The following is a 57,671-nucleotide window of genomic DNA, read 5'->3' as shown; positions in this document are numbered from 1 at the left end:
AGTATGATTTTATGAAACGAATAGGAATTGTGGAAGACGAAGTCTTCATACGTGAAGAATTAGGAGAAATACTGGAAAAGGCCGGATATGAAGTCGTGGCGGTAGAAGATTTTGAAAAGGTGGAAGAGGAGCTTTCTAAGGCTCCTCTTGATCTCGTTCTGCTTGACCTTAATCTGCCGGGGAAGAGCGGATTCCAGATCTGTCGGGAGTTGAAGCATAAAGGAACGACGCCGGTCTGTGTACTGACATCGAGAGACCAGATGGCAGATGAACTGCGTGCGCTGGAACTGGGTGCGGATGAATATCTGACAAAGCCATGCCGGAAAGAAAGACTTCTGGCGAGGGTGTCCAATGTGTTAAAAAGATATGAAGGCCGCAAGCATTTGCTGGAAGGGAAAAGATTTTTGCTGGATCAGCAGACATATACACTTTATATCCATGATGAATCGATTGTCCTGCCAAAGAATCAGGGGAAATTACTGGAAGTATTTCTTAAGAAGCGTGGGCAGATCGTGACAAAAGAAGAACTGTCGATTGCACTTTGGGATACAATAGATTTTATCGATGAAAATGCATTGCAGGTAAATCTGACGAGATTAAAGAAAACCATGCAGAAACTTCATATGGAAGAAGAGATTGAAACCATCCGGGGAACAGGCTATCGTTTGGAAATTCGGTGATAAAAGGCAGATGTCAGGCAACTCATTAAAAGAAAAGTAAAAAAATGATGTAAGGAGAACGTACAGGATGAAGAACTACGGAAAGAGAATAGCAGAATATATGCCCTGGCTTTTGTTGACAGGGTGTGTGGAAGGTATCTGTATTTTATTTCTTGCGCTTGCAGATGTCCAGGTGTTACAAGTGCTTGCAGGAGTTCTCACATTGATGACCGTATTAATGTATGCCGGGGTCTGCATTTATATCGTAAAGAAAGAACAGAAAAAAGAAGAGGCATTTGCTCTATTTTTAAAGGAACCAGAGGAAAAGACTGCAGAACAGTTATTGCTATACTGCGGGAAAGCAGAGAAAGAACGGATGCAGAATCTCCTCGACTATCTGCAAATACAACGAAAAGAAAAAGAAAATCTGTTGAAAAAGACAGAAGATTATGAAGAGTATATTGAAGGGTGGTCACATGAGGTAAAAACGCCGTTATCTTTGCTTGCATTTATACTGGGAAATCATAAAGAAGAATTTTCAGAGCCGGTCGGATATAAGCTGGAATATATTCAGACACGTATGCAGGAATCGATCGATCAGATGTTATTTTATGCAAGGTTAAAGGGTGGTCACAAAGATTATCTGTTTGAAATGCTGAATCTTAAAGAATCACTGGGGAAAGTCCTGGAAGATTACGGTCCGCTTCTGGAGGAGAAGAAATTTCACGTGGATATCCAGATGGAGCCGGAAGGGATTCAAATCTACAGTGACCGGATAGGGCTTGAATTTATGCTGGGACAGTTTATCAGCAATGCGGTCAAATATTGTGATAAAGAGCCGGAAATCCGTATCCATGTGGAAAAAAGAGAAGAAAATAGGAAGAAAATGTGGATACTTTATATAGAAGATAACGGTTGTGGCGTAAAAGCCTGCGATCTTCCGTATATTTTTGATAAAGGCTTCACCGGCAGTGATATCAATGTCAACAAGAAACCAACCGGCATGGGGCTTTATCTTGCAAGAGAGATGGCGACAGATCTGGGATTGAAATTATATGCTGTATCGGAATATAGGGAAGGTTTGACTATGAAAGTTCAGATCCCAATTGTGGATCGTCCATGTGTTCCAGGTTCAGACTGCGGGGTTCTACCGGGGTAGAGAAAACAATCTGAGTTTGTGTTTTCCCAAACTTTTGCAGATGTCCAATGAATTGATCCAATTCCATATTTATAAAGGCTGTAATATGAAAGCCTAGTTTTAAAGGATTGATTTTTGCAGAGTAACCGGTGATGATGCCTGCTTTCTCTAATTTTTCAACTCTGGCAGAGACAGCGGGAGTAGATAGAAATACTTCTTTTGCCAGATCTTTTAAGGACATTCTGGCATTTTCCTGTAATAAGGATATGATATGTTCGTCAATATGATCCATATTTTTTCTCCTTTTTTTGGGGTTTACGGATAATATTTTCGAAATACCTCTCAGACACTTATTTAGTATACGCGTTATGGAAGAAAAACGCAATCGAACATAAAAGGTTCCTTAAAAAAATAAAGAAGATAAAAGAATTCAACAATAGCGAAAACCCGTTAGCATTGTGCTAACGGGTTTTCGTTGTTTTTATAGTTATCTAAAGGAATGAGAGTAAAGTGTGCATTGAACTTGTGTCAATGCTTAACTTTATGAGGGGGGAGATAGATAAGTGTTTCTCATCTATCTGTCTCTTATTATATTAGATAAATATGTCCAAAATATGTTAAAACTATAAAAGAAATCGAAAAAATCTTAAGACGACCTTAAGATGATGGGAAGAAAACCTAAAGACAGGCCTCTGTACGCAACTGATTGTTAAGGTAATTGGCTAGTATATCGAAAAATTCTCCCGCGGTTGGACGGGCATGCAGTGGATACATGGCAATTTCCTGAAGAAGGGGACGGTTCCCGCGTTCCCAGCAAATGCGGATCACTGTGCGTATGTCACGTTCTACGCTGCTTCCGGTTGTGAAGTAAGCTTCTGCAATACGGGTATATAATAATTTATCTACTGATAGCAGGTAATCTTCATTGTCCATGCAAAGGGATACGCCATAGACAAGATAATGATATCCACGGTAAGTGGCTCCAATGCCAAGTGAGCGGATAAGCTGTTCAATTTCGTGTTTTCTCATAAATTACCTCGCACTTCTTCCGAGATTAAAACCGCCTGCAAAAGTAAAAAAGTGATGACTATTATTCGACTATTATAATAGAAAATCGGTACTTTTCTTAATAATACTACAAAATAAGGAAAACTGCGACAGACATCGACACACATTTTTTGGCTCTTTTCATAATTTCTTAAGGAAATTCCTTATTTGTCCTTAAATTTTTTCTGTTATTCTTGTATAGTAAGAGATGAGGTGAAGAAAAATGGCGAAAATATTAGTATGTGATGATGATAAAGAAATCGTAGAAGCGATTGAGATCTATCTGAGTCAGGAAGGACATCAGATCCTGAGAGCATATGACGGTGAGGAAGCACTTAAGATTCTGGAGACAGAAAAAGATGTGGAACTTCTGATCATAGATGTCATGATGCCAAAGCTGGACGGAATCCGTGCAACACTGAAAGTTCGGGAAGCGAATAATATTCCGATTATTATACTGTCAGCAAAATCGGAAGATGCGGATAAGATCCTGGGACTGAATGTCGGCGCGGATGATTACGTGACAAAACCGTTTAATCCGCTGGAGCTGATTGCAAGAGTCAAATCCCAGCTTCGCAGATATACACAGCTTGGAAGTACATCCGGTAAGGAGCGGGAAGAAGTCTATACGACCGGTGGACTGGTGATCAACGATGATCTGAAAGAAGTAACAGTTGATGGGGAACAAGTAAGACTGACACCGATTGAATATAATATTTTACTGTTTCTTGTAAAGAATCAGGGAAAAGTATTTTCCATTGACCAGATTTATGAAAATATCTGGAATGAAGATGCAATCGGTGTAGATAATACAGTTGCGGTACATATCCGGCACATTCGTGAGAAGATAGAGATCAACCCGAAAGAACCAAGATATCTGAAGGTTGTATGGGGAGTCGGTTATAAGATTGAAAAGATTTGCCTATAAGTAGCAGGGTATAAAAGATATAGGAGACGATGTATGAAAAGTAAATGGTACCGGTCAAAAGGAATGAAATTCATCCTGATTATTCTGGCGCACATTTTTGTGATCACGGCGACGACAGGTGGACTCTGGGTAACCGCGTATCCGATTTTCCGACAGGAGATTTTTGAAGGAAAACCGGCAAAAAAATACGAGGATTCCAGGAATTTTAATACTCAGATGAAGGACTATACGGCACAGGTTGTGAACGGAATCAGTGCGCGAAAGTATTTTGAAACAGAAGGAAAATTTGATCCGAATAAAATCGTAGATATTGAAGCTTATGATCAGAAAAAAAAATATACGGGCAGGAATGAGAGCGGACTGGCATATCGATTAAAGGATCTGCTGAAATGGAATGACACGATGAATTCCACAAAAGATACGAATGCGGAGAATCCGATTATTGTCTGCAGAAAGAAAGATGGTTCTTATCATTATTATCGCTATTCTAAATTTGCAGCGCTTGTTAATGCAAAGAAACTGAAATTTATTTTGAATGCAGGAAGCGAAACATCTACAGAAGAGATTCTTTCTTCTTTAAAGGCAGGAAATTATGATTATGACAGCGAGAATTATGTTGGGGGCAGTGAGATTCGAGGGATTCAGGGCAGCAATAATGAATTAAAGTATGTAGATTGTTGGAGCTATGATGGATATTCGATGGAAGAGCCGTATGCCCCGGTAGGAGCCGACAGCCTGATGAATCTTGCCAATAAAGATTCCAGATGGAATGGCAGACTGAATGATGCTTATAATCTTGTGACAAGTGTGGTAGACAGTCTGAGTGAGCGTTATTCAGAATATCAGAACACGAATGAAGATATTGAAGAAGGAGACTCGAACTTCTATTATATTTACGCAGATATGAAGGCGGGAACGATTTATACAAATCAGAAAAGACTTGAAAATTTTCAGGAACTGGACAACAATTTAAAGCTGCTCCGTAAAACCGGAAAATATGTAATTGTAAAATCCAAATTAAAGGATTTTAAGACGAATCTTCGAAGTGAGATTGCAGAAGCATGGCGTGATGAGATTAAAAATACAGGAATCCAAAAGAAGGATTTTGTCTTTGCAGCATGTGTAAATACAAACTATCCGATTGCAGATCATTTTTATTCAGAAAATCAGCTTTATGAAAAATACGGTTCAGCTATCCGTGGAATCTGTATGCTCTCAGTGATTGCATTTGCACTTTTTGTGATCTGTGTAATCTGGCTCACAGCGATTGCGGGACGCAGAGCAAAAGATGAAGAAATGCATCTGGCGGGATTTGACCGGTGGAAAACGGAGATTGCCGCAGTATTGATCATAGGTCTCTGGGTGACAGCAGCTGTAGTGGGTAATTTTGTTTGCTTTGATGATTATTTACAGAAAACAGAGGGGACTTTTTATAGTCAGGCAGATTATGTAAAAAATGCGATTCCATATATTATTGTGGGAGGAATTTTCGGTTCATATACATGCAGTATGTTTCTGATCGGATTTTTAAGTTTCGTCCGCAGGATCAAAGCGCATATCGTCTGGAAAAACAGTCTTTCACGAATGTTCTGTCACCTGGTCAGAGATATTGCGCAGAATATGTCTTCGCTGTGGCGTAATATCATGCTTTTTGTACTTTTTGTTGTTTTGCACTGGATTGTCATGATTACAGATACTTATGGATTTCCGCTGTTCATGATGCTGTTGGCGGAGCTTGCAGTGTTTGTATATCTGGTCTATGATGGAATCGGAAGAGCGAAGATCAAAGACGGTGTAAAGAAGATTGCAGCAGGGGAACTGGACTATAAAGTGCCGACAGAAGGTATGTTTAGCAGTCAGAAGGAAGTGGCAGAAGGAATTAACTCTGTTGGTGCCGGTCTGGAAGTGGCTGTGGAAGCGAGCATTAAGAATGAACGTCTGAAAACGAATTTGATCACGAATGTTTCGCATGATATTAAGACGCCATTGACATCGATCATTAACTATGTGAATCTCCTGAAAAATGAGAATTTCGATGATCCGAGAATCCAGAGATACATCGAAGTGCTGGAACAGAAATCCATGCGTCTGAAAACATTGACAGAAGATGTTGTGGAAGCATCTAAGATTACTTCCGGTAATATTAAGCTGGAATGTATGAAACTGGATTTCACAGAGCTTGTATTGCAGACAAGTGCAGAGTATGAAGAGAAGTTTGAAGAAAGAAATCTGACGGAAATTCAGCATCTTCCAAAAGAAAAAGCACTCGTTTATATTGATGGAAGAAGAACATGGCGGATCCTTGCGAACTTATACAATAATGCCGCCAAGTATGCAATGACGGGCAGCAGGATCTATACAGATCTGAAAGTGACGGAAGGTGCGGTTATCTTCAGCATTAAAAATATTTCCGAACAGCCGTTAAATATCAATGCGGATCAGCTGACAGAGCGCTTTATCCGCGGAGATATTTCCAGAAGTACAGAGGGAAGCGGACTGGGACTTTCCATTGCCCAGACACTGACAGAGATGCAGAAAGGTAAGTTTGAACTGTATCTGGACGGTGATCTGTTTAAGGCAACCGTTACATTTCCGAAAGTACAGGAAGAACAAAGTACACAAATCTGATTTTTCTGTTATAATATATGATTATGGAAGAATTAAGAAAATTATTAAATGAACAATTAAATAAAGATTTCGGCTCCGCTGTATTAAGCGGAGCCCATGATAAGACGGGGGTGACGAAAGTGCGCGTCCGTCCACTTATAAAACGGGGAGAACTGCTCTTTCAGCTGGAGTCTTTCCGCAACAATCAGGCATTTCATGAGAACTTATCAGTAGAAGAGACCTGTGAGAAGATCCTTGCATATATGCAGTCAATGAAACAGATGCAGATGGAGACGCGAACTTACAATTATACGGTTCTTGTCAGTAAGAAAGGAAAAGTGACCATCAAAAGACGAATGCAGCAGGGAAACTGGAAACAGGTAGATCTTACGCACAACCGGAAGAAACACTATATTCTGGAAGAAGGAACCATGGTGCCTTTTTTGCGTGATCTGGGTGTTATGACTGCCGATGGGAAGATCGTGCATGCGAAGTTTGACAAGTTCCGGCAGATCAACCGTTTTCTTGAATTTGTAGAAGATGTGTTGCCGCAGTTTCCAAAAGACAGGGAAGTTACAATCCTTGATTTTGGATGTGGCAAGTCTTATCTGACATTTGCCATGTATTATTATTTGCATGAACTGAAGAAATACGATGTCTGCATGATCGGACTGGATCTGAAGACGGATGTAATCCGTCACTGCAATGAACTGAGTGAGAAATATGGCTATGAGAAACTGAAATTTCTGGAGGGAAATATTGCCGATTATACAGGGGCGAGTGAAGTAGATATGGTGGTTACACTGCATGCCTGCGATACGGCAACGGATTTCGCACTTGAGAAGGCGGTTGGATGGAATGCAAAAGTAATTTTGTCGGTTCCTTGCTGCCAGCATGAAGTGAACCGCCAGATTGCCAGTGATATATTAAAACCGGTATTAAAATACGGACTTTTAAAAGAACGTTTTGCGGCGATTGTGACAGACGGACTTCGTGCAGAATATCTGGAATCTGTCGGTTATGATGTACAGATACTGGAATTTATCGATATGGAACATACGCCGAAAAATCTGCTTATCCGTGCAATAAAGAATGACAAAAAAGAACAGAGCAGAGAGCAGAGTAAAGAAGAAATCCGTAAGTGCGAAGCATTCTTACATGTGAAACCGACACTGGGACAACTGTTGAAGGAGATGGAATGATTTTGAAAAAAAGAATAAGAGATGGAATTATCTTAGCCGGTGTATTTATCATGGCTGTTCTGGTATTCAGTTATCTGACAAATAAAGGGGATGACTCCATGACAGCAGATCTCGGATCAGCGACATTTCCACAGATTTCATTTGATTGTGACGGATTTGGTGTCAATGCCGTGCCGGGATATGCAAAACAGATGAATATTACAGAGGTTCGTGATACGATTACTCCTGTATTGAAAAATAAACTGGATATGGAGCTGATTCCATATGACAATAAGATCAGCAGTCTGGAATATAAGATTTATACACTGGATGGGACAGAATGTCTGCATGAAGATACGGTGAAGAATCCGGGAACAGATGTGAGTCTTCCACTTGGCTCGGCAAGTGTACTCGGTGAAGAGCGTGTAATGGAAGTGATCCTTCATCTGGAGACGGGAAAAGATGTGTATTTTTATACAAGAGTTGCGCAGACGAATGAGACAAATATGAGTGCCTGCATGGATTATATCAAGGCATTCCATGAGGCAACGGTCGATAAGAATACGGATACGGATATCAGCACAGCACTGGAAGCGGATGAAGAGAGCAGCAATACATCCTATGGGCATGTAACGATTCATTCCAATTATTCACAGGTTACGTGGGGCGATTTAAAGCCCGAGATTGAGGGCGGTGAACGCTGGAGCGTAAAGGAGACGACTTCTACAGGAACGAGTGTCCAGCTTGAATATCGGGTGAAATGCAAAGGCGAAAAAAACAAACAGGATACGTATAATGTAAAAGAATTTTTCCGCGTGCGTTACGACAAGACTGCACGCAGAGTCTATCTGCTTGATTATGACCGGACTGTGGAACAGGTATTTGATCCTTCTTCCAAAGTGCTTTCAGCAAAAGGAATACTGCTTGGAATTACGGATGCAGACGTTCCGTATCTAATCAATAAAAAAGGTACGATCGTGTCATTTGTGCAGGCGGATGAACTGTGGAATTATAACAAGGACCGCGACGAGCTGTCACTTGTATTTAGCTTTGCAAGTACAGAGAACAATGATGCAAGAAACCTTACATCTGAACATGAGATCCGTCTGCTCACAGCAGATAAAGCGGGAAATATCACATTTGCCGTATGTGGTTATATGAACCGCGGCGAACATGAAGGCGAGGTCGGTATTGCCATTTACTACTATGATATAGAGAAAAATTCCGTAGAAGAGAAAGTGTTTGTGCAGACGGATCAGTCCTATGGAATTACTTCACAGAAACTCGGCAAATTAATTTACTACAGTGAAGATAACGGAGAGTTATATCTGTTAAATGATGGAGTTTTAAGAAAGACAGATGTAAATAAGAACCGGAGTGAGGAATTACAGACTGGTCTGACGGAAGGCAAATATGTTATTTCCGGAGACAGTCATCTGTTAGCATACTGTGCAGATGAGGATTTTTCCAGAATTACAATTCTGAACCTGCAGAATGGAAAAGAACGGACAATTTCTGCAAAGAATAAAGAAGGTGTTCGTCCGCTTGGATTTATCGGTGGTGATTTTGTGTACGGACGTTTCCACCTGTCGGACGTTGGAAAGACAGCGGCGGGAGAATCTACAGATCCGATGTATCAGGTAGAAATTCGGAGCAGTAAAGGGGAGGTTGTGAAGAAATACAGCCAGAAGAAGATCTATGTGCTGGATGCGAAAGTAGAAGATAACCGTATTATTCTGGAGCAGGCAAAGAAAAAGAACGGCACATACATTAAGACAACCGAAGAATATATTACAAATAATGAAGAAAAAGACGAAAGCAATATTATGCTGGAAACTTATAAGACTGATTTGAAAGGCGCGCAGATGCGTCTGACTTATGCAGACGGAGTTTCTGACAAAGAACCGAAGCTGTTAAGACCAAAACAGGTATTGTTTGAGAAACCGAAAGTTGTAAATGTACAGAAAGCAGAAAGTAAAGAAGAATACTATGTATTTGGATACGGAAAATTGCAGGAAATTTACAAACAGGCGGGCGATGCGATTCAATCAGCGGATAACTACGGAGGTGTAGTGGTTGATCAGAATCAGGAATATATCTGGCAGCGGGGCAACCGTGATCTGCAATATAAGATCAGCGCCACAAGTAAGCCGGTAGAAGGACTGCGTTCTGAATTGAATGGCGGCGCGACACCGATGGAAGCGATCAGCAAGACATTTGGCGAGGATGCGTTGGACTTGAGTGGCTGTAAAGCTGAACAGATCGCATATGTAATGAACCAGGGAAAACCTGTGATCGCAGTTACGGAAAATAAAAAATATGTGATTTTGATCGGTTATACGGAGACGGATGTGACATATGTTGAAGCGAAAAATGGCAAGAGCCATACGGTAAGTCTGGAGAAGATGGATAAAAAAGCCAATGGAAATTATATTGGGAGTTAACTAAGAAAGAGCTGTGACAGGGTGAAAAATTCACACTGACGCAGCTCTTTTTTTGATATTAGAATTAAAAGATGTTATACGAATTGTTCTGAGCTTCGTATTCTCGCAAATTTGTTTGATATTTATGCATTTTGAAATACGATGTGTTTGTATTTGTCCAGCGCATATGCAAGGATCAGTCCGAGTATACCACAGGAAATCACTTCGCCGATACCTACCGTCAGCATCATGAACGGAATTGGTAAAGTTACACCGTAGCCATAACGCAGAACGAATGGAACAACAATAATATTTGCAATGATTGGTGGAAGTGGTGCGAGGATACGGTTCTGGTTGCGAAGCTTCCATGTAAAGAAAGCACCGATCAAAGTGGCAAGACTTCCGAAGATGATATCCGGAAGGATTGCTCCGCCTAAGATGTTACCGATCAGGCATCCGACAAATAATCCTGGAACGGCAGCCGGAGTAAAGACCGGAAGAATTGTAAGCGCCTCCGAAATACGAACCTGCACTTCTCCGAACGAGAAAGCTGCACCGACATAGGTGATGACAACATAGATGGCAGCAATCATGGCAGCCTGTGTCATGTAAGTGATGTTTTTGTTTTTCATTTTTCATATCTCCTTTAGTTTTGTTTTACGAGTGGAAGGTCACGAACACTCGATTCATTTTCGCGCAACAATGAGTCAGGCGGCATGCTTGCATGAATGTCTGACGAATGCCACGGAGGCATATACAGTTGGTATATGGCCTACGCCGGAAATCGGCGGTCAACCCAATAAGACCTTGTTTTTGTGGGGTTATAACGGGTGATAGTATAGCATATTCGGCGGCAGGATTCAAGCAGGAAGGGCAGTGAAACGTACACTTATTCATGAATTTTTAAATTTTCATACCATATTCTAATGAAATTGACAGTAAACTTATGCTGTGTACAAGTGTCTTGTCACATGTAAGACAGTATGGTATAATAGTATGACTTTAAATAAACGAGGTGACGGAGCAATGTCAGTAATTGAAGAGATAAAGAAATTAAAAAAAGAAAAGAACGCAGTGATCCTGGCTCACTATTATGTGCCGGCGGAAGTGCAGCAGATAGCAGATTATATCGGGGATTCTTTTTATCTGAGCAGAGTAGCGGTAGATCTGGACGCACAGCTGATCGTATTCTGCGGTGTTGGATTCATGGGAGAGAGTGCGAAGATCTTAAGTCCTCATAAGACCGTATTAATGCCGGCAGCAGATGCAGACTGCCCGATGGCACATATGGCAGATGTGGAGACAATCCAGAAGGTGCGTGCGGAATATGATGACCTGGCGATTGTCTGTTATATCAACTCTACAGCAGAGCTTAAGAAATATTCCGATGTCTGTGTTACATCTTCCAATGCAGTGAAGATTGTAAAAGCACTTCCACAGAAGAACATTTTCTTTATCCCGGATCGAAATCTGGCACACCACGTTGCAGAGCAGGTGCCGGAAAAACATTTTATATATAATGAAGGCTTCTGTCCGACACATGAGCGGATGGAAGAGGATGAAATTCTTGAACAGAAAGCTTTGCATCCGGAAGCAGAAGTGCTGGCACATCCGGAATGTAACCAGTGGGTATTGAAGCATGCGGATTACATAGGCAGTACAAAAGGAATTATCCAGTATGCGACAGCAAGTGAGAAAGAGGAATTTATCATCTGCACAGAAGAAGGTGTCGGATATGAGCTTAAGCGTCAGAATCCGGAGAAACAATTTTATTATCCAAAGAGTGTTCCGGTATGTCCGAATATGAAGAAGGTTACATTGGACAAGGTTCTGCATGTCCTTCAGACCGGAGAGAATGAAGTACACGTTGATGCAGAACTTCGCGAGAAGACGAAGCTTCCGCTGGAGCGTATGTTACAGCTTGCAAAATAAAAAATTTCTCTTGCTATATAATTAGGAGGGATAAGAGTGAAAGAGAGAAAAGTGGATGTGGTTATCGTCGGAACCGGAGTATCCGGTCTGTTCCATGCGTTGAATCTCCCGGAAGATAAGCGGATTCTGATGTTGACAAAGGCAGATTTAGAAAGTAGTGATTCATTTCTGGCACAGGGAGGAATCTGTGTAATGAGAGATGAGACAGACTATGATAGTTATTTTGAAGATACAATGAAAGCCGGACATTATGAAAACCGGAAAGAATCCGTAGACATTATGATCCGCAGTTCCAGAGAGATCATTGATGATCTGGTATCTTACGGAGTAGATTTTGAGAAGAAGAACGGCGAGTTCTGTTATACAAGAGAAGGTGCACATTCCAAACCGCGTATTCTCTTCCATGAAGATATTACCGGAAAAGAGATTACGAGCAAACTGCTTGCTCAGGTTAAGAAGAGAGCGAATGTCGAGATTCTGGAATATACAACAATGACAGATATTATAGAAGAAGCTGGTAAATGCTGTGGCATTTATGCGGCAGAGCAGGATGGAGATCAGTTAAAGATCGAAGCGGATTATACGATTTTTGCAAGCGGTGGTATCGGTGGTCGGTATGAACATTCTACGAATTTCCCGCATTTAACAGGAGATGCACTGGAAGTTGCGAAGAAACATGATATCCGTCTGGAGCATCTAGACTATGTGCAGATCCATCCGACAACATTATATTCCGAGAAGCCGGGCAGACGTTTCCTGATCTCCGAATCTGTACGTGGAGAGGGCGCTGTATTATATAATAAAGATAAAGAACGTTTTGTAAATGAATTGCTGCCGAGGGACGTTGTGACAAAGGCAATCCGGGAGCAGATGGCAAAGGATGGCACAAAATATGTATGGCTTTCTATGGAACACATTCCGGAAGAGACAATTTTAAAGCATTTTCCAAATATTTATGAGCATTGTCTGGAAGAAGGCTATGATGTGACAAAAGAATGTATTCCGGTAGTTCCGGCGCAGCATTATTTTATGGGCGGTATCTGGGTAGACCGGAACAGTCATACATCGATGGCGCATTTATTTGCAGTAGGAGAGACAAGTTGCAACGGTGTACATGGAGCGAACCGTCTTGCAAGCAATTCACTGCTGGAAAGTCTGGTATTTGCGAAGCGTGCGGCAAACTGCATTACGGAAGAATATGCACGGATGGAAAAAGAGACAGCGTAGGAGGAACAAAGATGAATAAGATTTCAATGACACTTCAGGCAGATCATCTGATACTGGAGGCGTTAAAAGAAGATATATCAAGCGAAGATGTCAGCACGAATGCGGTGATGCCGGAGGCGGTAGACGGAGAAGTGGAACTGATCTGCAAGCAGGATGGCGTGATCGCAGGACTGGATGTTTTCAAACGGGTATTTGAACTGCTGGATGCAGATACAGAAGTGATTTTTTCCTGCAAAGACGGAGATGAAGTGAAAAAAGGACAGCTGATGGGAAAAGTAAGAGGAGATATCCGCGTACTGATATCCGGAGAGCGTGTGGCGCTTAATTATTTACAGAGAATGAGTGGAATCGCAACGTATACACATACGGTGGCGGGTTATCTGAAAGGAAGTAAGATCAAGCTTCTGGATACAAGAAAAACAACGCCGAATATGCGTATTTTTGAGAAATATGCAGTCCGCACAGGCGGTGGATATAATCACCGGTATAATCTGTCCGATGGTGTGCTTTTGAAAGATAACCATATCGGAGCAGCCGGAAGTGTGACAAAAGCGATACAGATGGCAAAAGCATATGCGCCGTTTGTACGTAAGATCGAGATAGAAGTTGAGACGCTTGACATGGTTAAAGAAGCGGTGGCAGCAGGGGCAGATATTATCATGCTGGACAATATGACACCGGAGCAGATGAAAGAAGCAGTTGCATATATTGACGGCAGAGCCGAGACAGAATGTTCCGGCAATGTAACACTGGAAAATATCCAGAGAATGACAGATGTCGGAGTGGATTATATTTCCAGCGGTGCACTGACACATTCCGCACCGATCCTGGACATTTCACTTAAGAATCTACACAGGATTTAATAGGTATGAGACTTTAAAAACGGGTCGCAATATGTTATAATACCAAGAGCATATTGCGGCTATTTTTGTCGCTGTACAGGAAAAGGAGTTAAATTAGCATGGAATTGATTTCAATCAGAGATTTATACAAGAACAAAGAAAACTATCTGGATAAGACAATCACGATTGGTGGATGGGTTCGCAGCATCCGTGATTCAAAGACATTTGGATTTATTGTAGTGAATGACGGAACATTTTTTGAACCACTGCAGATCGTATATCATGATAAAATGGAGAATTTCGCAGAGATCTCCAAACTGAATGTCGGTGCGGCAATTATCGTAACCGGTACACTGGTAGCAACACCACAGGCAAAACAGCCATTTGAGATTCAGGCAGATACGATCGAAGTTGAAGGTGCATCAGCACCGGATTATCCGCTTCAGAAGAAGCGCCACAGCTTTGAGTATCTCAGAACTATTTCGCATCTGAGACCGAGAACGAATACATTTCAGGCTGTATTCCGTGTGCGTTCACTGACAGCTTACGCAATTCACAAGTTCTTTCAGGAGAGAGGATTTGTATATGTGCATACACCACTGATCACAGGAAGTGACTGTGAAGGAGCAGGAGAGATGTTCCGTGTGACAACACTTGATATGGAGAATGTACCGAAGACAGAAGACGGGCAGGTAGATTATTCACAGGATTTCTTCGGCAAGGAGACAAGTCTTACTGTAAGCGGACAGCTCAACGGTGAGACATACGCACAGGCATTCCGCAATATTTACACATTCGGACCGACTTTCCGTGCAGAGAACTCCAATACAACAAGACATGCAGCAGAGTTCTGGATGATCGAGCCAGAGATGGCATTTGCAGATCTGGATGATAACATGATTCTTGCAGAGTCTATGTTAAAATATGTCATCAATTATGTACTGGAGAATGCCCCGGAAGAGATGAAGTTCTTCAATTCATTTGTTGACAAAGGACTTTTAGAGAGACTGCAGAATGTCGTATCTTCTGATTTCGCAAGAGTGACTTATACAGAAGCAATTGAGATCCTGGAGAAACACAATGATAAGTTTGAATATAAAGTATCCTGGGGCGCAGATCTTCAGACAGAGCATGAGCGTTATCTGACAGAAGAGATCTACAAACGTCCGGTATTCGTAACCGATTATCCGAAGGAAATCAAAGCATTCTACATGAAGATGAATGATGATAATAAGACGGTAGCCGCTGTAGACTGTCTGGTTCCGGGAATCGGTGAGATCATCGGAGGAAGCCAGAGAGAGGATGATTACGACAAGCTGCTTGCACGTATGAACGAGATGGGACTTAAGGAAGAAGACTACAAGTTCTATCTGGATCTTAGAAAATATGGCTCTACCAGACATGCAGGATTCGGTCTGGGGTTTGAGAGATGCGTGATGTATCTGACAGGTATGGGAAATATCCGTGACGTGATTCCATTCCCAAGAACAGTCAATAACTGCGAACTGTAAGATTTAATTACTAATTGGGGACGGGGCTTTTTGAGAAATGCCCCGTCCCCTGGTTTTCAGGAGGGATTGTATGAATATATTAGTAGTGGATGATGAGAAAGAGATTGCAGATGTAATTGAACTGTATTTACAGAATGATCAGTATCAGGTTCTGAAGTTTTATACAGGGCAGGAGGCACTGGACTGCATTAACAGCACGAAGATTGATCTTGCAATTCTGGATATTATGCTACCGGATGTGGATGGTTTCCAGATTTTAAAACAGATCCGGGAGAAATACACATTTCCGGTAATTATGTTGACTGCAAAGACGGAATATATGGATAAGATCACAGGGCTTACACTGGGGGCAGATGATTATATTCCGAAGCCGTTCAATCCGCTGGAGCTTGTTGCAAGAGTCAAGGCACAGCTCAGACGTTATACGCAGTACAATGAAGGCAGTAAAGACACCGGAGATATCATTGATTTTGCCGGACTTTTATTAAACCGAAAGTCTCATGAGTGTGTTTACAATGAAGTTCCGCTGACATTGACACCGATTGAGTTTGATATTCTCTGGCTGCTCTGTGAGAACAAAGGCAAAGTCATAAGCTCAGAAGAATTATTCGAGAAAGTATGGCACGAGACTTACTATAAGAACAGCAATAACACGGTGATGGTGCATATTCGTCATTTGCGGGAGAAGATGAACATACCGACCGGCAAATCTGATTTCATAAAGACCGTATGGGGAGTGGGATATAAAGTTGAAGAATAATTATCGGAAACTCAAATTCAGTATATTATTGCAGACGGTATTGGTAACGGCACTGACCGTGCTGGTAGGTGGATTTATTCTGCGCTATATTATCGATGGACCGTATAATGACAAATTCAGCAAGTTTTTCATTAAATATCTGAAAGACCTGAATATTGATGAATCGACAGCGATTCATTTATACTGGAAATTGATCGGAGACAATAAGACCTTTTTCATGGTTGTCGGTTTCCTGCTTCTATTTGCGCTCTTTTTCTATATTGCGCTCTCAAAGATGACAAAATATCTGGATCAGGTGGGAGACGGAATCGAAAATATTGTATCAGACTCCAACGAACCGGTGCATCTGATCACGGAGCTCAAGCCAATTGAGATCCGTCTCAATGAGATCAAGGCAACGATTAAGAGACAGGAACTGGAATCGGAAGAAGGCGAGAAACGGAAAAATGATCTGGTGCTTTTCCTTGCACATGATCTGAAGACACCGCTGACGTCCATCGTAGCTTATCTTACGATGCTGGACAGCCATCCGGACATGTCAGATGAAGAACGGGAAAAGTACATTCACATCGCATTAGAGAAATCTCTGCGGCTTGGCGATCTGATCAATGAATTTTTTGATATTACCCGCTATAATCTGCAGGACATAGAGTTGGAACCGGTTGAGATTAATTTATCTCTGATGCTGGAGCAGATTGCGGACGAACTGTACGGCGTACTGCAGGACAAGAACCTGTGTTGTGAAGTGGAAGTGGAAGAAAATCTGGAAGTGACCGGAGATCCGGATAAGCTTGCCAGAGTTTTTGATAATATTTTAAGAAATGCAATTGCATACTGCTATGCCGGAACGAAGATCCAGATCTGTGCACAGAAAAAAGAAGATGACGTAGAGATTGTATTCAGCAATGAAGGGGATAAGATTCCGGGAACAATGTTGCAGACAATTTTTGAGAAATTTTACCGTGTGGACGGTTCGAGATCCAGCGGTACCGGTGGAGCCGGACTGGGACTTGCGATCGCGAAGGAAATCGTAGAACTGCACGGTGGGCATGTACGTGCGAAGAGCAACGATCAGAAGACAGAATTTATTGTAACACTGCCTTCAAAGAAGGAGCAGGAGGAAGGAGAAGAAGATGAAGTTTCTGCACCTCGCGGACATACATTTAGGGGCAAGTCCAGACCTGCCAAACGGACTCGCAGAGAAAAGAAAAAAGGAGATCTGGAATAGCTTCCGCAATGTGATCGAGACATGTGAACGGGAGAAGATAGATCTTTTACTGATTGCGGGAGATCTGTTTCACAGACAACCGCTGCTTCGTGAATTAAAAGAGGTCAGTTACCTGTTTGGAAAATTGACAAAAACACAGGTGGTTCTGGTCGCAGGAAACCACGATTACATAAAAAAAGATTCTTATTACCGTACATTTCACTGGCAGAAACATGTGCATATGATATCGGCAGATGAGCCGCAGTGTATCGAACTTCCGGAGATCAGTACATCTGTCTGTGGGTTTAGTTATCATTTGCGGGAGATAAGAGAACGTCTGGATATCAGCCGGTTGAAAAAGGGAAGACAAAAATACGAAATTTTGCTGCTGCATGGAGGAGATGAGACACATGTTCCATTTAACAGAGAGGATCTGCGGCGCGTAGATTATGATTATGTGGCACTCGGACATATTCATAAGCCACAGACTGTGATAGATGGGAAAGCGGCATACAGTGGTGCGCTGGAACCAATCGACAAGAATGATACCGGAAAGCATGGTTTTATCAAAGGTGAAATAACAGGTGAAGGCTGCAGGATACGTTTTGTACCGGCAAGTGTCAGACGTTACATCCATGAGAAAATCACAGTGACACCGCAGTTTACCGATCAGGAGCTGCAGGAGCGAATAGAAGCATGCATCCGCGAACAGGGAGAACAGCATTTTTATAAATTTATACTGACCGGCTTCAGGGATCCTGATATTATGTTTGAGACGGTCCGGAGATTTTCTCCCGGTGACAGGTTATACGGTCATCCGGCGTTTGGAAATGAACATGGATGGAATATACTGGAAATCGCTGATCGGACAACGCCGACATATGATTTTGAGCAGCTTATGAAACAGCATAAAGAAGATATCCTGGGGGCATTTATCGAAGAATTATCAGAATATCCACAGGAAAGCATACAGTATCGTGCGCTTTGTGAGGGAGTACAGGCGCTGATGGATACAAGAAGGGGTTAGTTATGCGTATACGAGAGATCTGGATGAAGAATTTCGGGCGTTTTGCAGATCGCAGAATTACTGTAAATGACGGCATACAATTGTTTTATGGAGAAAATGAAGCAGGTAAATCAACGATTTACACATTCCTGAAAGGGATGTTATTTGGGATGGAGCGAAAGCGTGGACGTGCTTCAGCAACTGATGAAAGTCATCTGTATGAACCGTGGGAAAATCCTAATTACTATGCAGGTGTGTTGCGATTTGAAGCGGGAGGCAAGACATTCTGCCTACAGAGATCATTTGAAAAAACAGGGAGAAAGGCAGAATTGTTCTGTGAGGAAGACGGAGAAGAATTTTCGGTAGAAAATGGAGATATGGAAATGCTGCTCGATGGGCTGACTGCTTCAGGATACGAGAATACAATATCCTGTGGGCAATTGAAAGTAACACCGGATGCTTCACTTGGAACAGAGCTTCGCAATTATGCAACCAATGCTTGTGCGCAGGATAAGGGAGACATCGATCTGGGGGCGGCATTTGCCCGCTTGAAGGAACGAAAAAAGGACATAGAACGCCGGATAAAAATAAGACTGGAAGAACGACAGAAAAAGCAGGAAATTACGGAGCAGGAAGCATCCTATGTATGGACAGATATCCATAAGTACACCGAAGAGAAGAGCCGCATCAGTGAAGAACTGGCACTCCGGGAGATGGGAAAACAGAAAAATAAAAAAGACAGTCTGGCTTATACAGAAGAAGTTTCCAAATGGCGGATTCATCCGATGGAGCTGATCGTATTTGTTCTTTTGATTATTTCCCCATTATTTATTGTGTCAAAACCGTGGAATTATCTGATGGCGATCATCATTTTCCTGTGCTGCCTGATTTATATCTGGAATCGGATGAAGGTAAGTAAACGTAAGGAAAAAACAGAGCCGGAGATTCTACTTGAAAAGATCCGACCGGAAGAAGAAAAAGCAACCAGAGAGAAACTGCTCTGGGAACAGAACCGCATAGAAGCAGAATCGAAAGAGAAACAGACACAATATGAGAATCTGAAAGAACAGCTGGAAGAACTAGATTTGACAGATGATGTTATTGAGAGATTACAGCAGACGAGAGACGCGGTTACGATGGCGTATGAACAACTGGAAGCTTTGTCGGGAAGACTGCGCGAGCAGACGGACAAGTTGTTAAATGGCAGAGTATCTGAGATTGTCTGTGCCTTTACAGGTGGAAAATACGAGCGGCTTTTTGTAGACGAAGACACGCGAATTTATCTCATTACAGAGGACAGGAAAATCCGGATAGAACAGGTGAGCCGTGGAACAGCGGAACAGATCTATCTTGCACTTCGTATTGCAGCCGCAGAATTTCTCTATGAAGAAGAATTTCCACTGATTCTGGATGATACATTTGGATTTTATGATGAGAAACGTCTGGCAAATACATTACAGTGGCTTGCAGAAAATAAAAAACAGGTGTTGATCTTTACGTGCCAGAAACGGGAAGAAGAACTGCTTAAGAAAATGCATATTCCGTATAATAAGGAAAATGTATGATGCCATAAAAAAGAGCTTCCAAGCAGATATAAACAAATCGAAGAAGTATGTTATCTCGTGGTTAGAGAAGGATACTTAAAAACTGCGGGGAAGCTCTTTTTGGCTATATGATTCTAAATGTGAGAAGAGATGATTTAAATCTCTTCTCCTCTTTTATATTTCTCAACAACGTGCTGGATTCTTTCGTTCGGGGAAAGAATGCTGCTGACAGAACCGTCATGGTTCAGTGTGTCGATTAAGAGTGCGATATATTTACTCATATCACAGTTGATATAGTAAGGGCGCTCAAGAAGTTCAGGTGTCTGATAGATCAGATTTGTTGTCAGGATACCATCAATAGTACCTTCTTCGTATGCCTGGTCGAATTTGTCCAGTCCGTTTGTGAACAGTCCGAATGTTGCGGCGGCAAAGATACGTTTTGCTTTGCGGCGCTTTAACTGTCTGGCAACATCTAAGATACTGTCACCGGAAGAAATCATATCATCTAAGATGATTACATCTTTTCCCTCAACAGAAGAACCAAGGAACTCATGTGCAACGATCGGGTTGCGTCCATCTACGACTTTTGTATAATCACGTCTCTTGTAGAACATACCCATATCCAGATTCAATACGTTGGCAAGGTAAACAGCACGACCGGTAGCACCTTCATCCGGGCTGATCGCCATCATATGTTCGCTGTCGATCTGGAGATCTTTATATTTGCGTAAAAGTCCTTTTACAAATTGATAGGTAGGACGAACGGTTTCAAATCCACTGAGCGGGATTGCATTCTGTACACGCGGATCATGTGCATCAAAAGTAATGATGTTGTCTACACCCATGCGTACTAACTCCTGCAGAGCAAGTGCACAGTCCAGAGACTCGCGTCCGCTTCTCTTGTGCTGGCGGCTCTCATAAAGGAATGGCATGATCACGTTGATACGACGACCTTTTCCGCCAACGGCTGCGATGACACGTTTCAGATTCTGGAAATGATCATCCGGAGACATATGGTTTGTATGTCCACTCAGGGAATAAGTCAGGTTATAATTGCATACATCAACCATTAGATACAGGTCTTTACCGCGGACAGATTCACCAATAATACCTTTGGCTTCTCCGGAACCAAAACGCGGAACCTTTGCATCAATAAGGTAATTGTCTCTTTCATAACCTTTGAATACTACATCATTTTTAAATTCGTGGCTGTCTTCACGACGCCAGTTTACGATGTAGTCATTAACTCTTTTTCCCATCTCCTGACATCCGTCAAGGGCAATGATTCCAAGAGCTCCAACAGGTATATTATCCAGAACACGTTCGTTACGACGTAACATCTTTTGTACCTCCTAGGTTTAATAATTTTTTTTGGATGCGAATATCATCTCCGGTCAGACGAAGCATTGTATAACTGCTACTGAGCCGGGAGAAAATTCTTTCTGAATAGATGTTTTTGATATCATCTAATGCCAGATTCGTAGAAATAATCGTAGATTTCCGGCGTAAAATACGTTCGTTCAGACACGCAAACAACTGGGAAGATGTAAAACCATTTGCCATCTCTGTGCCGAGATCGTCAATGATCAGAAGATCACAGTTGTAAATGTAATTGGTGTCCGGGGATTCCTCATCGTAAGAATCTGAATCCTTTTTGCCAAACGTATTCTCAGCAAGTATATCAAAAAAATGCTTGGAAGAAAAGTAGATGACAGAATAAGCAGCATCTATCAGCTCTTTGGCAATACAGTTTGACAGAAATGTCTTGCCGACACCGGTGTCTCCATATAATAGTATGTTCCGAAAATCCGTGGAAAATGTATCTACAAATTCATGACATGCATGTAGAGCAGTCTTCATAGAATCCAGAGAGGATCGTCCTGTTACCGGATCTATGTGGTTGCGTGAGTAATAATCCAGAGAAAGTGTGGAAAAATTCTCGGATTTTAAAATCTCCTGCAAGTTTGACTGTGTATATAATAAATCCACAATTGCTTTTTTGAAGCAGTGGCATTTATTCGTTCCGATATAGCCCGTGTCTTTGCAGTCCGGGCAGAGATAATGCGGCTCCAGATAATGAGCCGGATATCCATATGATTTGAGTAATTCTTTCTTGCGGGCAGATAAGGTATGTATCTCTTGTTTTAAATCTGCCAGAGCAGAAGTCTCGCCATTTAACAGAAGTCTCGCCTGTCGGATACTGGCAGAAGAGATGGCGTTATCTATTTCTGCAAACTCAGGAATCGCCTGTGTGACGCGTTCATAGCGCTCTTGCACCTGATGGACGGCGTCCAGCTGGCGCTGCTCATAGATGCGCATCAGTTCATTGTACTGTGAATTTGAAAGTGCCATAAAGAAAATCTCCCTTGTCTGCTTATTGCTGTATCAGTCTGCGCTCCAGATCGTTCATGTCATAAGAGCGGTTTTCAAAATTGTTAAACTTATTTCTTCCGGAAGGTTTGGAAGGCTGTGTTGTCTGCTGTCTGGCTTTGTCTGCTTTCGCACGTGTAAATGCGGCATCCAGAACAGAGACGTCTTCTAAAGTGTGGACGTTTTTCTTATACCAGTTCTTCAGAATAGAATCTGTATATTCAAAATTCGGCTGATGGATCATATTCATGGTTCGGTCACATGCTTCCAGAATGATTTCCAGAGAAAAAGCATATTCGTCGTGCCACTTGCGGATATATGCGATCTCAGATGCTGCAGGAGCACGTCCTTTGATTCCGTAAGCATTCAGAATAGAATAGCAGTTCTTGTTGTAAAGAACAGAATTGGTCTTTGCCTGTTCTGCAGTGCGGATATCCTGACTGTGCCAGGATAAAGCAACTTTCTGGATGTAATGGATACTCTTATGTCCGTTTTCAACACAATATTCGATTAGATACTCGATCAAATCAGCTGACATCTGTAATGTCTCATAAAAATATGTAATCGCATTAATATCTGTAGCAGATAAAGTCTTGCCAAGATACTGTTCAGCTACAAAAAGTAATTCTTTAAATTCCTTGCGGTTACCATGCTTTCTGGTGTTCACAGACTTGTCCGTGCCCGAAACCGGTGCAACAGTCAGCGAAGCTTCTGATGGAGAAACTTCAGCTTGTAAAGAACGATCCGGAGCTTCTTCTTTGTACTCGAGAAGTCCCTGACCTTCCCAGTATTTGAAAGCGCGTAAAATATCTTTCTCCGTACACTCTAAAAGATCAGCTAGTCTGGACGGAGCCGGCAAAGAGGCAGACTCGTCCAGGTGGCGAAGAAGCATAAGATAAACCTTTACATATTCTCCATTTGCTTTTGGCATATACCGGTCAATGAATTCGTTCTCCAGAACCGTAACTGTTTTTTTTGCCTGATTTGTTAAAGTCAGTGTTTTCATACCCGCCTGATGAGCCTCCTAATGTCTTTCAAATGTTGCAGGATCATTATAACATCAGTTGACCGGGCAAAAAAGAAATTTTTAAGCCAAAAATCAGGTTTTTTGTGGATAAAATCCTGTGGAAAATGTGGATAACTCTTACTTAACGAGCGTTTCCCCAATGTTTACAACGTCTCCGGCTCCCATAGTTATCAACACATCACCTTTTTGACAATGTTCGCGACAGAAGTTTTCAATCTCTTCAAAAGAAGGAAAATAATATACATCTGCACCTTTTTCAGCGATTGCGTCTGCAAGGTCTTTGGAAGAGATGCCGAGTGTGTCTGTCTCTCTTGCGGCATAAATATCTGCAAGGATCACATGATCCGTATGAGATAATGCTTCAGCAAATTCCGGGAAGAGAGCCTTGGTACGTGTATAAGTGTGAGGCTGGAAAATACACCAGATCTCACGGTGTGGATAATGTTTTGCAGCAGTCAGGGAAGCAGTGATCTCTGTCGGATGATGTGCATAATCATCAATGACAGTGACGCCGTCAAATTCACCTTTGTATTCAAATCTGCGGTTTGTACCGTGGAAATCTTTCAGTCCCTGTCCGGCCGTCTTCGGATCGATTTTCAGAATATCAGCCACAGCAAGTGCTGCCAGTGCGTTAGATACGTTGTGATCTCCGTTGACAGAGAGTGCGATTCTTGTTACAAACTCTCCATTTTTCACGAAATCGAAAGAAGCCTCTCCGATCTGGTCGTGAAGAATATTTGTTGCACTGTAGTCATAAGAACTGTCCGGACCATAAGTTACAACACGGCATGCAAGCCCGTCTGTGATCTCGTGAAGCTCCGGAATCTCACCATTAATAACAAGTGTGCCGTCTGCCGGCAATAGCTCAGCAAACTTGCGGAAAGAGTGACGGATATCCGCAAGGTCTTTGAAGAAATCCAGATGATCCTCATCAATGTTCAAAATAACTCCAATCTTCGGGAAGAAATGCAGGAAACTGTTCGTGTATTCGCATGCTTCTGTAAGGAAGATTTCGGAATTACCGACGCGGATATTACCACCGATGGCTTTTAAAATACCGCCGACAGAAATCGTTGGATCCATCTCGGCACTTAAAAGAATGTGGGAAAGCATGGAAGTTGTTGTTGTCTTGCCATGGGTTCCGGATACAGCGATCGGAGTATCATAATTAGTCATTAACTGTCCGAGGAGTTCGGCACGGCTCAGCATAGGAAGTCCTTTCTGGACTGCTGCCTGATATTCCTCGTTGTCTTCATGAATTGCTGCCGTGTAAACAACAACATCAATTCCTTCTATTATATTAGAAGCTTTCTGTCCGTAAAAAATAGTGACGCCGGCTTTCTCAAGCTGTTCTGTAAGCGGAGAACGTTTGTTATCTGATCCGGAGATTGTGAAATGTTCTTCCAAAAGAACTTCTGCCAGACCACTCATGCTGATTCCGCCAATTCCAATGAAGTGTACGTGTACCGGTTGTTCAAAATTGATTTTATACATAAGCTACCATCCTTAGTTTTAATGCTCCGGCGGGTTGCCGGAAAGTGTTCATAATTTACTTACTTCTATCATATTATTATAAACATATCTGGCAAAAAAACCAACCTAAAATTTCTTGGTATATTTTCATAAAAAGGTCACGAAACGTTTACTAAAATTGTGAAAAATGTTCACGGAAGGATAAATATATGCTATAATAAGATAATAAACGACTGTGAAGGGGTGAAGACATGAGAAAGAAGGAAATGATAGCAATGCTTCTGGCAGGCGGACAAGGCAGCAGACTTGGAGTCCTAACTGCTAAAGTTGCAAAACCTGCAGTAGCTTTCGGAGGAAAGTACCGGATTATTGATTTTCCTCTGAGTAACTGCATTAATTCTGGAATTGACACCGTGGGAGTACTGACACAGTATCAACCGCTTCGATTGAATGCTCATATCGGAATCGGAATTCCGTGGGATCTGGACAGAAATTATGGTGGAGTAACGATTTTACCGCCATATGAGAAGAGCACGAGCAGTGAATGGTATACCGGAACTGCGAATGCGATTTATCAGAATATTGATTACATAGAGACTTTTCATCCGGATTATGTACTGATCTTATCCGGAGATCATATCTATAAGATGGACTATGAAGTTATGCTGGATTATCACAAAGCGAATAATGCGGATGTGACGATCGCAGCGATGCCGGTGCCGATGGAAGAGGCAAGCCGATTTGGAATCGTGATCACAGATGATGATGGAAGGATCACAGAATTTCAGGAAAAACCGGAGAAGCCGAAGAGTAATCTCGCATCTATGGGAATTTACATTTTCAGTTGGCCGGTGCTCAAAGAAGCATTGCATACGATGAGAGATGAGTCTGGATGTGATTTTGGTAAACATATTATTCCATATTGTCACAGAAAAGGTGAACGCTTATTTGCTTACGAGTACAATGGTTACTGGAAAGACGTAGGAACGCTTGGTTCTTACTGGGAAGCGAATATGGAACTGATCGATATCATTCCAGAGTTCAATCTTTATGAAGAGTTCTGGAAGATTTATACAAACAGTGGCATCCTGCCGCCGCAGTATATTTCCGAACAGGCAGTGATCGACAGATGCATTATCGGTAATGGATCAGAAATTTACGGTGAAGTTCACAATAGTGTTATCGGATCTGGTGTTGTGATAGAAGAAGGAACCGTTGTGAGAGATTCTATCATTATGAAGGATGCAGTGATCGGCAAAAACTGTGTTGTGGACAAGGCGATTATCGCAGAGAACAGTAAAATCGGTGATGAAGTTGTAATGGGAATCGGAAGAGATGTACCGAACCGCCAGAAACCGTCCGTATATTCTTTTGGACTGGTAACGATTGGAGAGAATTCGGTAATCCCGGGAAAAGTACAGATTGGAAAAAATACTGCGATCAGTGGTAAGACAACGGCAGAGGATTACCCGGATGGCATACTGGACAGCGGAGAGACTTTGATAAAGGCAGGTGAACGGGTATGAGAGCAGTAGGAATTATTCTAGCGGGTGGCAACAGTTATAAGATGAAAGAACTTACACAGAAACGTGCAGTAGCAGCAATGCCGATCGCAGGAAGTTACCGGGCGATTGATTTTGCACTCAGTAATATGTCCAACTCACATATTCAGAAAGTGGCAGTTTTAACACAATATAATGCCCGTTCGTTGAATGAACATCTGAATTCCTCCAAGTGGTGGGATTTCGGAAGAAAACAGGGCGGACTTTATGTATTTACCCCGACAATCACAGCAGATAACGGATACTGGTACAGAGGAACCGCAGATGCGATTTACCAGAATCTTGATTTTTTGAAGAGATGCCACGAACCTTACGTTATCATTACATCCGGCGATGCGGTGTATAAGATGGACTATAACAAGGTTCTGGAATATCATATAGCAAAACGCGCAGACATTACGATCGTGTGTAAAGAACTTGCTCCAGGAGAGGATGCGAGCCGGTTTGGAACATTGAAGATGAATGATACGATGCGCGTGGAAGAATTTGAAGAGAAGCCGATGGTGGCTAAGTCCAACACTATTTCCACCGGGATTTATGTGATCAGGAGAAGACATCTGATCGATATGATCGAACACTGTGCGGAAGAGGACAGACATGATTTTGTGACCGATATTCTCATCAGATACAAGAATCTGAAGAAAATATATGGTTATAAAATAAAAGACTACTGGAACAGTATTTCGACCGTGGATGCATATTATCGGACGAATATGGATTTCCTGAAACCGGAGGTAAGAAACTACTTCTTCAAGGAACAGCCAGATGTATATTCAAAGGTAAGCGACCTGCCGCCTGCAAAGTATAATCCGGGTGCGGTTGTAAAGAACAGTTTGATTGCAAGTGGAAGTATTATCAATGGTACCGTCGAAAATTCTATATTATTTAAGAAGACATTCGTCGGAAACAATTGTGTAATTAAAAATTCTATCATTCTGAATGATGTTTATCTTGGGGACAATACTTATATTGAAAACTGTATTGTAGAAAGTCGTAACACCATCAGAGCGAACACAAGGCATGTAGGGGAAGATGGTGTGAAAGTGGTCATCGAAAAGAACGAGAGGTATGTGCTGTAGAAAGATTACAGTACAGCGGCTGAAAGAAAGGGGCTAGAACAAATGCAGATTACAGATGTACGAGTGAGAAAGGTAGCAAAGGAGGGCAAATTAAAGGCGGTTGTCTCGATCACAATGGATGAAGAATTTGTCATTCATGATATCAAAGTGATTGAAGGTGAGAAGGGACTTTTCATTGCTATGCCAAGCAAGAAGTCATTGGACGGAGAGTACCGTGATATTGCGCATCCGATCAATTCCGGAACGAGAGAGCGTATCCAGAATATTATTCTTAGCAAGTATGAAGAAGCAATGAGTAAAGAAGTTATGGAAGCGTAGCCGCTATCATATAAACTGATTAAGAAATGAAATGTTTAAGGACGGAAGAAATGCATCTCTTCCGTCCTTAAAATTTTTCTTGTAAAAGAGAAAGAATCATCGCACTTTAGTGCGACTGCCCGTTTTGTTGCAGATGTCATAGTATTTAGAAGTATGCTCATATCGGGTTGGTCATCATAATCAGGCTAGTAAAGAAAAATGCATTTTTTTATGTGTGACAGGATGTGCAAATTCAAGTTTATATGCACACAGACATAATGTCTGCCATCCTTTTTTTGCACGGCAGCCTGGATTGTATTTTGTGTCGCCGACGATCGGGCATCCGATAGCAGCGAGCTGGCAGCGGATCTGATGAAAGCGTCCGGTGTCCAGATGGATTTTGAGAAGTGTCTTCGTGGACTGCCCGTTGTCCACAGAGGTGCTGCTTGAAAAAATATCCTGGATGTCTGAAGCATGCTCATCCCCGGTGTTTACGGGATTTTTACTGAAAAAAATATCTTCGGAATTTGTGGTGATAGTATCTGGAGTGGAACGGGAAGTATCTGTGAAAAAATCTCGTAACTCATTATGGATTTCGTAGAAGAGGCGAGCTTTTTTTGCGCCTTTCTTTTTTGCATCACAGACAGACGCGGTGTTAGTCTGCGGATTTTTATACAAATAATTTTCCAGTGTTCCAGAAGTGTCAGACGGAATTCCGTTTGTCAGGGCAAGATAATATTTTCCAAAATCACCATTCTGAAGCTGGCGGTTTAAATCTTTTGCGGCAGCAGGTGTTTTGGCAAAGACAAGAATACCGCGGACTGGCTGGTCCAGTCTGTGTATTACTGCGAGATATGGCTCGCTTTTATCAGAAGATGTTTCATAAATGTGGCGTTTGATCAGATTTACCATATCAGGCGAACCAATACGGCGGCTCTGCGTTGCTGTGCCGTGCGGTTTTTCACATACGATAATATCGGAATCTTCGAATAAAATATTTAAAGTAGAATTATTTTTTCTGTAATTTTTTTGAATATGATTCTGCATGAATGATTTCCTCCTGTCAGAAATCTGGATTTCTTTTTTTATTTAAGCACAGAGCTATGGAATATGCAAATAAATTATAGCGGGATTGCCGGGAAATACAAATGCAGGAGGCTGACTTGAAAAAGTAAATTCCAGTGCGGAACTAAATTCCACTCATACTTTAAAAGTTGTGACTTTTATTGAATTTCTACATTGTAATTTGTTGTGCATATGCAAAATATAGAGTAGAGCCTTGATAGAATGATTTATTTTGTGTTAAGTGTTTTACATATGTGAATTTAGAGCTTGCAAGGTTAAATTCTACTTATGCAGGAGTAAGATCCATCATGGAGATTAAGAGTGGAGTTTAAATTTTCAATTTAGGAGCGAAAAATAATCATGTTTGTTGCTTGACAAAAGAAAAACCATAGATTAAAATTATGAACAATTCCATAAATAATATGGCGATGAAGAGAATTAGTACATGGTAGCGGGCAGCAGAGAGGACATCGTAATGGTGAAAGATGTCTGGCAGGTGCACTGTGGAACCGGTCTTGGAGCCACTGTATGAAAATACAGCGTTTCCGTCAGCGTTAATGATGAATGAAGAGAACTGCAAAAGGGTTGCAGTTAACTAGGGTGGTACCGCCGAGCTTTTCGGTCCCTTTTTAGGGAGCTGAAAGGTCCGGCGTTTTTTATTATGTTATGGCGACGAGGAAAATGTACCATGCTTGCATGATTACATTTGACGACCGCTAATCAGCGGATAAAACTTGAAAAGCGTGTTTTATGCTATCGCTATCATTATTGTCCTGACCACCGGAGAAAATTGTCAGTGGCAGGTTCTGTAGATGTTTTATTAGGATGATGTTGAAATCGAAACCTTTCACCATGTTTTTCGCTTATAGGCTTACAACGTAGTGAGTACCAGGTGATTTTATTTATGAGCAGATTCGCAAACGATCTATGTTCCACATCAGGGCTTGCTAAATGAGTGTTATAGTCGTTCCGTAATGCGGCTGGTGCAAGACATGTGTCAAAGCATATTATATTTTTTTCTGGCACTGTAAAAATGTTGGATTTATATTTGTGGCTTTATAAAAGGAGCTCCCAGAATAAAGTAGAAAAGGAGAAAGAAAGATGGCAAAAGAAAAATTAGTAAAAAATATCACATCTCGTGACGAAGATTTCGCACAGTGGTACACAGACGTTGTACGTGAAGCAAATCTTTGTGATTATTCCAGCGTAAAAGGATGCATGAACTACTTACCGAATGGTTATGCGATCTGGGAACTGATCCAGTCAGATCTGGACAGACGTTTTAAAGAAACAGGTGTAGAGAATGTATACCTGCCGGTTCTGATTCCGGAAGAACTTCTTGAGAAAGAAGCAGATCACGTAGAAGGATTTGCACCGGAAGTTGCATGGGTAACACATGGTGGAATGGAGAGATTACAGGAAAGATTATGTATTCGTCCGACATCTGAGACATTATTCTGTGACCTGTGGGCAAAAACAGTAAAATCATACAGAGATCTTCCGAAGGTATGGAACCAGTGGAACTCCGTACTGCGCTGGGAGAAGACAACAAGACCGTTCTTACGTTCTAGAGAATTCTTGTGGCAGGAAGGCCATACACTTCATGCAACATATGAAGAAGCTGAAGAAAGAACAATTCAGATGTGGGAAGTTTATAAGGATTGCTATAAAGAGACAATGGCTATTCCATTTGTAGCAGGAAGAAAGGCAGAACACGAGAAATTCGCAGGAGCAGAAGACACATATACGATTGAAGCATTGATGCATGACGGAAAAGCACTTCAGTCTGCGACAAGTCATTTCTTCGGAAGTGGATTCCCGGATGCATTTGATATTAAATATGTAGATAAAAATAACGAATTACACAGTGCTTATGAGACATCATGGGGATGGTCTACAAGAAGTATCGGAGCACTTATTATGGTTCACGGTGATGACGACGGACTTGTATTACCACCGCATGTTGCACCGGTAGAATGTAGAGTTATTCCGATCGCACAGCACAAAGAAGGCGTTCTGGACAGAGCATATGCACTGTTTGATGAGCTGAAAAAAGCAGGATACAGAGTGAAGATTGATGATTCCGATAAGAGCCCGGGATGGAAATTCTCTGAGCAGGAGATCCTCGGAATTCCGACACGTATCGAGATTGGACCAAAAGATATCGAGAAGAATCAGGTTGTGGTTGTACGTCGTGACAATCGTGAGAAGATCGTTGTATCTCTGGATGAGATTGCTGTAAAACTGCGTGAAATCCTTGAACAGGAACAGCAGGATATGTACAACCGCGCAGAAGAGTTCCTGAACAGCCACATCGATACAGCAACAACAATGGACGAAATGGTAGAGAAGTTCAAAGCAAATCGTGGATTTGTTAAAGCCTGCTGGTGCGGAGATCCGGAATGTGAAGGCGAAGTAAAATATCTGACAGGCGGAGCAGCAACCAGATGTCTGATTGAAGATGAAGAATTTATTTCCGATAAATGTATCTATTGTGGAAAACCTGCAAAACAGATGGCATATTGGGGAAAATCTTATTAAAATATAATTGGGGACGGGGATTTTCGAGAAAATCCCCGTCCCCAATTGAAAAAGACCTGTCCCTTTTTAGGAAAGGAGACAGGAATGCCTCGTAAACCAAGGAAGAAAAGTATATCAGATATTTATCATGTAACTAATCGAGGAGTCAATCATTTATCTATATTTGCACAAAACCGAGAAAAAGGACGAATGTTAAATTTGATTCGGGAGAATTGTGACAAATATCATGTGGGCATATATTCTTATTGCATCATGCCCAATCATTTTCACCTTTTAATAAAAGCAAGTTTATCAGATTTATCAGCATTTATGGCTGTTATATCATCAAAATATGCATCATATTATAATTATAAACATAAAAGATCAGGAGTTGTTTTTCAAAATCGTTTTCAAAGCCAGTGCATAGAAGATGCCAATTATTTTTGGAACTGTTTGCGCTATATTCATTTGAATCCCGTAAAGGCAAAATTATGTAAAGATCCAAGATCATATAAATATGGAAGCATGAATGAATTATGTAAAATAAGAAAAAAAGAGATTTTGGATGAAAATGTATATAAAAAAATCAAGGAATTTTTTGGAACAGCAGAGCAGTTCTGGGCGTTTCATAATTTGCCGGATAGTAGTAACAAGCTATTATTTATTGATATAAAGGAAGAAGAATTTGATCAAATGAAAGAGATTGCTGTAGAGATATTAAAAAGTATGTCACAGCAATATAAAGAATCTATGAAGGAAATATTAGAATACTCAGCAATGAGAAACGAATTTGATCGAAAAATAAAAACGGCTCTTAATATTTCACAATGTATGGTGGAAAACATAAGAAAACAAGTGTTAGAAGAAATATATTAGATAATTAGGGACAGGTCTTTTTGAATTGGGGACGGGGATTTTCTGGAAAAACCCCGTCCCCAATTCAAAAATGTGGTATGATAAAATGGAATGTGGATAAGTGGAGGTAAAAATGTGGAATATTTAGAATTACAATTACCAGAGAATGTGCAGAAGATTATCACTACATTGCAGATGTATGGTTATGAAGCGTATGCAGTTGGTGGGTGTGTAAGAGATTCACTTTTAAATAGAACGCCGGGTGACTGGGACATCGCAACATCTGCGATGCCCGGAGAGACAAAATCTTTATTTGATAAAACATTTGACACAGGGATTGAACACGGTACAGTGACGGTTGTATTTGGCAGAGAGGGATATGAAGTTACAACGTACCGGATTGACGGGGAATATACCGACAGCAGACATCCGAGGGAAGTAACGTTTACAAGAAGCCTGAAAGAGGATTTGCTGCGCAGAGATTTTACAATCAATGCAATGGCATACAATGATAAAGACGGACTGATTGATATTATCGGAGGAAAAGAGGATCTGCAAAGGAAATGTATCCGGTGTGTGGGAAATGCCAAAGAACGTTTCAGCGAAGATGCACTCAGAATCTTGAGAGGTGTGCGTTTTGCTGCACAGCTGGGATTTGATATTTCAGAAGATACAAAAGAAGGTATGCGTGAGCTGGCACCAACACTTAGAAATATCAGTGCGGAACGGATACAGGTGGAGCTTGTGAAGATGCTCACTTCCGACCGACCGGAGTTACTTAAAATGGCATGGGAATTGAAAATTACACAGATATTTCTGCCAGAATTTGATCGTATGATGGAAACGATACAGGAGACACCGCACCATATGTATAACGTGGGTGAACATACACTGCATGCGATGAAAAATGTACGTGCAGATAAGATACTGCGTTTGACTATGCTTTTACACGACACAGGAAAACCAGCTCTAAAAACGATGGATGCAAATGGAGTTGCACATTTTAAAAAACATGCGGCAGAGAGTGAGAAAATTGCCGGACGTGTATTAAAGCGCCTGAAATTCGACAATGATACATTGCGTAAAGTGACAAAACTTGTAAAATATCACGATTACCGCATGGAAGCAACGGAAAAAAATGTGCGGCGCGCGATGAATATTATAGGTGAAGAATTATTTCCATATTATATGGAAGTAAGGCGTGCGGATGTACTTGCGCAGAGCCTGTACAAAAGAGAAGAAAAAATACAGAATCTGGACGAAATAGAAGAGTTATACCGGAAAATTGTCGCACTTGGGCAGTGTGTATCTTTGAAAACACTGGCAGTAAACGGAAGTGATTTGATTGCAGCAGGAATGAAGCCGGGTAAAAAAATCGGAGAAAAATTAGAAGAATTGCTGGAACTTGTAATTGACGATCCGGATATGAATACAAAAGAAAAGTTATTCCAATATTTGGGATAACTAAGTGTATAAATGTGTGAATAAGTAAGTGGATAAAGTAACCAAAAGGGGACGGGGATTTTCTAGAAAATCCCCGTCCCCTTTTGGTATATTCACGCCTGCTTTTACATACATTTAGAAAGAATATGATATGTAAAGTGCAGGGGATAGATATGCAGGAGTTAGAACAAAATGTGTTAGAACAATATAATATGGAGATAAGCAGCACCCGCAAGATCAGGGGTGCTGTTTTATGCGATACAAATCGGGGATGGTTTCTGCTTAAAGAAGTGTCGCTGACCGCAAACCGGATTCCTGCACTCTGTGAATTATATGAATATCTGAGAACTGAAGGATACACTCATTTGGATCATATAGAAATGAACAGGGAAGGCGGGCATATTACAGAAATGGAAAATGGGGAGAAATATATATTGAAGCGATGGTGTGATGGAAAAGAATGCGAAATACGCCGATCAGAAGAACTGGTGGAGGCGTCAGCAGAGCTTGCAAAGCTTCATCTCCTTCTTCAGCATCCCATGGAAAATAAATGCGGACAGGCGGAACATCTGGTGAAAATATATGAAAAGCATGACAGAGAACTGAAAAAAGTGCGCCGTTTTATCAGAAAGGTGCCTTTGAAAGGAGAGTTTGAATGTGCATTCCTGAAAGCTTTCGACAGTATGTATGAATGGGCGCAGGCGGCAACGGAAGAGCTTGGCAATTCAGACTATGAGAAACTTAGAAATGACTGCTTTCTCACGGGCAAGATGATTCATGGGGAATACAATTATCATAATATACTGATGTGCCGGGATATGCGCAGCAGCAAGGTCGCTGCGATCACTAATTTCGAAAAGTTTCATCAGGATGTGCAGGTGGAAGATCTGTATTATTTTCTCAGAAAAACAATGGAGAAAAATGGATGGAAAGAACGTTTTGCAGATGCAGTGTTAAATGCGTATTCAGCGATCCGTCCAATTAGTCCGGATGAAATGGATTATCTGCGCATCCGGCTTATGTATCCGGAAAAATTCTGGAAAGTTGCGAGTGTGTACTATCATTCAAATAAGGCGTGGATGTCTGTAAAAAATGTCGAGAAATTGCAGACGGCAGTGATGCAGATGAAACAGAAAAAGAAGTTTTTAAAAGCTGTTTTTAATGAACCAGTACAGGGGCTTTAAAAGAGACTTTCAGAAAACTGCAAAAAAGTGTGAAAATGCCGGAAAATGGGCATTTTCTGGATGAAATTCCTTGACAAACAATAAGAAAACAGGTATAACAGTAACTAAAGGCGGTTGGCGCGGGGACGTGAAAACCGATGACAGAATAGAATAAATAAGGGATTCTATAGTTAAACAAGAGGAGGAAAATTATCCATGAACAAAACAGAATTAGTAGCAGCAATCGCTGACGCAGCAGAATTATCTAAAAAAGATTCCGAGAAAGCTTTAAAAGCATTTGTTGATGTTGTTACAGAAGAGCTGAAAAAAGAGCATAAAATCCAGTTAGTTGGTTTTGGTACATTTGAAGTAAGCAAGAGAGCTGCAAGAGAGGGTAGAAATCCTCAGACAGGTAAGACAATGAAGATTGAGGCTTGCAAAGCTCCAAAATTCAAAGCTGGTAAGGCTTTAAAAGATGCTGTTAATGCATAATCAGTAATAGTAGTGGATTATAACGGAGTGTCTTGCGCTGTGGCGTCAGGCACTCCTTTTGTTATGGCGATGAGGAAATGCAGGCTGCCTATAAAACAACACCTTTCAGACTATCTACAGGTTGGGTGAAAGCATTTTAACATTATGAAGAAAACCTTCAATGATGTAATGAAAAATTCGTCAATTGTATTATTAATTAAAAGAGATTGTACAAGATGAACAATAGTAATTTATCACATACAAAATGAAATTACAGATATCATATTTTTTTCAGCTAAATATAGAAAAAAGTGGTGTGCAGAAATCTTAAACAAAATAGATAAGTTGCAGGCAGCAGAGTGTGAAGGTATATAGAAAATTTATTTCCTGAGAAAAATTTCGAGGAGAAGAAAAACATGAGATTAGACAAATTTTTAAAAGTATCCCGCCTGATTAAGCGCAGAACCGTGGCGAATGAAGCATGTGATGCGGGACGCGTGCTTGTCAACGGGAATGTTGCGAAAGCATCCGTGAAAGTTAAAGTCGGAGATATTATCGAAATCCAGTTCGGTACGAAGACAGTTAAAGTAGAAGTCCTGACAATTCAGGAGACAACGAAGAAAGAAGAAGCAAAAGAATTGTTTAAATATTTATAAAATGTCATATTTTATCTTGATCTTTCATAAAATTATTTTAGTCGGAGGAGACGCTTGCTTTTATGAATAAATGGCGGGCAATAAATATGGCCTGGAGGAAATGCCAATTCCGGTTAAGATAAATGCTCCGCAGGAATGTGCAGCAATTTTCTTAGGTGAATGTTAACAGTGTTTATCAGAAGCGTATGCAGCTCCTGCGTGTCCGGCTCGATTAAGAAAGGTTGGGATACAGATGGAAGAAAGAACAACGGTATCGAAAAATCATAAACTGGTTGTAAATAACCGGAAGACAAGTCTGGTGACAGGTGTGCTGGATGTGTTGTCCTTTGATCTGAATGAAGTGTTTCTGGAGACGGAACAGGGAATGCTTATGGTCAAAGGGAGCGATCTGCATGTGAACCGGCTGAATCTGGAAAAAGGCGAGGTGGATCTGTCCGGGACGATAGACAGCATCGCTTATTCGGATGTACAGTCGGCGGTCAGCAGAGGCGAGAATATTTTTGCAAAATTGTTCCGGTAACGCATGCCACAGATTCGGGAAGAAGTCGTGATTTTTCTTGCTGCACTGCTTACTGGGATGATCGTGCGGTTGGTTTATATCGGACTGAATGTGTTCCGTCAAATTGTCAGACATAATCTTCGCATTATGGAGAGTGAAGACCTGATTTTCTGGATTGGATCTGCATTTTATATCTTTGTGCAGAATTACCACACAAATAATGGTAGCATGAGATGGTATTGCATACTAGGTGTGGTAGGAGGCGCGATTCTTATATCAATCCTGTATACTCATCTAAAAAAAGTGCAAAAAAAAATCTACACACGCAAGAAAAATAAATGCCCTTAAAAACTTGCGAAATGTCCGAAAAACATTTATCATATATAAGTAATTAAGGGAAAAGCCTGGGTGGGACCGGGCAAAAGGGTGAGTATATAATTATGAATGCAAAGAGACAAAAGAGACGCGTGAGCTTTGGGCAGAGAAGGCGTGTCAGAACACACAAGAGAAGCATGATTGCAATTGGAACTGTGCTGGTGCTGATGATCATTACACTGACCGTAAGTGGAATGTCACTTAAGGCAAAGGAACAGCAGAGTATTGCAAGAGAAGCAAAGTTAGAAGAACAGATCAAACAGGAGAAAGCACGGACTGCACAGATCGAAGATATGGAGAAGTATGCAGATACCGATGCATATGTAGAAGAGATTGCACGTGAGAAGCTACATCTCGTACATAAGAATGAGATCATATTTAAAGCAAAATAAAAGATACAGATGATAAGCTTTGGGAGAATTCCCAAAGCTTTTTCAGTTATGGCGACGAGGCAAATGCGCCATGCTTGCATGGTAGCATTTGCCGACCGCTAATCAGCGAATAAAACTCGCAGCGCGTGTTTTATCGCTGATTTATTGCTGGCATTACAATTATAAAAGGGGAGATAAGGGTGGAAGAATTAAAAGAAAAAGGAGCATTTTCCAATCCGTATGTGATGCAGATGGACAAATTTGCAGATTCGCTGGTTCATTTATCCAGAACATTCTTTACACTGGAAGGGTATAAGGGAACATTTTCAAGAGAGGAACTGGAAACAATGTTTTCCAGAGTGACGGAGCAGGTATGCGAAAATTGTGAGAACCGGAAAGAATGTCTGGGCGAAAAAAAGATCCAGACATATCAGCGTATGTACGACATCCTGTGTGCAGTGGAGAAATACGGTGCGGAAATCAATATTGAATTAAAAAGAAAACTTCAGAAACAGTGCGTGATGGCACCTCGTTTTCTGCGGGAGACATTGGAAGCATTTGAAAATGCAAAACAGCAGCTCATATGGAACAATCGGATGGTGCAGAACCGGGAAGGCTATGCAGGACAGCTGCAGAGCTTTGCGAAAATGATCCAGTATACGACAAGAGAACTGGAGGCAAGTATTTTTGAGGATCGGCATCTGGAAAAGAAATTAAAAAATCACTTGAAAAAACAGAACATTAAAATGATGTCGGCAGTATTCTATATTACCCCGCAGGGAAAATATGAAGTACATTTAAGTGTAAAAGCGCCGAAGGGGCAGTGTATTGCGACAAAAGAGCTTGCACACGAAGTGGGGAAATGTCTGGGACGCCCGATGATTCCGGGGCAGAATGAGCGCCCGATTCTCGGAAATGAATATGCGTCCATCGCCTGTGTGGAAGGGGCAAAATACCAGACGATACAGGGAGTTGCCAGAATCGGCAAAGAAGGCGAGAGTATTTCAGGAGATACATTTTTGATGACAGATCTTCCGGGTGGTAAGAAAGGTATTGCCCTGTCAGATGGCATGGGTTCCGGGGAAGAAGCATTCCGGGACAGTACAATGGTTGTGGAAATGTTGGAAGAACTTCTGGAGGCAGGATTCCCGGTCAATACAGCAATCCAGATGATGAACACGGCGCTTGTAATCGGAAGAGAAGAGGTGCGTTTTTCCACGGTGGATGTCAGTTTGTTTGATCTGTATGATGGAACATGCGAGATTGTAAAAGCAGGCGCGTCAACGACATTTATCAAGAGAAAGGACAAAGTGGAAATGATTCGCTCTACATCCCTACCAATCGGAGTCCTTGCGGATATTGAAACAGATCAGGAAAAACTGGAACTGGAATCCGGCGATATGGTGATTATGGTGACGGATGGAGTACTGGATATGCTGACGGTAGGCGAGCAGGACACAATTATGTGTACGCTGATCGAACAGTCTTCGCTTGTAAATCCAAAAGAATTTGCCAATTATCTTCTTGGACAGGCGCTGGAATGGGGACAGTCACTTCCGGGGGACGATATGACGATCATTGTGACAGGCATCTGGAAACTGTAAGAGGGAAAAAACGGTGCAGCCCTTGTAAAACTTGCAATTTTCAGCAAAATTATATATATTAAAAATGATATCATAAAACAATTTTTAGATATCATGGATGGAGAATTTGCTCCGAATTTAAAATAGCAGGAAAACAAAGGATATAAGAAAATGTATCAGAAAGTAAAAGCATATGTGAAGAAATGGCATATGCTTCAAAAAGAAGACAGTGTTATTGCAGGTATATCGGGAGGCGCCGATTCGGTATGCCTTCTTTTCATGCTGCTAAAGCTGCAAAAGGAACTGGGATTTGCCCTAATGGCAGTGCACGTAAATCATGGCATCCGCGGTGCAGAAGCAGAACGCGATGAAGCTTATGTGAAGCGGCTGTGCAGACAATGGAATGTCCGGCTGAAAGTGTACCGGGAAAATGTGCCGGCATATGCGAAGGAACATGGTATGACCGAAGAAGAGGCGGGAAGAGATATACGGCGTACTTGTTTCTGTAAAGTATTAAAAGAGTGGGGTGGAACGAAGATCGCCCTGGCGCATCATGAAAATGACAATGTGGAGACACTGCTCTGGAATCTGTGCAGGGGTACCGGTATCCGGGGGTTGGGAGGAATCGCGCCGGTAAATGATGTGTGGATAAGACCACTGCTCTGCGTAAAAAGGCGGGAGATTGAATCATATCTGAAAAAGCGGGGAATATCTTATTGTACAGACACGACAAATGCAGACCGCAGGTACATGAGAAACCGTATCCGGATGGACGTTATCCCGTATCTGGAAGACTGCGTGAATACGGAGAGTGTTTCGCACATGGGAAAGACGATGGAGCGGATGTATGAACTGGAGCAATATATATTAGAAGAAGTCGGGAAGTATAAAGAGAGCTGTACTGGCTGGAAGAATGGTAGACGGATCATTCGCCAGACAGAATATACAAAGATCCCGAAGGCACTCCGGGATAATGTCTTACATGAGATTTTATGTGAGACAGCAGGCAGACGCAAAGACATTGAAGAAGTGCATATACAGATGCTGCGGGATTTATTTACAAAACAGGTCGGCAAAAGGATCGATCTGCCTTACGGGGTGACAGCAATCCGCACATATGAAGGTGTCCGGTTTGAAAAAAATATACCTGAAGCGTCTTATGCCGGAGACGAAAATGAATTATTTTCCATTCGTGTATTTGACAGAGAGCCTGGAAATGTAACATTTCCAGAAAAAATATACACGAAATGGTTTGACTATGATATAATTAAAAATACTGTAAAAATAAGACATCGAATAGCTGGCGACTCCATTGTAATCAACAGATACGGAGGCAGGAAAAAACTGAAACAGTACTTCACAGACCAGAAGGTTCCGCAGGAAGACAGAGATAAGATCTGGATCGCAGCGGACGGAGATGAAGTGCTGTGGATCGTCGGTTACAGGCAGAGCCAGAAATACCAGATTACAGAGAAGACAACGAAGATATTAGAAATACAATATTACGGAGGAGAAGAAAATGGCAGAGACAATTAAAGTTATGATTTCTGAAGAAGATGTAGACAAGAGAATCCAGGAACTGGGAAAACAGATCAGTGAAGCATATGCAGGAAAACAGGTGCATCTGATCTGCGTGCTGAAGGGCGGAGTGTTCTTCATGTGTGAACTTGCAAAGAGAATTACGGTTCCGGTTTCCATGGATTTTATGAGCGTAAGCAGTTACGGAGACGGAACATCCTCAAGTGGTGTTGTTAAGATCGCAAAAGACCTGGATGAGTCTCTGGAAGGAAAAGACGTTCTGGTTGTAGAAGATATCATTGATTCCGGACGTACCTTATATTATCTGCTTGAGATCTTAAAGAAGAGAAATCCAAACAGCATGAAGCTGTGTACGCTTCTGGATAAACCGGACAGACGTGTGCGCGATGTAAAAGTAGATTATGTCGGTTTTGAGATCCCGGATGAATTTGTGGTTGGATACGGTCTGGATTATGCACAGAAATACAGAAATCTTCCATATGTTGGTGTAGTAGAAGGCGTAGAATAAAAAAGGAGGATGAGCCGGTGACAGATAATAAAAAGAACAGAGGACTGAGTGGAATTACTCTGTTCCTGTTTGTACTTATTGTACTTGGCGCACTTTGGTTTACAAATACACTGGATAGCAAGGAGAGTCAGTTGAGCCGACAGAAATTTGAAAAACTGATCACCAGTGAAAAAGTAGACAGTGTGACGATAACACAGAATAAAAACGTTCCGACCGGAAGCGTGGAAGTGCAGTTAAAGAACAAGAAAAACGGAGAAAATGAGAAGAACTACTTATATGTATCTGATGTAAATGAGATCCAGAAATATCTGGACAAAGCAAAGATTGATTATGAGATGTCGGATGTTCCGAGAGATAACTGGTTTGCAACAACGATTTTCCCGGTATTGCTTACGATGGCTGGATTTTTCCTGATCTTTATGATGATGAACCGTCAGGGCGGCGGTGCAAATTCCAAAGCGATGAGTTTTGGGAAAAGCCGTGCAAGACTCAGCACAGAACAGGATAAGAAAATTACGTTTGCACAGGTGGCAGGATTACAGGAGGAAAAAGAAGACCTGGAAGAGATTGTTGATTTCTTAAAATCCCCGAAGAAATATATCCAGGTTGGCGCAAGAATCCCGAAAGGTGTACTTCTTGTGGGACCTCCGGGAACCGGTAAGACTCTGCTTGCCAAGGCAGTCGCCGGAGAAGCAAAAGTACCATTTTTCACAATTTCCGGTTCAGATTTTGTGGAAATGTTTGTCGGCGTAGGAGCATCCCGTGTGCGTGATCTTTTTGAAGAAGCTAAGAAGAACGCACCGTGTATTATTTTCATTGATGAGATCGATGCCGTGGCAAGAAGCCGTGGAACCGGTATGGGCGGCGGACATGACGAGAGAGAACAGACATTGAACCAGTTACTGGTAGAGATGGATGGATTTGGCGTAAATGAAGGAATTATCGTAATGGCTGCGACAAACCGTGTAGATATTCTGGACCGTGCGATCTTACGTCCGGGACGATTTGACCGTAAAGTTATGGTTGGAAGACCGGATGTAAAGGGACGTGAGGAGATCCTGAAAGTCCATGCCAAAGGCAAACCGCTCAGTGAAGAGATTGATCTGAAACAGATTGCGCAGACAACAGCGGGATTTACAGGAGCAGACCTGGAGAATCTTCTGAACGAAGCGGCAATCCTTGCGGCGAAAGACGAGAGAATTTACCTGAAACAGGATGACATTAAGAGAGCATTTGTCAAAGTCGGAATTGGTGCGGAGAAGAAGAGCCATATCATTTCCGAAAAAGAGAAGAAGATTACAGCTTATCATGAGGCGGGACATGCGATCCTGTTCCATGTACTGCCGGATGTCGGACCGGTTTACAGCGTGTCTATCATCCCGACCGGAGGAGCCGGCGGTTATACAATGCCACTTCCGGAACGTGATGAGATGTATAATACAAAGGGCAAGATGCTGCAGGATATTACGGTATCGCTTGGCGGACGTGTAGCAGAAGAAGAGGTGTTTGATGACATTACAACCGGAGCTTCGCAGGATATCAAACAGGCAACGGGTCTGGCAAAATCCATGGTTGTAAAGTTTGGTATGTCTGATGAGATCGGACTGGTAAGTTATGATAATGAAAACGATGAAGTATTTATCGGACGCGACCTGGCACACACATCCAGAGGTTATGGCGAGAGTGTTGCAACTGTGATTGATAAGGAAGTAAAGCGTATCATTGATGAATGCTATGCCAGAGCAAAACAGATCATTGAGGAGCATAAAGATGTACTTCATGCATGTGCAGAGCTTCTTCTGGAAAAGGAGAAAATCTCAAGGGAAGAGTTTGAAGCATTATTTCACGATGAACCAGTGGAAGCGTAGCAATCGGAACCGGCAGAAGGAAAGGACGACAGAACATGAATAAGCAGGCTTTATTTTGTGACGGAACAGCGAGGTATGTGTGTCCGTTGGAACCGGAAGTGGGGGAAACAGTTACACTTAAGTTCCGGGCGGCAAAAGAAGATAATATACAGATAAGGCTGGCGATCAATAACGAATTATATACGATGGAAAGTGAACGCACCTATGGTGCGTTCACTTATTACCGGGCAGAATGGAAACTGAAAGATGGGATGACTTCCTATTATTTTGAGATTCAGGATGGTGAGGAAGTCTGGTATTACAATCGAAGCGGGCTCACGGATGGGCGGATTCCATATTATGATTTTCGCCTGGCTCCGGGATTTTCCACGCCGGATTGGGCAAAAGGCGCAGTTATTTATCAGATTTATACGGATCGTTTTTATAACGGCGATCCGGGAAATGATGTGGAGACAAGAGAGTATTTCTATATTGGCGATTACAGCAGCAAAGTAACGGACTGGAACAAATATCCGGCGGCGATGGGAGTCCGGGAATTTTACGGTGGTGATCTGCAGGGAGTGATTGACAAACTGGACTATTTACAGGATCTGGGAGTGGAAGTACTGTATTTCAACCCACTTTTTGTCTCTCCTTCGAATCATAAATACGACATCCAGGATTATGATTATATTGATCCGCATTTTGGAAAAATCGTTGAAGATGGCGGCGAACTGCTTTCGCCCGGCGAGAAATCGAATAAAAAAGCAACGAAATATCAGAAACGTACGACTTCCTTTGTAAATCTGGAAGCAAGCAATGAATTATTTATAAAACTGGTAGAAGAGCTGCACCGCCGCGGTATGAAGATTATTCTGGACGGTGTCTTCAATCACTGTGGATCATTTAATAAATGGATGGATCGGGAGTGCATTTACGAGAGGCAGAAAGGCTATGCGCCGGGAGCATATATTTCCAGAGAAAGTCCGTATCATGATTATTTCCGGTTCTTCTCAGATGAGGAAAAAGACTGGCCATATAATGGAAAATACGATGGCTGGTGGGGGCATGATACTTTGCCAAAATTAAATTATGAGGAATCGGTGAAACTTGAGAATTATATTTTAAATATGGGACGCAAATGGGTGTCGCCGCCGTACAATGTGGATGGCTGGAGACTGGATGTAGCAGCGGATCTCGGACGAAGCAACGAGTACAATCATCAATTCTGGAAGAAATTCCGTGAAGTGGTAAAAAATGCAAATCCAGATGCGATTATTCTGGCAGAGCATTACGGAGATCCGAGAGAATGGCTCGGAGGCGATGAATGGGATACCGTTATGAATTATGATGCATTTATGGAGCCAATCACCTGGTTCCTGACCGGAATGGAAAAGCACAGTGATGAGATGCGTGAAGAGCTCCGCGGAAATGCAGATAACTTTACTAGAGCGATGACGTATCATATGGCAAATATGATGGTGCCATCCCTTCTGACATCCATGAATGAATTGTCCAATCACGATCATTCGAGATTTTTAACGCGTACGAATCATATGGTTGGCCGTGTTGCCGAACTGGGACCGGAAGCGGCGAATGAATTTGTTAATCCGGCTGTAATGCGCGAAGCGGTTGCCTTCCAGATGACGTGGATCGGGGCGCCAACGGTATACTATGGCGACGAGGCTGGTGTCTGTGGATTTACAGATCCGGATAACCGACGAACCTATCCGTGGGGACATGAAGATCAGCAGATGCTGGGATTCCATAAAGAAATGATCCGCATACACAAAGAGCATGAAGCGCTGCGGACAGGAGCTGTAGTTATGCTGCACTGTGAGAAAAATATACTGGCTTACGGCAGATTTACAGAAGAAGAGCAGATTATTGTGATTCTGAATAACCGGAGCGAACTTGCAGAAGTAACGGTTCCGGTATGGCAGGCGGAAGTGCCGATGAAGACAAATATGAGACGGCTGATGTATTCTTACAAGGATGGATATACAACGGAATATGAGAAATATCTTATCAGGGACGGCGAACTGGTGGTGAATATGGGAGCGTATTCGGCGTTAGTTGTCGAAACGATAGACGAAATGGGGACGGGGATTTTCTAGAAAATCCCCGTCCCCATTTCAAGTAGTTATCCACAGGCTGATTTCAGCGTTTTCCCGATGAAAATGTGGATTACTTTGTCAATACTTCAGCCCCATCTTCTGTGATGAGCACCATATATTCAATTTGGGCAGATAGACCGTCGTCAATGGTAAAAACTGTCCAGCCATTATCTTCGTCTACGAAGAAATCCGGGCTACCTTCGTTGATCATCGGCTCGATTGTAAACATCATACCTGGGACGAGAACCATCTCGCTTCCCTTTGGTGCGACATAGCATACGAAAGGATCTTCGTGGAATTCCAGACCGATTCCGTGTCCACCGATTTCTTCTACGACAGAGTAACCATTCTTCTGTGCATGACGGTTGATCGCAAAAGCGATATCGCCCAAATGTCCCCATGGTTTTGCTTCTTTTAATCCGAGTTCTACACATTCTTTTGTGACACGGACGATCTTTTCTGCTTCCGGGGACACATTTCCAATCGTAAACATACGGGATGCATCAGAAAAATAACCATCTAATATAGTAGAAACATCCACATTGATAATATCGCCTTCTTCCAGAATCTCATTTTCATCCGGGATACCATGGCAGATGACATTGTTGATAGAAGTGCATACACTCTTCGGGAACCCTTCGTAATTTAACGGAGCCGGAATGCCGCCATGTTCGGTTGTAAAATCATAAACCAGCTTATCGATCTCAGCAGTGCTCATGCCTGCATGGATGTGCGCGGCAACGTGGTCTAACACGGCTGTATTAAGATCTGCACTTTTTCGGATCGCAGCAATCTGCTCCGGTGTTTTTAAAAGAGAACGATCCGGTACAATCTGTCCCTTTGCTGCGAGGGACCATAATTTCACATCTAATTTATCCACATTAAATACCTGCTTTCTGTAAAATATTTAGAACTGTATTTTATTATAGCACCTTTTTGGTAATTTGGTATCCTCCATTGCGTAGATGATAAAAATCATGTATAATTTTAAAATGATTGGTTATTTTGCAAATATATACTTTACAAAAGTGTAATTGTGAAAGGATGATGAATATGTTTAGATTAGGTATGCTTACCAGTGGTGGAGATTGTCAGGCGTTAAATGCAGCAATGCGCGGCGTTGTAAAGACACTCTGCGAGAAACGTGATGATGTAGAGATTTATGGATTTCAAGATGGATATAAAGGTTTGATCTATTCAAATTTTAAGATGCTGACAGCAAAGGACTTTTCCGGAATCCTGACAATGGGTGGAACGATCCTGGGAACATCCCGCCAGCCATTCAAATTAATGCGTGTTCCGGATGAGAATGGGCTGGACAAGGTGGAGGCTATGAAACACACGTATCATAAGCTGAACTTGGACTGTCTTGTGATCTTAGGTGGCAATGGCACACATAAGTCTGCAAATATGCTGAGAGAAGAAGGGCTGAATGTAGTCACACTCCCAAAGACGATCGACAATGATCTCTGGGGAACGGATATGACATTTGGTTTCCAGAGTGCGGTAGACATTGCGACGGATACGATCGACCGGATCCATACGACTGCAACATCCCACAGCCGTGTATTTATCGTGGAAGTTATGGGACACAAGGTCGGCTGGGTGACACTTCATGCGGGTATTGCAGGAGGAGCGGATATTATTCTGCTTCCGGAGATCCCTTATGATATTGATGTGATCGCAGAAGCAATCAATAAGAGAGGAAAAGCCGGAAAACATTTCACGATCATTGCGGTTGCAGAAGGTGCGATTTCCAAAGAAGATGCGAAACTTTCCAAGAAGGACCTGAAAGCAAAAAAAGCAAAAGAAAAGTATCCGTCTGTTGCGTACGAACTGGCAGAGAAAGTGCAGAAGAAGACGGATCAGGAAGTCCGTATTACAGTGCCAGGACATACACAGCGAGGAGGTTCTCCGTGCGCATATGACCGTGTGCTTGCAACAAGACTCGGTGCGGCGGCAGCAGAGGCAATTCTGGACAGCGATTTCGGCAATATGCTCGGAGTTAAAAATAACAAGATTGTCCGTATCCCACTGGCAGAGGTGGCTGGTAAATTAAAATACGTGGATCCAGAATCTGAGATCGTGCATGAAGCAAAACTTGCCGGTATCAGTTTTGGTGATGAATAGATAAATGACAGATAAACAGGGAGTGTAAATAAATGTCTTATATGGCATTGTATCGTAAATTCCGGCCGGATGAATTTGAAGATGTTAAAGGTCAGGATGCGATTGTTAAGACTTTAAAAAATCAAATAAAAGCAGACCGTATCGGTCATGCATATCTGTTTTGTGGGACAAGAGGAACCGGTAAAACAACGGTTGCCAAAATATTTGCAAAAGCAGTAAACTGCGAACATCCGGTAGACGGAAGTCCATGCGGAGAATGTAGTATGTGCAAGGCAATCAGTGCCGGCAATTCCATGAATGTAATCGAGATTGATGCGGCATCGAACAACGGTGTGGATAATATCCGTGAGATCCGTGAGGAAGTTGCTTACAGACCAACTGAAGGACGCTACAAAGTTTATATTATCGACGAGGTGCATATGCTTTCGATCGGCGCTTTCAATGCACTTTTGAAAACGCTGGAAGAACCGCCGGAGTATGTTATTTTTATTTTGGCGACAACAGAAGCGCATAAGATACCGATTACGATTTTAAGCCGTTGCCAGCGGTATGATTTTAAGCGGATTTCCATAGATACGATTGCCGGACGGCTCCGGGAGTTGATCAATAAGGAAGGCTGGGACGTGGAAGACAAAGCAGTGCGGTATCTGGCGCGGATGGCAGATGGTTCTATGCGAGATTCCTTAAGTCTCCTGGATCAGTGTGCGGCTTTTTACATTGGAGAGAAGCTGACATATGACCATGTGCTGGAGGTGCTTGGTGCTGTCGATACCGAGGTATTCAGCAAGCTTCTGCGCAGACTGCTGGACATGGATGTGCATGCAGTGATCGAGACAGTGGAAGAACTGACGATGCAGGGCCGCGAGCTGTCGCAGCTTGCAGCTGATTTCACATGGTATTTGAGAAATCTGTTACTTGTGCGCTGTTCAGATGACATGGAAGATGTGCTGGATGTTTCTACGGAGAATCTTGCACGTCTGAAGGAAGAAGCGCAGATGATCGATAACGATACACTGATCCGTTATATCCGTGTATTTTCTGATCTTACGAATCAGTTAAAATTTGCAACACAGAAGCGAGTGTTGCTGGAAGTTGCGCTGATCAAGTTATGCAAACCGGCGATGGAGACGAGTCAGGATGCACTTTTGGACCGCATCCGCGCCGTGGAAAAACGTCTGGATGAAGGCGTGGTAGTTGCAAATGCGCCGGTAGCAGCTTACCAGATGTCGGCATCGGATACTTCTGCAGCACAGGAGAAGAAGCCAGAGCTTCCGAAAGCACTGAATGAAGATGTGAAAGCGGTTGCTGCAGATTTTCGGATGATCGCCAATGATGCATCCCCGATGCTGCGTAACTTTCTTAAGCGGGCAAGGCTCAGCGCAGGTGAAGGCAACCGGCTTATGATTGTACTTCCGGATGAAATGAGTGCAGATATGGTTGGCTCGGATGCACATAAAGCAGAGATAAAAGAGCTTATTTCAGAGAAGATTGGCAAAGATGTCGAGATCGATGTACGGCATGTAGAAGAAGGACATAGGTTTGAAGACCAGTTTGTGGATATTGAAAGCCTGATACACATGGACATAACAGTTGAGGACGAATGATACTTAAATATCAGGTTTTAGGTTTTTTTATTAACTTGAACTTGTTTATGAGTGGATGAAAGATTTTGAAAACTGCCCAGTATATGTATAAAAGTGGGATTGAGATTCTACGACATATAAATGGTGGGGAAAAGTGTGAGAATGCGGAATACGGAACCGCTCGCAGATATTATAATTAGAATTACATACAACAGATAGACTGATAATTACAAATTTTATTACAAAACAGGAGGATTTTAATCATGGCAAAAAGAGGTGGATTCCCAGGCGGCGGAATGCCGGGAAATATGGCAAATCTGATGAAGCAGGCACAGAAGATGCAACGTCAGATGGAAGAACAGGCAAAAGAGATGGAAACAAAAGAATTTACAGCAACAGCAGGTGGCGGAGCTGTGGAGGCAACAGTTTCCGGCTCCAAAAAAATTGTGAAACTGAAACTGGATGAAGAAGCAGTAGATCCGGATGACGTGGAGATGCTTGAAGACCTGATCGTTGCGGCTGTCAATGAAGCACTTGAGAAAGTAGATGCAGAGTCTGCTTCTGCAATGTCCAAATTTACAGGTGGAATGGGCGGCGGAATGCCGGGATTATTCTAATACGGGAATGGTGAGCAGAAGATGGATTACTACAGTAACCAGATAAGCAAACTGATCGAAGCTTTATCCTGTCTGCCTGGAATTGGTACGAAGTCGGCGGCAAGGCTTGCATTTCACTTGATCCATATGCCAAAGGAAGATGTACAGAAACTGGCAGATACAATGGTAGAAGCAAGACAGAATGTCAGATATTGCGCAGAATGCTGCACACTGACCGATCAGGAACTCTGTCCAATCTGCAGCAATAGAAACAGGGATCATAAGACGATCATGGTTGTGGAAAATACAAGAGATTTGGCAGCTTATGAAAAGACGGGAAAATACAACGGGGTTTATCATGTCCTGCATGGAGCGATTTCACCAATGCTTGGTATCGGTCCGGAAGATATTAAACTGAAAGAGCTGATCAAACGACTGGAAGGCGATGTGGAAGAAGTGATCATCGCGACCAATTCCAGCCTGGAAGGTGAGACAACAGCGATGTATATCAGCAAATTGATCAAACCGATCGGCGTGAAAGTCAGCCGGATCGCCAGTGGTGTTCCGGTAGGCGGAGATCTGGAATATATTGATGAAGTGACATTGCTCCGAGCGCTGGAAGGCAGAACGGAATTATAAAGTAAAAGGGGACGGGGATTTTCTAGAAAAGCCCCGTCCCCTTTTAAAGAGTGTGGAAGGATGTGTGGAAAACTATGGGAAAACGTAAAGTGACATCTATGGATATCGCAAAAGCTGCCGGAGTGTCGCAGTCGACCGTTTCAATGGTATTAAATAAAAAATATAATGTGTCTTTTTCAAAAGAGACTGTGGAAAAAGTTGAGCGTGTGGCGAAAGAATTGGGATATGTTCCGCAGAAACGTAAACACCGCAAAGAAAGTAAGAAAGAAAAACTTCTGGTTGTATTTTGCTCCAATCTTACAAATCCATACTATGTAATGCTTCTGCAGGGGATTGAATCGCGAGCGAAAGAGCAGGGATTCGGACTGTTTGTCTGCAATACGCAGCGTGATTTGCATATGGAAGAACGATATCTGAAAATGATGTGGGAATTAAAGCCACTTGGCATTATTTATACATGTAATCCGAGTCATTGTTTTATGGAACTGGTAGAAGAATTGTCAAGATCGATTCCGGTTGCAATCATCAATAACCAGAATGAACGGCTGAATGTAGATGCTGTGGAACTGGATAATTCCAAACTGGGACGCATGATGGCAGAACATCTCCTTGAACTGGGACACCGGAAGGTGGCATATGTGGCGCCGCCATTGACGACCAGGCAGAAACAGCGGTCAAAACGTGTGGAAGGTTTTCTGAATGGATTTGCGGAAAAAGGTCTGAAAGACCAGGTCATCATCAAAGCGGCGAGAGAAGAAATTGATCTGGATGTGGCACATATTGATTCGGAGTATAAGATTGGTTACGAGTTGACACGTGAGCTCCTGAAAGAATCGCCGGAAGTGACGGCTATTGTTGGCCTGAACGATATGATCGCCTTTGGCATTCTCGATGCACTGCACGAAGCGAAACTTAAAGTGCCGGGAGATATGTCTGTGATGGGATGCGATAATACATTATTTGCCCGGATGCACAAAGTAGATCTTACGACTATTGAACATTTTGTAATATTCAAAGGAAGGGATGCATGCGATATTATTATGAAGAAAATCGCATCTCACAATACGAAATATTCGGACATTGAGCCAATCAGTACCTATCATGTCGAATATGAACCGCAACTGATCGTGCGCGGAACAACATCTTACCCACGGGAAATAAAACGCAGGCGCAGGTAGGTGCTACATATAGAAATAAAGAGTGGGAACGGATAAATCTTACATACAGAAATAAAGAACAAGAATAAGTGAGCTTTGTGTGTGGGAATAAGGCAGGGAGTTGGATGAAATCTGCATGCAGAATTATGGATAAAAATAAATTACAGATGGAAAATTAATATATTTTCGAAAATTATTATTAATAATATGGCATCGACAAAGCAGCATGGCATGAAAACAACAGAAAATAAAAGAATATCGAAAAAATATCGTAACAATTTTACAAGGAATTAAAAAATGTTAACTAATATAACGTATTTATTAATAGAGAAAATTATTAATAAAAAAATGAACTATTGACCAAATGTCGCATGATAGGATATAATTTTATCATGTGAACATAAGGATCTGTGAAGAGATTCACGAATGATTAAAGGAGGAATAAAAAATGAAATTTTTCATTGACACAGCGAACGTTGACGACATCAGAAAGGCTAATGACATGGGAGTTATCTGTGGAGTAACAACAAACCCATCTCTGATCGCTAAAGAAGGAAAAGTATTTGAAGAGGTAATCGCAGAGATCGCATCTATCGTGGATGGACCGATCAGTGGTGAAGTAAAAGCTACAACTGTTGATGCTGAAGGCATGATCAAAGAGGGAAGAGAAATCGCTAAGATTCATCCGAACATGGTAGTTAAGATCCCTATGACAGTAGAAGGATTAAAAGCTTGTAAAGTACTTTCTTCAGAGGGAATTAAGACAAATGTTACATTAATCTTCTCTGCTAACCAGGCACTTCTGGCTGCAAGAGCAGGAGCAACATATGTATCTCCATTCCTTGGACGTCTGGATGACATTTCTGTAAGAGGAACTGACCTGATCACAGAGATCGCTCAGATCTTCGAAGTTGCAGGAATCGACACAGAGATCATTGCAGCAAGTGTACGTCACCCAATGCATGTAACAGACTGCGCATTAGCAGGAGCTGATATTGCAACTGTACCATACAAAGTTATCGAGCAGATGACAAAACATCCATTAACAGACGCAGGAATCGCGAAATTCCAGGCTGACTACAAAGCTGTATTTGGAGAATAGAGAGCATTTTCATATTAGGAGGAACACCATGAACAAATTAGAATTAATGAAGATGGCGAACGAAGTTCGTAAAGGTGCCATCACAGCAGTTCACAGTGCCAAATCCGGACATCCGGGCGGATCACTGTCAGCAGCTGACATTTATACATATCTTTATTTTGAAGAGATGAATGTAGATTCAAAAGATCCTAAGAAAGCAGATCGTGACCGTTTTGTACTGTCCAAAGGACATACAGCACCAGGTTACTATGCGACACTTGCCAACAAAGGCTTTTTCCCGGTTGAAGATCTGACTACACTTCGTAAAGTGGGATCTTACCTGCAGGGACATCCGGATATGAAACACATTCCGGGAGTTGATATGTCAAGTGGTTCTCTTGGGCAGGGGATTTCAGCAGCAGTTGGTATGGCAATTTCTGCAAAATTAAATGATGCATCTTACAGAGTATACACTCTGCTTGGAGATGGTGAGATCCAGGAAGGACAGGTATGGGAAGCTGCTATGTTAGCAGGTCACAGAAAACTGGACAACCTTGTAGTAATTGTAGATAACAATAACCTTCAGATCGACGGAACTGTAGAAGAAGTAAACTCTCCATATCCGATCGACAAGAAGTTTGAAGCATTTAACTTCCATGTAATCAATATCGACGGACATGATTTCGATGCAATCGATGCTGCATTCAAAGAAGCAAGAGAAATAAAAGGACAGCCAACAGCAATCATTGCCAAGACTGTGAAAGGTAAAGGAGTTTCCTTTATGGAGAATCAGGTATCATGGCACGGATCTGCTCCGAACGATGAGCAGTATGCAGTTGCTATGGCAGATTTAGAGAAAGTAGGTGAAGCATTATGTCAGAAGTAAAGAAGATCGCAACAAGAGAAAGCTACGGTAATGCTTTAGTTGAATTAGGTAAAAAACATGACAATGTTGTAGTTTTGGATGCAGACCTTGCAGCAGCTACAAAGACAGGAATCTTCAAGAAAGCATTCCCAGAGCGTCATATTGACTGCGGTATCGCAGAGAGCAATATGATTGGTGTGGCAGCAGGACTTGCTACAACAGGAATGGTTCCATTTGCAAGTTCTTTTGCAATGTTCGCAGCAGGACGTGCATTTGAGCAGGTTCGTAATTCGGTCGGATATCCGAAGTTAAATGTTAAGATCGGAGCAACTCATGCAGGTATTTCTGTAGGAGAAGACGGAGCAACACATCAGTGTAACGAAGATATTGCTCTGATGAGAACAATTCCGGGAATGGTTGTTATCAACCCAGCTGATGATGTTGAAGCAAAAGCAGCAGTAGAAGCAGCTTACGAACATGTAGGACCTGTTTATCTTCGTTTCGGAAGACTTGCTGTTCCGGTAATCAATGACAATCCGGATTACAAATTCGAGCTTGGAAAAGCTGTAACATTAAGAGAAGGAACTGATGTTACAATTATCGCATCAGGACTGACTGTTTCTGAGTCACTTGTAGCAGCAGAGAAGCTTGCAGCAGACGGAATCAGTGCAGAAGTAATCAACATGCACACGATCAAACCGTTAGACGAAAAAGCAGTTATCAAAGCAGCAGCTAAGACGGGCAAGATCGTAACAGCAGAAGAGCACTCTGTTATCGGAGGACTCGGAAGTGCAGTATGCGACGTTGTTGCTGAGAAAGCACCTGCAAAAGTTCTGAAGATTGGTGTAAATGATACATATGGAGAGTCTGGACCGGCTGTAGAACTGATTAAGAAATACGGACTGGATGCAGACAGCATTTACGAAAAAGTAAAAGCATTTGTATAAGAAAAAATATGACCTAAAAGGGGACGGGGATTTTCTAGAAAATCCCCGTCCCCTTTTTACATTTATTCACATCCTGTCGAAAACTTTATCCACTTTATCCCCATCGTATGCTAAAATCTGCAAAAATCCCGTGCTACCATATACAAAAATTTCATAAATGAGGTGAGGAGTATATGGAAAGACAATTTCCAAAAAATGTAAGGCAAATCGGGAACGTCAGTGACGAACCAAAAATCTACATGGAGGACTATGTAGATACGTATCTGAATCAATTGCGGATGAAAGCAATTGATTCGCCGATAGCAGCTCTGCTCACAGGGGAGATTGTGGAGCAGGAAGGACAGGCAGTTGTATACATATCAGGAGCGCTGCAGATTGAAGCGGTCGAAGTTGCAGGGACAGAGATTCGGATGGATGAAGAGATATGGAAACGGACGCAGGAGGAGCGGGAGACGCATTTCCCCGAACAGGAAGCAGTCGGCTGGTGTATGATCGAGACTGGTCATCCGATGGGACTGAATCAGGGGGTGGGAGAGCTCCATAAGAAATTATTTGAAAAGGAAAATACCGTTTTCGTATGGCGTGATGCACTGGAAACGGATGAAATTTTTTATGCGTGCAAATATGGTGAGCTGATGCAGATGGGCGGACATTATATTTATTATGAAAGAAATCCGACGATGCAAAGTTATATGATCCGGACGAGAAAAGAAAACGGCGTGACACCCAGTGAGCTGGTTGAGGATCGAGCTGCAAAGAATTTTCGTAGTACAGTAAGAAACAAAAAGAATTATCGGGAACAGAGGCAGTCATCCAGATTTAGCTATGCGATGAGTGTATCTCTGGTAGTTGTTGTGCTTGCAATCGGAATCTCAACCATGAATAATGTGGACAAGATGCGCTCGGTACAGAAATCCCTGGACATGCTGTCCATGTCGATCGGCAAAACCGAAGAGACAAATGGAACTGTAAAAGAAGCTGAAAATAATAAAGAAGATAAACAAAATCAGAAAAATAAAACGGAAGAAAAAACCGTGGATAATAAAGCGGATAGTAAGGGAACCGAAAATCGAAAAAAAACAGAAAATGAACAGCAGAAGACAGAACAGTCAACAGCCACAGGAAAACAGGCGCAGGAAGATTATTATACTGTACAGCGCGGCGATACACTGGACAAGATCAGCCTGAAACTGTATGGAACAGCAAATCATGTAGAAGCCATCTGTAAGATGAATGGTCTGACAGACGGAAATCTGATTTATATAGGACAAAAACTTTTGCTTCCATAATATTTTAAATAAGAAAAGCAAAGCCGGAACTGTGAAGTGACAAGTTTTGGCTTTGCGTCTGTTTCTGGGATGTGCTATACTGGTCACAAAATCAAAACAAAGGGGATAAAAACGTGCAAAGTAAAAATAGAAAATTCCGGGTTGTAGATGAGAACCATTCTCCAGATCCGAGAATCCCGAATGTAAAGCGCAAAAGAGTGTGGAAAAAGAGTACACTTCTGTTCGCGGGAGGACTGCTACTTTTGGTGCTGGTGATTTTCGGGATTATTTATTTTAGAACATACACTTCTGTCCGCGTATCTGAAACTTATGCGCTCAGCGGAGCAGCGAACAGCAGTTATAAAACATTTGCGAAAGGGGTATTAAAATACAGCCGTGACGGTGTAGCCTATGTAAATGAAAAAGGGGAAGAGCAGTGGAACCAGTCCTGCCAGTTAAAGACACCGATCGTAAAAGTCATGGGAGACTGTGCCGCAATTGCGGATGAAGGTGGAAATGATATTTTTATATTTGATAAAAATGGCGAAAAAGGAGAAGTGCACACGACCCTTCCTATTGAAAAGATCGCCGTATCAGGGCAGGGAATCGTAAGCGCAATTGTAAAGAATGAATCCGCTCCGGAGATTGTCTGCTATGATACTGCCGGTAATCTGCTTGTAGAACATCAGGCATCACTTGGCGGAACCGGCTATCCGCTGGATGTTTCCATGTCAGAGGATGGAGAAGTCATGCAGGCAGTTTATATGCAGGTACAGGGAGGAAAACTTATTTCCAAAGTAGCATACTACAATTTTGGAACGGCAGGAGAAAATGTAAAAGATCACGAAGTTGCGAAAAAAGAATATAAGGACAGCGTGTTGGCTGATGGATTTTATATGAAAGGCAATGTATCCGCTGTTGCAGGTGACAACTGTCTGACATTTTTTGATGGCAAAGAGACACCAAAAGAAGTTACAACCGTAACGATCAATAAACAGATCCAGAGCATCTCCCATAATGAAAAATATGTTGGTATGCTGCTTAAAAACACAGGAAAAGATGGATACGAGCTTCGCTTGTACAACACTTCCGGTAAAAAAGTGCTTTCCAAAGAAATAAAAGAAAATTACCGGAACATCAGAATCTGCGGAAATCAGGTGATTCTTTTCGATGGCAAAAAATGCAGTATTTATTTAAAAAATGGAATACATAAATTTGAAGGCACGATGGATGATAGTATATTGGAAATTGTTCCTGTATTTGGGGTAAATAAATATATTGTGCTGGATGTAAATGGAATGGACAACATACGACTTGTCAGATAAGGAGAGTATATGGACTGGATGGTAATGGCAATAGGAGCAATCTTTCTGATTGGATTTGTAGTTGGTATATATAAAGGTGCGGTGAAAATAGCAGTGTCGCTGGCAGCAACCGTTTTTACGCTTATCGTTGTAGTGATCGCGACTCCGTTTGTAGCAGATAAGATCGCAGAACTGACACCGGCAGACGAGATGATCAAGAGCCAGGTAGTAAAAGCAATGGCAGGAGCGGCAACTTCAGCTGTAACCGGTGATTCTGAAGGAGATAATTCCGGCATGACAGCTGAGAATGTCAGGAAAGTATTGAAGGCGGCAGGGATTACTGAAGAAATGCTGAAACAGCACGGTGTTACAATAGATGATATTGTAAATGGAAAGATTACGAGTGAAGATTTGAAAAAATACGGAATTTCTTCCAGTGTTCTGGATGGACTTAACCAAAAGGACAGTTCTTCTGTGGAAGAAGCGATTAAAAACGCAGATATTCCAAAAGACCTGCAAAATAAAGCGATTGAAATGGCAAAATTGCCGCAAGTGTTTAAAACGATGTTAAATGACAATAATAATGATAGTGTATATAAAGACCTGGGGGTAAAAACCTTCGCAGAATATGTTGGCGAATTCCTTGCACAGCTCATTATACACATGGTAGCGTTTCTTTGTACATTCCTGCTGGTTACAATTCTTGTGCGGGCAGTTGTATTTGCATTAGATATAGTAGCAAACCTTCCTGTGCTTGGCTTCTTTAACCGGCTTGGTGGAGGAGTAGTGGGGCTTTTGATTGCACTGATCATTATATGGTTCCTGTTTATTATAGTTACATTAATGTATGTAACTTCTGTTGGAAGAGAAATGTATCAGACGATACAAAGCAATGCAATATTGAAAATAATATATGATTATAATCCGTTATTAAAACTTGCAATGAACTTCCGGTAGACAGGGCACTCATGAGTAGTTTTCTGTCGCATCCTGCCGGTTTTGCATACGGTTCAAATGAGATGCAGAAATTTCTGAAAATAATGAAAAATTTATTGACAATAAGATCTGAATGTGATAATATAGATAAGCTGTCGCAAGAGAGCAGGATAACTCAGAAATGAGTTGCAAAAAAGATTAAAATAATTATTGACAAAGAGTTGGAATTATGATAATCTATTATAGCTGTCGCGTGAGACACACCTGAGAAGCGTAAATGTCACACGGAAGGCAACAAAGAAAAATAAAAAAGTTGTTGACAAACGACATGAG

At 42.0% G+C, this 57,671-nt stretch carries 51 protein-coding genes and 1 other annotated feature; of the genes, 42 read left to right on the top strand and 9 right to left on the bottom strand.

Translation table 11 applies throughout. The features are described from left to right. Positions 1 to 11: 11 nt before the first annotated feature. Positions 12 to 680: a response regulator transcription factor gene (locus tag DXC04_RS09300; RefSeq protein ID WP_117537932.1), complete on the top strand. Its 669-nt coding sequence runs from the start codon at positions 12 to 14 to the stop codon at positions 678 to 680. Between the two features lie 67 nt (positions 681 to 747). Beyond that, positions 748 to 1,818, top strand: coding sequence for a sensor histidine kinase (locus tag DXC04_RS09295; protein ID WP_118660891.1), 1,071 nt, complete (start codon positions 748 to 750; stop codon positions 1,816 to 1,818). Here DXC04_RS09295 and DXC04_RS09290 read toward each other — a convergent pair. Then, positions 1,745 to 2,089: an Lrp/AsnC family transcriptional regulator gene (locus DXC04_RS09290; RefSeq protein WP_118660888.1), complete on the bottom strand. Its 345-nt coding sequence runs from the start codon at positions 2,087 to 2,089 to the stop codon at positions 1,745 to 1,747. The two genes, DXC04_RS09295 and DXC04_RS09290, sit on opposite strands and share 74 nt — an antisense overlap. Positions 2,090 to 2,475: 386 nt before the next feature. After that, on the bottom strand, positions 2,476 to 2,826 hold the full coding sequence (locus DXC04_RS09285; RefSeq protein WP_118660886.1) for a sporulation initiation factor Spo0A C-terminal domain-containing protein: 351 nt from the start codon (positions 2,824 to 2,826) through the stop codon (positions 2,476 to 2,478). A 241-nt stretch (positions 2,827 to 3,067) separates the two neighbouring features. Between DXC04_RS09285 and DXC04_RS09280 the strand changes: the two genes are divergently transcribed. The 4 genes from DXC04_RS09280 to DXC04_RS09265 are packed head-to-tail and all read left to right on the top strand — an operon-like array spanning position 3,068 to position 10,004. Then, positions 3,068 to 3,772, top strand: a complete 705-nt coding sequence (locus tag DXC04_RS09280; protein ID WP_118288307.1) for a response regulator transcription factor — start codon at positions 3,068 to 3,070, stop codon at positions 3,770 to 3,772. Between the two features lie 33 nt (positions 3,773 to 3,805). Further along, positions 3,806 to 6,400 (top strand): sensor histidine kinase, encoded by a 2,595-nt coding sequence (locus DXC04_RS09275; RefSeq protein ID WP_117537925.1) that lies wholly within the window; start codon positions 3,806 to 3,808, stop codon positions 6,398 to 6,400. 23 nt (positions 6,401 to 6,423) lie between these two features. Beyond that, on the top strand, positions 6,424 to 7,581 hold the full coding sequence (locus DXC04_RS09270; protein WP_118660931.1) for a class I SAM-dependent methyltransferase: 1,158 nt from the start codon (positions 6,424 to 6,426) through the stop codon (positions 7,579 to 7,581). Then, positions 7,578 to 10,004, top strand: a complete 2,427-nt coding sequence (locus DXC04_RS09265) for a hypothetical protein (RefSeq protein WP_118660884.1) — start codon at positions 7,578 to 7,580, stop codon at positions 10,002 to 10,004. Before DXC04_RS09270 ends, DXC04_RS09265 begins: the two co-directional genes overlap by 4 nt. A gap of 122 nt (positions 10,005 to 10,126) precedes the next feature. Here DXC04_RS09265 and DXC04_RS09260 read toward each other — a convergent pair whose 3' ends face one another. Beyond that, positions 10,127 to 10,615 carry a QueT transporter family protein gene (locus tag DXC04_RS09260; RefSeq protein ID WP_117537923.1) on the bottom strand — a complete coding sequence of 163 codons (489 nt, stop codon included), beginning with the start codon at positions 10,613 to 10,615 and terminating at the stop codon, positions 10,127 to 10,129. Positions 10,616 to 11,009: 394 nt separating this feature from the next. Between DXC04_RS09260 and nadA the strand changes: the two genes are divergently transcribed. The 8 genes from nadA to DXC04_RS09220 all read left to right on the top strand — a co-directional run bounded on the left by nadA (position 11,010) and on the right by DXC04_RS09220 (position 20,033). Next, positions 11,010 to 11,915, top strand: coding sequence for a quinolinate synthase NadA (gene nadA, locus DXC04_RS09255; protein WP_117537909.1), 906 nt, complete (start codon positions 11,010 to 11,012; stop codon positions 11,913 to 11,915). Between the two features lie 36 nt (positions 11,916 to 11,951). Further along, a complete protein-coding gene (locus DXC04_RS09250) occupies positions 11,952 to 13,142 on the top strand; it encodes an L-aspartate oxidase (RefSeq protein ID WP_118660882.1) in 1,191 nt (396 codons plus the stop codon). A gap of 11 nt (positions 13,143 to 13,153) precedes the next feature. Next, positions 13,154 to 14,005 (top strand): carboxylating nicotinate-nucleotide diphosphorylase, encoded by an 852-nt coding sequence (nadC, locus tag DXC04_RS09245; RefSeq protein ID WP_118660880.1) that lies wholly within the window; start codon positions 13,154 to 13,156, stop codon positions 14,003 to 14,005. A gap of 98 nt (positions 14,006 to 14,103) precedes the next feature. Beyond that, positions 14,104 to 15,495 (top strand): asparagine--tRNA ligase, encoded by a 1,392-nt coding sequence (gene asnS / locus DXC04_RS09240; RefSeq protein ID WP_118660878.1) that lies wholly within the window; start codon positions 14,104 to 14,106, stop codon positions 15,493 to 15,495. A 70-nt stretch (positions 15,496 to 15,565) separates the two neighbouring features. Next, positions 15,566 to 16,255, top strand: a complete 690-nt coding sequence (gene vanR / locus DXC04_RS09235) for a VanR-ABDEGLN family response regulator transcription factor (RefSeq protein ID WP_117537905.1) — start codon at positions 15,566 to 15,568, stop codon at positions 16,253 to 16,255. Next, the gene (locus DXC04_RS09230; protein WP_117537904.1) at positions 16,245 to 17,483 is read left to right on the top strand and encodes a sensor histidine kinase; all 1,239 of its coding nucleotides are present in this window, start codon (positions 16,245 to 16,247) and stop codon (positions 17,481 to 17,483) included. The genes vanR and DXC04_RS09230 overlap by 11 nt, the downstream gene beginning before the upstream one ends. Beyond that, positions 17,389 to 18,489: a metallophosphoesterase family protein gene (locus DXC04_RS09225; protein ID WP_118660876.1), complete on the top strand. Its 1,101-nt coding sequence runs from the start codon at positions 17,389 to 17,391 to the stop codon at positions 18,487 to 18,489. The genes DXC04_RS09230 and DXC04_RS09225 overlap by 95 nt, the downstream gene beginning before the upstream one ends. Before the next feature lie 2 nt (positions 18,490 to 18,491). After that, positions 18,492 to 20,033 (top strand): ATP-binding protein, encoded by a 1,542-nt coding sequence (locus DXC04_RS09220; RefSeq protein ID WP_118660874.1) that lies wholly within the window; start codon positions 18,492 to 18,494, stop codon positions 20,031 to 20,033. 134 nt (positions 20,034 to 20,167) lie between these two features. Here the strand turns inward: DXC04_RS09220 and DXC04_RS09215 are convergent, their stop codons facing one another. The 4 genes from DXC04_RS09215 to murC all read right to left on the bottom strand — a co-directional run bounded on the left by DXC04_RS09215 (position 20,168) and on the right by murC (position 24,903). After that, positions 20,168 to 21,352, bottom strand: coding sequence for a ribose-phosphate pyrophosphokinase (locus DXC04_RS09215; RefSeq protein WP_021860628.1), 1,185 nt, complete (start codon positions 21,350 to 21,352; stop codon positions 20,168 to 20,170). Beyond that, a complete protein-coding gene (locus tag DXC04_RS09210; protein ID WP_021860629.1) occupies positions 21,339 to 22,364 on the bottom strand; it encodes an ATP-binding protein in 1,026 nt (341 codons plus the stop codon). The genes DXC04_RS09215 and DXC04_RS09210 overlap by 14 nt, the downstream gene beginning before the upstream one ends. A 22-nt stretch (positions 22,365 to 22,386) precedes the next feature. Beyond that, entirely contained in the window at positions 22,387 to 23,388 is a 1,002-nt protein-coding gene (locus tag DXC04_RS09205) for a DnaD domain protein (RefSeq protein ID WP_118660872.1), read from the bottom strand. A 138-nt stretch (positions 23,389 to 23,526) separates the two neighbouring features. Next, the gene (gene murC, locus DXC04_RS09200) at positions 23,527 to 24,903 is read right to left on the bottom strand and encodes a UDP-N-acetylmuramate--L-alanine ligase (RefSeq protein ID WP_117537899.1); all 1,377 of its coding nucleotides are present in this window, start codon (positions 24,901 to 24,903) and stop codon (positions 23,527 to 23,529) included. 230 nt (positions 24,904 to 25,133) lie between these two features. On the opposite strand from murC, the gene DXC04_RS09195 reads away from it, so the two are divergent. The 3 genes from DXC04_RS09195 to spoVG are packed head-to-tail and all read left to right on the top strand — an operon-like array spanning position 25,134 to position 27,841. Then, positions 25,134 to 26,408: a glucose-1-phosphate adenylyltransferase gene (locus DXC04_RS09195; protein ID WP_118660870.1), complete on the top strand. Its 1,275-nt coding sequence runs from the start codon at positions 25,134 to 25,136 to the stop codon at positions 26,406 to 26,408. Continuing rightward, a complete protein-coding gene (gene glgD / locus DXC04_RS09190) occupies positions 26,405 to 27,523 on the top strand; it encodes a glucose-1-phosphate adenylyltransferase subunit GlgD (protein ID WP_021860633.1) in 1,119 nt (372 codons plus the stop codon). Before DXC04_RS09195 ends, glgD begins: the two co-directional genes overlap by 4 nt. 42 nt (positions 27,524 to 27,565) lie before the next feature. Continuing rightward, positions 27,566 to 27,841 (top strand): septation regulator SpoVG, encoded by a 276-nt coding sequence (gene spoVG / locus DXC04_RS09185; protein WP_021860634.1) that lies wholly within the window; start codon positions 27,566 to 27,568, stop codon positions 27,839 to 27,841. Between the two features lie 180 nt (positions 27,842 to 28,021). Here the strand turns inward: spoVG and DXC04_RS09180 are convergent, their stop codons facing one another. Then, complete coding sequence (locus DXC04_RS09180; RefSeq protein ID WP_118660868.1) at positions 28,022 to 28,867, bottom strand: RluA family pseudouridine synthase; 846 nt, start codon at positions 28,865 to 28,867, stop codon at positions 28,022 to 28,024. A 437-nt stretch (positions 28,868 to 29,304) separates the two neighbouring features. Further along, positions 29,305 to 29,515, top strand: a binding site (T-box leader). Between the two features lie 471 nt (positions 29,516 to 29,986). Between DXC04_RS09180 and proS the strand changes: the two genes are divergently transcribed. The 14 genes from proS to DXC04_RS09110 all read left to right on the top strand — a co-directional run bounded on the left by proS (position 29,987) and on the right by DXC04_RS09110 (position 44,832). Next, positions 29,987 to 31,426, top strand: a complete 1,440-nt coding sequence (gene proS / locus DXC04_RS09175) for a proline--tRNA ligase (protein ID WP_021860636.1) — start codon at positions 29,987 to 29,989, stop codon at positions 31,424 to 31,426. Positions 31,427 to 31,510: 84 nt separating this feature from the next. Beyond that, positions 31,511 to 32,281, top strand: a complete 771-nt coding sequence (locus DXC04_RS09170; protein ID WP_118520490.1) for an REP-associated tyrosine transposase — start codon at positions 31,511 to 31,513, stop codon at positions 32,279 to 32,281. A 114-nt stretch (positions 32,282 to 32,395) separates the two neighbouring features. After that, a complete protein-coding gene (locus DXC04_RS09165; protein ID WP_118660867.1) occupies positions 32,396 to 33,724 on the top strand; it encodes a CCA tRNA nucleotidyltransferase in 1,329 nt (442 codons plus the stop codon). Positions 33,725 to 33,876: 152 nt separating this feature from the next. Then, on the top strand, positions 33,877 to 34,887 hold the full coding sequence (locus tag DXC04_RS09160) for a MarR family transcriptional regulator (protein WP_118660865.1): 1,011 nt from the start codon (positions 33,877 to 33,879) through the stop codon (positions 34,885 to 34,887). Between the two features lie 195 nt (positions 34,888 to 35,082). Then, complete coding sequence (locus DXC04_RS09155) at positions 35,083 to 35,358, top strand: HU family DNA-binding protein (RefSeq protein ID WP_021860640.1); 276 nt, start codon at positions 35,083 to 35,085, stop codon at positions 35,356 to 35,358. A 395-nt stretch (positions 35,359 to 35,753) separates the two neighbouring features. Then, complete coding sequence (locus DXC04_RS09150) at positions 35,754 to 35,993, top strand: RNA-binding S4 domain-containing protein (RefSeq protein WP_118660863.1); 240 nt, start codon at positions 35,754 to 35,756, stop codon at positions 35,991 to 35,993. A gap of 232 nt (positions 35,994 to 36,225) precedes the next feature. Continuing rightward, positions 36,226 to 36,513 carry a sporulation protein YabP gene (gene yabP / locus DXC04_RS09145; protein ID WP_021860642.1) on the top strand — a complete coding sequence of 96 codons (288 nt, stop codon included), beginning with the start codon at positions 36,226 to 36,228 and terminating at the stop codon, positions 36,511 to 36,513. A gap of 3 nt (positions 36,514 to 36,516) precedes the next feature. Then, entirely contained in the window at positions 36,517 to 36,840 is a 324-nt protein-coding gene (yabQ, locus tag DXC04_RS16195; RefSeq protein ID WP_117537893.1) for a spore cortex biosynthesis protein YabQ, read from the top strand. 92 nt (positions 36,841 to 36,932) lie between these two features. Next, positions 36,933 to 37,259 (top strand): FtsB family cell division protein, encoded by a 327-nt coding sequence (locus tag DXC04_RS09135; protein ID WP_118660861.1) that lies wholly within the window; start codon positions 36,933 to 36,935, stop codon positions 37,257 to 37,259. Positions 37,260 to 37,438: 179 nt separating this feature from the next. Further along, the gene (locus tag DXC04_RS09130; RefSeq protein WP_118660859.1) at positions 37,439 to 38,842 is read left to right on the top strand and encodes a SpoIIE family protein phosphatase; all 1,404 of its coding nucleotides are present in this window, start codon (positions 37,439 to 37,441) and stop codon (positions 38,840 to 38,842) included. Positions 38,843 to 38,992: 150 nt separating this feature from the next. Further along, on the top strand, positions 38,993 to 40,357 hold the full coding sequence (gene tilS, locus DXC04_RS09125) for a tRNA lysidine(34) synthetase TilS (protein WP_117537891.1): 1,365 nt from the start codon (positions 38,993 to 38,995) through the stop codon (positions 40,355 to 40,357). Then, positions 40,341 to 40,868, top strand: coding sequence for a hypoxanthine phosphoribosyltransferase (gene hpt / locus DXC04_RS09120; protein WP_118660857.1), 528 nt, complete (start codon positions 40,341 to 40,343; stop codon positions 40,866 to 40,868). The genes tilS and hpt overlap by 17 nt, the downstream gene beginning before the upstream one ends. Positions 40,869 to 40,885: 17 nt before the next feature. Beyond that, positions 40,886 to 42,736, top strand: a complete 1,851-nt coding sequence (gene ftsH / locus DXC04_RS09115; protein ID WP_118660855.1) for an ATP-dependent zinc metalloprotease FtsH — start codon at positions 40,886 to 40,888, stop codon at positions 42,734 to 42,736. A gap of 35 nt (positions 42,737 to 42,771) precedes the next feature. Further along, complete coding sequence (locus tag DXC04_RS09110; RefSeq protein WP_118660853.1) at positions 42,772 to 44,832, top strand: glycoside hydrolase family 13 protein; 2,061 nt, start codon at positions 42,772 to 42,774, stop codon at positions 44,830 to 44,832. 70 nt (positions 44,833 to 44,902) lie between these two features. Here the strand turns inward: DXC04_RS09110 and map are convergent, their stop codons facing one another. Continuing rightward, complete coding sequence (gene map / locus DXC04_RS09105) at positions 44,903 to 45,712, bottom strand: type I methionyl aminopeptidase (protein ID WP_021859870.1); 810 nt, start codon at positions 45,710 to 45,712, stop codon at positions 44,903 to 44,905. Between the two features lie 173 nt (positions 45,713 to 45,885). Between map and DXC04_RS09100 the strand changes: the two genes are divergently transcribed. The 11 genes from DXC04_RS09100 (at position 45,886) to DXC04_RS09050 (ending at position 57,359) form a co-directional block, all read left to right on the top strand. Beyond that, entirely contained in the window at positions 45,886 to 46,962 is a 1,077-nt protein-coding gene (locus tag DXC04_RS09100; protein WP_118288324.1) for a 6-phosphofructokinase, read from the top strand. Positions 46,963 to 46,994: 32 nt separating this feature from the next. Beyond that, positions 46,995 to 48,566: a DNA polymerase III subunit gamma/tau gene (gene dnaX / locus DXC04_RS09095; RefSeq protein ID WP_118660851.1), complete on the top strand. Its 1,572-nt coding sequence runs from the start codon at positions 46,995 to 46,997 to the stop codon at positions 48,564 to 48,566. A gap of 242 nt (positions 48,567 to 48,808) precedes the next feature. Beyond that, entirely contained in the window at positions 48,809 to 49,162 is a 354-nt protein-coding gene (locus DXC04_RS09090; protein ID WP_021859873.1) for a YbaB/EbfC family nucleoid-associated protein, read from the top strand. Positions 49,163 to 49,183: 21 nt separating this feature from the next. Continuing rightward, complete coding sequence (gene recR / locus DXC04_RS09085; RefSeq protein WP_118288326.1) at positions 49,184 to 49,780, top strand: recombination mediator RecR; 597 nt, start codon at positions 49,184 to 49,186, stop codon at positions 49,778 to 49,780. A gap of 74 nt (positions 49,781 to 49,854) precedes the next feature. After that, positions 49,855 to 50,958 carry a LacI family DNA-binding transcriptional regulator gene (locus DXC04_RS09080; protein WP_117537884.1) on the top strand — a complete coding sequence of 368 codons (1,104 nt, stop codon included), beginning with the start codon at positions 49,855 to 49,857 and terminating at the stop codon, positions 50,956 to 50,958. A 427-nt stretch (positions 50,959 to 51,385) separates the two neighbouring features. Further along, complete coding sequence (gene fsa, locus DXC04_RS09075; protein WP_021859930.1) at positions 51,386 to 52,039, top strand: fructose-6-phosphate aldolase; 654 nt, start codon at positions 51,386 to 51,388, stop codon at positions 52,037 to 52,039. A 28-nt stretch (positions 52,040 to 52,067) separates the two neighbouring features. Beyond that, on the top strand, positions 52,068 to 52,904 hold the full coding sequence (locus tag DXC04_RS09070) for a transketolase (RefSeq protein ID WP_118660849.1): 837 nt from the start codon (positions 52,068 to 52,070) through the stop codon (positions 52,902 to 52,904). After that, positions 52,892 to 53,830, top strand: a complete 939-nt coding sequence (locus tag DXC04_RS09065) for a transketolase family protein (protein ID WP_118288328.1) — start codon at positions 52,892 to 52,894, stop codon at positions 53,828 to 53,830. The genes DXC04_RS09070 and DXC04_RS09065 overlap by 13 nt, the downstream gene beginning before the upstream one ends. A gap of 173 nt (positions 53,831 to 54,003) precedes the next feature. After that, a complete protein-coding gene (locus tag DXC04_RS09060) occupies positions 54,004 to 55,119 on the top strand; it encodes a LysM peptidoglycan-binding domain-containing protein (RefSeq protein WP_118520506.1) in 1,116 nt (371 codons plus the stop codon). 113 nt (positions 55,120 to 55,232) lie between these two features. Then, positions 55,233 to 56,423 carry a DUF5711 family protein gene (locus DXC04_RS09055; RefSeq protein WP_118288330.1) on the top strand — a complete coding sequence of 397 codons (1,191 nt, stop codon included), beginning with the start codon at positions 55,233 to 55,235 and terminating at the stop codon, positions 56,421 to 56,423. 9 nt (positions 56,424 to 56,432) lie between these two features. Continuing rightward, positions 56,433 to 57,359, top strand: a complete 927-nt coding sequence (locus DXC04_RS09050; protein ID WP_118660847.1) for a CvpA family protein — start codon at positions 56,433 to 56,435, stop codon at positions 57,357 to 57,359. The last annotated feature ends 312 nt before the right edge of the window (positions 57,360 to 57,671 follow it).

It is taken from the genome of Dorea sp. OM07-5, assembly GCF_003481355.1.
GTDB lineage: Bacteria > Bacillota > Clostridia > Lachnospirales > Lachnospiraceae > Dorea_D > Dorea_D hominis.
Note: the sequence above shows the minus strand (reverse complement) of the source record. Positions and strands in the feature narration are given on the sequence as shown.

Excerpts from the sequence above, each read along its gene's own strand:
- DXC04_RS09300 (WP_117537932.1), top strand. The coding sequence starts at position 12 with ATGAAACGAATAGGAATTGTGGAAGACGAAGTCTTCATACGTGAAGAA.
- DXC04_RS09295 (WP_118660891.1), top strand. The coding sequence starts at position 748 with ATGAAGAACTACGGAAAGAGAATAGCAGAATATATGCCCTGGCTTTTG.
- DXC04_RS09290 (WP_118660888.1), bottom strand. The coding sequence starts at position 2,089 with ATGGATCATATTGACGAACATATCATATCCTTATTACAGGAAAATGCC.
- DXC04_RS09285 (WP_118660886.1), bottom strand. The coding sequence starts at position 2,826 with ATGAGAAAACACGAAATTGAACAGCTTATCCGCTCACTTGGCATTGGA.
- DXC04_RS09280 (WP_118288307.1), top strand. The coding sequence starts at position 3,068 with ATGGCGAAAATATTAGTATGTGATGATGATAAAGAAATCGTAGAAGCG.
- DXC04_RS09275 (WP_117537925.1), top strand. The coding sequence starts at position 3,806 with ATGAAAAGTAAATGGTACCGGTCAAAAGGAATGAAATTCATCCTGATT.
- DXC04_RS09270 (WP_118660931.1), top strand. The coding sequence starts at position 6,424 with ATGGAAGAATTAAGAAAATTATTAAATGAACAATTAAATAAAGATTTC.
- DXC04_RS09265 (WP_118660884.1), top strand. The coding sequence starts at position 7,578 with ATGATTTTGAAAAAAAGAATAAGAGATGGAATTATCTTAGCCGGTGTA.
- DXC04_RS09260 (WP_117537923.1), bottom strand. The coding sequence starts at position 10,615 with ATGAAAAACAAAAACATCACTTACATGACACAGGCTGCCATGATTGCT.
- nadA (WP_117537909.1), top strand. The coding sequence starts at position 11,010 with ATGTCAGTAATTGAAGAGATAAAGAAATTAAAAAAAGAAAAGAACGCA.
- nadC (WP_118660880.1), top strand. The coding sequence starts at position 13,154 with ATGAATAAGATTTCAATGACACTTCAGGCAGATCATCTGATACTGGAG.
- asnS (WP_118660878.1), top strand. The coding sequence starts at position 14,104 with ATGGAATTGATTTCAATCAGAGATTTATACAAGAACAAAGAAAACTAT.
- vanR (WP_117537905.1), top strand. The coding sequence starts at position 15,566 with ATGAATATATTAGTAGTGGATGATGAGAAAGAGATTGCAGATGTAATT.
- DXC04_RS09225 (WP_118660876.1), top strand. The coding sequence starts at position 17,389 with ATGAAGTTTCTGCACCTCGCGGACATACATTTAGGGGCAAGTCCAGAC.
- DXC04_RS09220 (WP_118660874.1), top strand. The coding sequence starts at position 18,492 with ATGCGTATACGAGAGATCTGGATGAAGAATTTCGGGCGTTTTGCAGAT.
- DXC04_RS09215 (WP_021860628.1), bottom strand. The coding sequence starts at position 21,352 with ATGTTACGTCGTAACGAACGTGTTCTGGATAATATACCTGTTGGAGCT.
- DXC04_RS09210 (WP_021860629.1), bottom strand. The coding sequence starts at position 22,364 with ATGGCACTTTCAAATTCACAGTACAATGAACTGATGCGCATCTATGAG.
- DXC04_RS09205 (WP_118660872.1), bottom strand. The coding sequence starts at position 23,388 with ATGAAAACACTGACTTTAACAAATCAGGCAAAAAAAACAGTTACGGTT.
- murC (WP_117537899.1), bottom strand. The coding sequence starts at position 24,903 with ATGTATAAAATCAATTTTGAACAACCGGTACACGTACACTTCATTGGA.
- DXC04_RS09195 (WP_118660870.1), top strand. The coding sequence starts at position 25,134 with ATGAGAAAGAAGGAAATGATAGCAATGCTTCTGGCAGGCGGACAAGGC.
- glgD (WP_021860633.1), top strand. The coding sequence starts at position 26,405 with ATGAGAGCAGTAGGAATTATTCTAGCGGGTGGCAACAGTTATAAGATG.
- spoVG (WP_021860634.1), top strand. The coding sequence starts at position 27,566 with ATGCAGATTACAGATGTACGAGTGAGAAAGGTAGCAAAGGAGGGCAAA.
- DXC04_RS09180 (WP_118660868.1), bottom strand. The coding sequence starts at position 28,867 with ATGCAGAATCATATTCAAAAAAATTACAGAAAAAATAATTCTACTTTA.
- proS (WP_021860636.1), top strand. The coding sequence starts at position 29,987 with ATGGCAAAAGAAAAATTAGTAAAAAATATCACATCTCGTGACGAAGAT.
- DXC04_RS09170 (WP_118520490.1), top strand. The coding sequence starts at position 31,511 with ATGCCTCGTAAACCAAGGAAGAAAAGTATATCAGATATTTATCATGTA.
- DXC04_RS09160 (WP_118660865.1), top strand. The coding sequence starts at position 33,877 with ATGCAGGAGTTAGAACAAAATGTGTTAGAACAATATAATATGGAGATA.
- DXC04_RS09155 (WP_021860640.1), top strand. The coding sequence starts at position 35,083 with ATGAACAAAACAGAATTAGTAGCAGCAATCGCTGACGCAGCAGAATTA.
- DXC04_RS09150 (WP_118660863.1), top strand. The coding sequence starts at position 35,754 with ATGAGATTAGACAAATTTTTAAAAGTATCCCGCCTGATTAAGCGCAGA.
- yabP (WP_021860642.1), top strand. The coding sequence starts at position 36,226 with ATGGAAGAAAGAACAACGGTATCGAAAAATCATAAACTGGTTGTAAAT.
- yabQ (WP_117537893.1), top strand. The coding sequence starts at position 36,517 with ATGCCACAGATTCGGGAAGAAGTCGTGATTTTTCTTGCTGCACTGCTT.
- DXC04_RS09135 (WP_118660861.1), top strand. The coding sequence starts at position 36,933 with ATGAATGCAAAGAGACAAAAGAGACGCGTGAGCTTTGGGCAGAGAAGG.
- tilS (WP_117537891.1), top strand. The coding sequence starts at position 38,993 with ATGTATCAGAAAGTAAAAGCATATGTGAAGAAATGGCATATGCTTCAA.
- hpt (WP_118660857.1), top strand. The coding sequence starts at position 40,341 with ATGGCAGAGACAATTAAAGTTATGATTTCTGAAGAAGATGTAGACAAG.
- DXC04_RS09110 (WP_118660853.1), top strand. The coding sequence starts at position 42,772 with ATGAATAAGCAGGCTTTATTTTGTGACGGAACAGCGAGGTATGTGTGT.
- DXC04_RS09100 (WP_118288324.1), top strand. The coding sequence starts at position 45,886 with ATGTTTAGATTAGGTATGCTTACCAGTGGTGGAGATTGTCAGGCGTTA.
- dnaX (WP_118660851.1), top strand. The coding sequence starts at position 46,995 with ATGTCTTATATGGCATTGTATCGTAAATTCCGGCCGGATGAATTTGAA.
- DXC04_RS09090 (WP_021859873.1), top strand. The coding sequence starts at position 48,809 with ATGGCAAAAAGAGGTGGATTCCCAGGCGGCGGAATGCCGGGAAATATG.
- recR (WP_118288326.1), top strand. The coding sequence starts at position 49,184 with ATGGATTACTACAGTAACCAGATAAGCAAACTGATCGAAGCTTTATCC.
- DXC04_RS09080 (WP_117537884.1), top strand. The coding sequence starts at position 49,855 with ATGGGAAAACGTAAAGTGACATCTATGGATATCGCAAAAGCTGCCGGA.
- fsa (WP_021859930.1), top strand. The coding sequence starts at position 51,386 with ATGAAATTTTTCATTGACACAGCGAACGTTGACGACATCAGAAAGGCT.
- DXC04_RS09070 (WP_118660849.1), top strand. The coding sequence starts at position 52,068 with ATGAACAAATTAGAATTAATGAAGATGGCGAACGAAGTTCGTAAAGGT.
- DXC04_RS09065 (WP_118288328.1), top strand. The coding sequence starts at position 52,892 with ATGTCAGAAGTAAAGAAGATCGCAACAAGAGAAAGCTACGGTAATGCT.
- DXC04_RS09060 (WP_118520506.1), top strand. The coding sequence starts at position 54,004 with ATGGAAAGACAATTTCCAAAAAATGTAAGGCAAATCGGGAACGTCAGT.
- DXC04_RS09050 (WP_118660847.1), top strand. The coding sequence starts at position 56,433 with ATGGACTGGATGGTAATGGCAATAGGAGCAATCTTTCTGATTGGATTT.